At 46.1% G+C, this 57,671-nt stretch carries 43 protein-coding genes and 1 other RNA gene (2 of these 44 only partly in view); 21 read left to right on the forward strand and 23 right to left on the reverse strand.

Going from position 1 to position 57,671, the window contains the following annotated elements; genetic code table 11:
* The 3 genes in view from UNH61_RS12205 to UNH61_RS12215 are tightly spaced (at most 45 nt apart) and all read left to right on the forward strand, a layout consistent with a single transcriptional unit that may run on beyond the window.
* Window positions 1-509 carry the 3' portion of a hypothetical protein gene (locus tag UNH61_RS12205; RefSeq protein ID WP_326992271.1) on the forward strand. It extends 1,030 nt beyond the left edge of the window, so the window shows 509 of its 1,539 coding nt (coding positions 1,031-1,539); its start codon lies off the left edge, out of view; the stop codon is at window positions 507-509.
* Between the two features lie 4 nt (window positions 510-513).
* The gene (locus tag UNH61_RS12210; RefSeq protein WP_326992272.1) at window positions 514-1,419 is read left to right on the forward strand and encodes a hypothetical protein; all 906 of its coding nucleotides are present in this window, start codon (window positions 514-516) and stop codon (window positions 1,417-1,419) included.
* Between the two features lie 45 nt (window positions 1,420-1,464).
* Window positions 1,465-2,880, forward strand: coding sequence for a DUF5689 domain-containing protein (locus tag UNH61_RS12215; protein WP_326992273.1), 1,416 nt, complete (start codon window positions 1,465-1,467; stop codon window positions 2,878-2,880).
* Between the two features lie 207 nt (window positions 2,881-3,087).
* On the opposite strand, the gene UNH61_RS12220 is transcribed toward UNH61_RS12215, so the two are convergent.
* From UNH61_RS12220 to UNH61_RS12235, 4 genes are all read right to left on the reverse strand, one after another.
* Window positions 3,088-3,900, reverse strand: a complete 813-nt coding sequence (locus UNH61_RS12220) for a DKNYY domain-containing protein (protein WP_339071094.1) — start codon at window positions 3,898-3,900, stop codon at window positions 3,088-3,090.
* A 72-nt stretch (window positions 3,901-3,972) separates the two neighbouring features.
* On the reverse strand, window positions 3,973-4,455 hold the full coding sequence (locus UNH61_RS12225) for a hypothetical protein (protein WP_326992275.1): 483 nt from the start codon (window positions 4,453-4,455) through the stop codon (window positions 3,973-3,975).
* The gene (locus tag UNH61_RS12230; protein WP_326992276.1) at window positions 4,452-4,994 is read right to left on the reverse strand and encodes a hypothetical protein; all 543 of its coding nucleotides are present in this window, start codon (window positions 4,992-4,994) and stop codon (window positions 4,452-4,454) included. The genes UNH61_RS12225 and UNH61_RS12230 overlap by 4 nt, the downstream gene beginning before the upstream one ends.
* A 57-nt stretch (window positions 4,995-5,051) precedes the next feature.
* Window positions 5,052-5,372, reverse strand: a complete 321-nt coding sequence (locus tag UNH61_RS12235; RefSeq protein WP_326992277.1) for a DUF4870 domain-containing protein — start codon at window positions 5,370-5,372, stop codon at window positions 5,052-5,054.
* A 270-nt stretch (window positions 5,373-5,642) separates the two neighbouring features.
* Here UNH61_RS12235 and UNH61_RS12240 point away from each other — a divergent pair, with 270 nt between their 5' ends.
* The 11 genes from UNH61_RS12240 to UNH61_RS12290 all read left to right on the forward strand — a co-directional run bounded on the left by UNH61_RS12240 (window position 5,643) and on the right by UNH61_RS12290 (window position 18,395).
* Window positions 5,643-7,499 (forward strand): hypothetical protein, encoded by a 1,857-nt coding sequence (locus UNH61_RS12240; RefSeq protein WP_326992278.1) that lies wholly within the window; start codon window positions 5,643-5,645, stop codon window positions 7,497-7,499.
* 32 nt (window positions 7,500-7,531) lie between these two features.
* Window positions 7,532-8,176 (forward strand): dethiobiotin synthase, encoded by a 645-nt coding sequence (gene bioD, locus UNH61_RS12245; protein WP_326992279.1) that lies wholly within the window; start codon window positions 7,532-7,534, stop codon window positions 8,174-8,176.
* Window positions 8,173-8,748 (forward strand): 5-formyltetrahydrofolate cyclo-ligase, encoded by a 576-nt coding sequence (locus tag UNH61_RS12250; protein WP_326992280.1) that lies wholly within the window; start codon window positions 8,173-8,175, stop codon window positions 8,746-8,748. Before bioD ends, UNH61_RS12250 begins: the two co-directional genes overlap by 4 nt.
* A 6-nt stretch (window positions 8,749-8,754) precedes the next feature.
* Window positions 8,755-9,825 carry a tetraacyldisaccharide 4'-kinase gene (gene lpxK, locus UNH61_RS12255; RefSeq protein ID WP_326992281.1) on the forward strand — a complete coding sequence of 357 codons (1,071 nt, stop codon included), beginning with the start codon at window positions 8,755-8,757 and terminating at the stop codon, window positions 9,823-9,825.
* 12 nt (window positions 9,826-9,837) lie between these two features.
* Window positions 9,838-13,011: a ribonuclease R gene (rnr, locus tag UNH61_RS12260; protein ID WP_326992282.1), complete on the forward strand. Its 3,174-nt coding sequence runs from the start codon at window positions 9,838-9,840 to the stop codon at window positions 13,009-13,011.
* A gap of 17 nt (window positions 13,012-13,028) precedes the next feature.
* Complete coding sequence (locus UNH61_RS12265; protein ID WP_326992283.1) at window positions 13,029-14,000, forward strand: polyprenyl synthetase family protein; 972 nt, start codon at window positions 13,029-13,031, stop codon at window positions 13,998-14,000.
* A gap of 178 nt (window positions 14,001-14,178) precedes the next feature.
* Window positions 14,179-15,819, forward strand: coding sequence for an amino acid permease (locus UNH61_RS12270; protein WP_326992284.1), 1,641 nt, complete (start codon window positions 14,179-14,181; stop codon window positions 15,817-15,819).
* 57 nt (window positions 15,820-15,876) lie between these two features.
* Window positions 15,877-16,341: a DoxX family protein gene (locus UNH61_RS12275; RefSeq protein ID WP_326992285.1), complete on the forward strand. Its 465-nt coding sequence runs from the start codon at window positions 15,877-15,879 to the stop codon at window positions 16,339-16,341.
* 132 nt (window positions 16,342-16,473) lie between these two features.
* Window positions 16,474-17,523: a Smr/MutS family protein gene (locus tag UNH61_RS12280; RefSeq protein WP_326992286.1), complete on the forward strand. Its 1,050-nt coding sequence runs from the start codon at window positions 16,474-16,476 to the stop codon at window positions 17,521-17,523.
* Between the two features lie 25 nt (window positions 17,524-17,548).
* Window positions 17,549-17,923, forward strand: an RNA gene (rnpB, locus tag UNH61_RS12285) — RNase P RNA component class A.
* A gap of 67 nt (window positions 17,924-17,990) precedes the next feature.
* Window positions 17,991-18,395, forward strand: a complete 405-nt coding sequence (locus UNH61_RS12290) for a DUF4870 domain-containing protein (protein WP_326992287.1) — start codon at window positions 17,991-17,993, stop codon at window positions 18,393-18,395.
* A 131-nt stretch (window positions 18,396-18,526) separates the two neighbouring features.
* Here the strand turns inward: UNH61_RS12290 and UNH61_RS12295 are convergent, their stop codons facing one another.
* A complete protein-coding gene (locus UNH61_RS12295; RefSeq protein WP_326992288.1) occupies window positions 18,527-20,224 on the reverse strand; it encodes a S8 family peptidase in 1,698 nt (565 codons plus the stop codon).
* Between the two features lie 350 nt (window positions 20,225-20,574).
* On the opposite strand from UNH61_RS12295, the gene UNH61_RS12300 reads away from it, so the two are divergent.
* Window positions 20,575-21,108 (forward strand): histidine phosphatase family protein, encoded by a 534-nt coding sequence (locus UNH61_RS12300; RefSeq protein ID WP_326992289.1) that lies wholly within the window; start codon window positions 20,575-20,577, stop codon window positions 21,106-21,108.
* 384 nt (window positions 21,109-21,492) lie between these two features.
* On the opposite strand, the gene UNH61_RS12305 is transcribed toward UNH61_RS12300, so the two are convergent.
* The 9 genes from UNH61_RS12305 to panC all read right to left on the reverse strand — a co-directional run bounded on the left by UNH61_RS12305 (window position 21,493) and on the right by panC (window position 32,144).
* Window positions 21,493-23,022 (reverse strand): aldehyde dehydrogenase family protein, encoded by a 1,530-nt coding sequence (locus tag UNH61_RS12305; protein WP_326992290.1) that lies wholly within the window; start codon window positions 23,020-23,022, stop codon window positions 21,493-21,495.
* A 24-nt stretch (window positions 23,023-23,046) separates the two neighbouring features.
* Window positions 23,047-23,937: a DUF1338 domain-containing protein gene (locus UNH61_RS12310; protein ID WP_326992291.1), complete on the reverse strand. Its 891-nt coding sequence runs from the start codon at window positions 23,935-23,937 to the stop codon at window positions 23,047-23,049.
* A 28-nt stretch (window positions 23,938-23,965) separates the two neighbouring features.
* Complete coding sequence (locus UNH61_RS12315; protein ID WP_326992292.1) at window positions 23,966-25,030, reverse strand: saccharopine dehydrogenase C-terminal domain-containing protein; 1,065 nt, start codon at window positions 25,028-25,030, stop codon at window positions 23,966-23,968.
* A gap of 524 nt (window positions 25,031-25,554) precedes the next feature.
* Window positions 25,555-26,370: a 3-methyl-2-oxobutanoate hydroxymethyltransferase gene (gene panB, locus UNH61_RS12320; RefSeq protein WP_326992293.1), complete on the reverse strand. Its 816-nt coding sequence runs from the start codon at window positions 26,368-26,370 to the stop codon at window positions 25,555-25,557.
* A 99-nt stretch (window positions 26,371-26,469) separates the two neighbouring features.
* A complete protein-coding gene (locus tag UNH61_RS12325; protein WP_326992294.1) occupies window positions 26,470-27,360 on the reverse strand; it encodes an exopolyphosphatase in 891 nt (296 codons plus the stop codon).
* A 44-nt stretch (window positions 27,361-27,404) separates the two neighbouring features.
* Window positions 27,405-29,450 (reverse strand): polyphosphate kinase 1, encoded by a 2,046-nt coding sequence (gene ppk1, locus UNH61_RS12330; RefSeq protein WP_326992295.1) that lies wholly within the window; start codon window positions 29,448-29,450, stop codon window positions 27,405-27,407.
* 302 nt (window positions 29,451-29,752) lie between these two features.
* A complete protein-coding gene (locus UNH61_RS12335; RefSeq protein WP_326992296.1) occupies window positions 29,753-30,775 on the reverse strand; it encodes a lysylphosphatidylglycerol synthase transmembrane domain-containing protein in 1,023 nt (340 codons plus the stop codon).
* Between the two features lie 44 nt (window positions 30,776-30,819).
* Complete coding sequence (panD, locus tag UNH61_RS12340; RefSeq protein WP_326992297.1) at window positions 30,820-31,164, reverse strand: aspartate 1-decarboxylase; 345 nt, start codon at window positions 31,162-31,164, stop codon at window positions 30,820-30,822.
* A 116-nt stretch (window positions 31,165-31,280) separates the two neighbouring features.
* Window positions 31,281-32,144 carry a pantoate--beta-alanine ligase gene (gene panC / locus UNH61_RS12345; RefSeq protein WP_326992298.1) on the reverse strand — a complete coding sequence of 288 codons (864 nt, stop codon included), beginning with the start codon at window positions 32,142-32,144 and terminating at the stop codon, window positions 31,281-31,283.
* A 110-nt stretch (window positions 32,145-32,254) separates the two neighbouring features.
* On the opposite strand from panC, the gene UNH61_RS12350 reads away from it, so the two are divergent.
* The 4 genes from UNH61_RS12350 (at window position 32,255) to UNH61_RS12365 (ending at window position 37,730) form a co-directional block, all read left to right on the forward strand.
* A complete protein-coding gene (locus UNH61_RS12350; RefSeq protein ID WP_326992299.1) occupies window positions 32,255-33,073 on the forward strand; it encodes a glycogen/starch synthase in 819 nt (272 codons plus the stop codon).
* A 54-nt stretch (window positions 33,074-33,127) separates the two neighbouring features.
* A complete protein-coding gene (locus tag UNH61_RS12355) occupies window positions 33,128-34,495 on the forward strand; it encodes a DUF4270 family protein (RefSeq protein ID WP_326992300.1) in 1,368 nt (455 codons plus the stop codon).
* Window positions 34,496-34,516: 21 nt separating this feature from the next.
* Window positions 34,517-35,773 (forward strand): methionine adenosyltransferase, encoded by a 1,257-nt coding sequence (metK, locus tag UNH61_RS12360; protein ID WP_326992301.1) that lies wholly within the window; start codon window positions 34,517-34,519, stop codon window positions 35,771-35,773.
* Between the two features lie 544 nt (window positions 35,774-36,317).
* Complete coding sequence (locus UNH61_RS12365; protein WP_326992302.1) at window positions 36,318-37,730, forward strand: right-handed parallel beta-helix repeat-containing protein; 1,413 nt, start codon at window positions 36,318-36,320, stop codon at window positions 37,728-37,730.
* Between the two features lie 72 nt (window positions 37,731-37,802).
* Here UNH61_RS12365 and UNH61_RS12370 read toward each other — a convergent pair whose 3' ends face one another.
* The 9 genes from UNH61_RS12370 to UNH61_RS12410 all read right to left on the reverse strand — a co-directional run bounded on the left by UNH61_RS12370 (window position 37,803) and on the right by UNH61_RS12410 (window position 56,153).
* Window positions 37,803-38,735: an alpha/beta hydrolase gene (locus UNH61_RS12370; protein WP_326992303.1), complete on the reverse strand. Its 933-nt coding sequence runs from the start codon at window positions 38,733-38,735 to the stop codon at window positions 37,803-37,805.
* A 2-nt stretch (window positions 38,736-38,737) separates the two neighbouring features.
* Window positions 38,738-39,484 carry a hypothetical protein gene (locus UNH61_RS12375; RefSeq protein ID WP_326992304.1) on the reverse strand — a complete coding sequence of 249 codons (747 nt, stop codon included), beginning with the start codon at window positions 39,482-39,484 and terminating at the stop codon, window positions 38,738-38,740.
* Between the two features lie 39 nt (window positions 39,485-39,523).
* Window positions 39,524-40,246, reverse strand: coding sequence for a TolC family protein (locus UNH61_RS12380; RefSeq protein ID WP_326992305.1), 723 nt, complete (start codon window positions 40,244-40,246; stop codon window positions 39,524-39,526).
* Entirely contained in the window at window positions 40,243-41,673 is a 1,431-nt protein-coding gene (locus tag UNH61_RS12385) for an O-antigen ligase family protein (protein WP_326992306.1), read from the reverse strand. Before UNH61_RS12385 ends, UNH61_RS12380 begins: the two co-directional genes overlap by 4 nt.
* 120 nt (window positions 41,674-41,793) lie before the next feature.
* Window positions 41,794-42,858 carry an acyltransferase gene (locus UNH61_RS12390; RefSeq protein WP_326992307.1) on the reverse strand — a complete coding sequence of 355 codons (1,065 nt, stop codon included), beginning with the start codon at window positions 42,856-42,858 and terminating at the stop codon, window positions 41,794-41,796.
* 6 nt (window positions 42,859-42,864) lie between these two features.
* A complete protein-coding gene (locus UNH61_RS12395; protein ID WP_326992308.1) occupies window positions 42,865-45,021 on the reverse strand; it encodes a hypothetical protein in 2,157 nt (718 codons plus the stop codon).
* Between the two features lie 415 nt (window positions 45,022-45,436).
* Entirely contained in the window at window positions 45,437-48,841 is a 3,405-nt protein-coding gene (locus UNH61_RS12400) for a PA14 domain-containing protein (RefSeq protein ID WP_326992309.1), read from the reverse strand.
* A gap of 426 nt (window positions 48,842-49,267) precedes the next feature.
* Entirely contained in the window at window positions 49,268-54,541 is a 5,274-nt protein-coding gene (locus tag UNH61_RS12405) for a fibronectin type III domain-containing protein (RefSeq protein WP_326992310.1), read from the reverse strand.
* Between the two features lie 421 nt (window positions 54,542-54,962).
* Window positions 54,963-56,153, reverse strand: coding sequence for a glycosyltransferase family 2 protein (locus tag UNH61_RS12410; protein WP_326992311.1), 1,191 nt, complete (start codon window positions 56,151-56,153; stop codon window positions 54,963-54,965).
* 410 nt (window positions 56,154-56,563) lie between these two features.
* Between UNH61_RS12410 and UNH61_RS12415 the strand changes: the two genes are divergently transcribed.
* Entirely contained in the window at window positions 56,564-56,962 is a 399-nt protein-coding gene (locus UNH61_RS12415) for a response regulator (protein WP_326992312.1), read from the forward strand.
* Window positions 56,963-57,011: 49 nt separating this feature from the next.
* Window positions 57,012-57,671: the 5' portion of a sugar transferase gene (locus UNH61_RS12420; RefSeq protein ID WP_326992313.1), read on the forward strand. 495 nt of this gene lie beyond the right edge of the window; 660 of the gene's 1,155 nt are visible here — the first part of the coding sequence; the start codon lies at window positions 57,012-57,014; its stop codon lies beyond the right edge, outside the window.

The raw sequence follows: 57,671 nt of genomic DNA on the forward strand, positions 1-57,671 counted from the left end.
CGATTATGTATCTGCCGGGTTATAATAAGTTAACAGTGTACGATCTGCAAAGCAGGGTAATGATCAAAACGGTGAAAATACAGGGAGAGAGCTGGGGTGTATTGCCAAACAGTTATACCGGCGCCTTTAGCGGTATTAGAATAAACTTCAACAGTTATCTGGGAAACAATAGCGCCCCGGAAACCGGTTTTGGTTTTTTGCCCAGGCCTGATCAGAAAATGATCTTCCTGTTGTATCAATATCTGGATGGAAATTCTCTGGGGATGGAAAAAGGAAATGTGGCTCCATTGGTTGGAGGTCCTAAATGGATGACCTTTGATTTTGCCGAAAACCGCACTTATCAATACGCTCCACAGGCAGATTTATCAGGCTTTGCCTTTGAACCCTTTGATGCGCCGGGTAAGCCGAGAAGCATATTCACAGATCAGTTACTGAATTATGATGAGGAAGGGCATTTGTATGCCACCGCCAACGGACGTAAAAGAATCGTAAAAACCACCTTAAAATAAGATAATGAGAACGTGTTTATATGAGCTTGTTTTATGCGGTATGCTTACCTGCATATCCGCCTGCAATAAGGATATACAGCCGGTAGTACCGGAAAATGGGGACATCAGTAAAATAAATTTCTATTCCGTTTCCGATGTGTTAGCGCAATACAATATGGGAGGCATCGGGTTATTTGTAGATTTACCCGTAAGTAAAAGAAGCGGATTGATGCCCTTTTTTGACTTAAGTTCCATGCCGCAGAAATTGGAATATCCCACGGTATACAGTTCGGTTCCCAGTATCGTATATACCAGTTATCGCGATGGTATGCATCAATTCCGGTTTAATTACATGGTGCCCGATACTACTACCACTGTGCAGGGGATCCTGCCCAACAGGATGCTGATAGATACTTCTTTGTCATTTGATCGTAGTCCTGAAACACTGCTCTATCTCGCGGATAAGCCGCTGGCAGGCGAGAACCAGGAGCCGGCTTTTCAACTGCTTAAAGTACCGTTAAACGGATCTGTCCAAACGGATACTAATACTGTTGCACTCTATATCCTGCACCAGGCTGCAGATATAGGCCCGTTGCGCTGCAACAGGGTGCTCCCCGACGGAAGCCTGAGTGCAGAGAAGGTGCCTCAAAACCTTGCATACGGACAATCTACAGCCGTCATATTGCTCAGCACCAAAGAGGCATCCAATGGGCTTTTCGGCCTGCGCTTCTACGATGCGGCTACCGGGCAGGAACTGGTGAATACTGCTACACCGGCCAATGGCGGCCATGGTTATATACTGGCCATACAGGGCTTTAAAGGCGATCATCAGTTTAAGATACCGGTGAGCCTGAACCAGGATAAAACTATCAGCTACAGTACCAAAACGGTGACGGCTAACCTGCGCAGCAGTTTAAGGCAGTTATGGTAATAAAACATCATCCGGTAAATAAATGCCCAAATTAAATTGAAATAAATGAGCTACATAAAATATAGCAGACATGTGCCGGTGCTGGCCATCCTATTTGTGCTGTTAGCCACAGCCTGTAAGAAAACAGACACACCAAATCTTAACCCGGCTGTTTTTGGTACCAGGACGGTCAGTATAACGGAGTTAAAAACGTTGAGTACAGCGGCTGAGGTTCGTGTGCCGGATGGAGCCAACGGGAAACAAATAACAGGAGTAGTGGTTTCCGACCAGGAAGGAAAAAATACCGATCCTAAAACGATCATCCTGCAAAGTGATGGTAAGGACACCGCCGCGATCATAGTACAATTAGATTCGATCGCTCCCTTTAGTACTGGTGACTGGCTGGTGATCAATGCATCGGGACAGAAGCTGCTCAAAGTGAACGGAGAGATTGTTTTAAAAGATGTTCCGCTTTCCCGCATTCAGCATATCGGTAAAGGCATCATTAAAATAATATCTGTTCCCGTGGCGGAAGCACTCAAAAACGCGGACAGGTGGAACGGTGCTCTCGTACGGTTTTACGATGGAAACTTAGCCGGCGGCGGAGGTAAATATAACGGCACCCTGAGCTTTAAGGAAGTAGATAGCAGCGCCGGTATACAGGCAAAAATTTTACCCGGTGCAGTGTTTGAAAATTCTGCCTATCCGGCCGGCATCAGCACGTTCACCGGCATTTTAAGAACTGCCGGCACCAACCCTTATATACAAATCAGAAATGCGGCTGATGTAAACAGTTCGGCAGTTACCCGCGTGGTAACGGATGACATGAATATCATTGGAATGAATAATCAATCTCCTTATTGGACAAACCCAAATATTATCTCCGGTAACGCAACGCTTGAAACAAAACTGTCCAGGTACGCCGTGGGGGATATGGTGGGTAATTTGCCCGCCTTCGCATCGGACGCCGGTTTTCTGCCCTCCAAAAACAGCTATCTCTATCTTTTAATTAAGCAGCCGGCCAATGTCTGGGATTTTAAAAGTTCATTGGACGTAGTGGCGCAGCCTGGCATCAAGGAAATCCGGATTACCTTCGCAGGCAGCCAGGTAGATGGCATTATTGCCAAAACCAATAATAATTCGGACGTTATTAAGGCAAATCCATTTAACCCGGCAACCGATAATTTTAAACTGGCTTTGCGTTATACCATTGGCAGTTATATAGGCGATACCGTGTCTGCTACCTATACCGAAGCCGGCAAACAGTATACTGCTGTATTCCGCGTGCCGGCAAGGCGGGAGCTGTTCGAAGTGGTATCGGCATCGAATGATATTCTTTATAAATCCTGGGTGGACGAGTTTCTTCAGGAACCCAAATTTACCATCATTAATTATTCTGAACGGGGTGATCCCAATCCGGATCCATGGGCATTGCCACCGGCGGCCCCAGTGATCATTACCAAAATAGAATATGGTTATTAAGGTAATCCGAAGGTGCTGCGGCACTGACAACTAACACCAATATGCGAACCAGAGGGCTAGCCAAAAAGTATAAGAATGCTTTTGGACTGGCCTTCTTTTTTATGAGATTAATTTTCTGTTTGTCTTTAGTCTTGTATTTCACATCAATAGAATAGAACCTGGTATGGTGGCAGCATTCACTGTTTTATGTATATTCCCTGGGGAAAGTTATTTGAGTAATTCCGTAACCTCATGATAGACCCTGGCACGTTTCTTCACCTGCCTGTCTAATTCCTCAAAGGAAATCTCCCTGTCATTCCAGTAAGCACGATTTTTGTCCCGGGCTAGTTGTAGCGGTTGTCCGATATTGAAAGGAATATCAACGATTTCAAAAGTTGCGGAATCGGCTTCTTTAATCCATCTGTTAAAATAGAAAATCTTGTTTTTATCTTTTGAATAGTAATAGTGCTTTTTCAGCTTAATCCACGTTGCAGGATCGGCGCCCGGAATAACAGCAAATCCACAAAAGACCTGTTTTTCATCATATCCAAAATAGCTGTCATTAAAAGATACAAATGTCTCCGGGTTGGCTTTTTTTACAATTTTGGTCTTACCCTGGAAATCAAAATAGTATACGTTGCTTTTATCCTTACCGAATCCATAAGGCGCAAAGCTTTCGTGAAGAAAGGTCTTACTGCCGGCATGCTTTACGGCGTTACCAAACGAATGTTCTCCTTCGTCGCATACCACAAAGGTTTCCGCATCTGCATCTTTTATTTTGCCCGCTAAAGTCCACACACTTTCTTTGTCTTTTGCAAAGGTCAGGTTTAACGCATCAAATGTATGTGGGTCGGCCCCCCTGAGCTTTGTCGGGCAGGAGTAGCAGTTTTTTACGTCTTTTGCCCAGACGCCGCGAAAATGAACAAAGCTGTCGACAGCTGCTCCTTTTATTTGGGTATTCCGATAAAATACATTTTTACCATCAGTCCAATAGAACGTTTTATCGTCTAGTTCATCAAAGGCCTCAGCGAGGTGAATCATAGTGATGCTGTTATCGCCCATATGTACTTTTACTTTTTCAAAACTCCTTTAATACTACGGAATTGTACGGTGTTATTTTTCTGCTTCTAACTGTAGATGCACTATTGGCAGAATTTCCTGCTCAAAGAAGATTTCCTTTTGCTTATTGGTCAGAAAAGGACTGATCTGGTAGGCCTTCCCGTATGGATTATTTTTATTACTAATGGCGAGGAACAGTCTTCCGTTAATCGAATTGCGAACCAGTTCCGTTTCCTGCTTATTCCAGATTTCTTTCCTGTACAGCTTACCTACCTGGAAGACTATCGGTCCCGGACCTTTCGGAATAGTGATTGTCTGGCTAACAACCATCAGAAGGTAGAGTAAGGGCAATACCGTCAAACACAATCCTATTGCCAATGGCAGTTGCCAAAAATCCGCAAACCGGATCTCCAGGTAAAGACCCAATGCCAGGAAAAGCACACCTGTAACAATAATCCTTCTCGTTAATTTACTGTAGCAACGGTTGGGGGTCAATATCAGGTTCCCGTCCTGCCAGTGTATCATTTGCTCTTTCATCGCCTTCCAAGTATTTTTTCAGTTTCCAGCAGGAGCGCTTCCGAATTTTTTACATTCATTAAGTTTGTTCCTAATAAGACAGGCTCCTGTTTATTGGATCGATTTACAATAGCATAAGCAGAAGAAATCAATATCAAAACATAGATCTGGTTGCTTAGGCTGAAGCTTTGGATATCGGCAAAGGCCATTGTTCGTTTGGATGACAATAGCCCCGATTTTTGGGTTATGAGCTGACTGTTCCCGTCTATAACAACGCTGCTGAACATCTTAACGATAAAGCAACATCCAAATATGAACAGAATACCTGAAAATATATAGGCTTCCACTTGCGGGGCTCTTTTGAGGAAGAACCAGGCGCCTACGGCAAAAAGTAATGCAGCCACGATAACGAATTGGCTATTTAGGCTTTTTCTTTTGTAAACGTTCGGGCTTATCTGCTGGTAATATCTATAATCCGTCATAAAAGTTTTGGGTTTAATTTTAATCAGATAAATACTTATCGTTCCCTGTTGTGCAGTATCATGGCCGGAATCAGACATAACAAGGCAGTAAAAAACCAGGCAATGATGGTTGATTGCCCGGTTTTAAAATAATAGTTAGCCAATGAAAGAAAACTTATTCTCAAAAAAACCTCCGATTATAGGAAGGGGTTTCCTGGCCCCATTGGAGGCATTGATGATGCCAATGATCAATAAAAAGATGGAGATAAAGCTAATATAACTCAGCGCAAAAATATGTGTTACACTCATTAGGATCTGTAAAGTAAAGCCCAGCACAAAGGAGAAAATAATCAATCCAAGTCCCTGCCGGAGATGATATTTGGCAAAATCATCTGCCTTTTCTTTTCCTGAGAAATAGGCGATGAGCCACCCGATAAGCGTGATGTAAGAAACAATTGATACTGTTTTGTTGTCCATGATTGTGTGATTTTGAATTTTGGAGGTTTAGGAAGATGTAATGTCTCCCATAATTATTGCTGTTGCAAATTTGGCCGGCAAAATCTGACCTTCAAAGTTTTGACCGCCTACGTAATTCCTACTTCAGTTGGATAGAGCGTCTACAGAATGTCTACTCGATGTCTACATTATTTGTAAGTAGCTGATTTTTAGCTTATTATTGTTGTAGACGCTCTGTTTTTTTAAAGCTGGAATGCTGTAGCAGGCTGAAAATTTTAATACTTTCACAAAATGAAGAACCAGTTTATTGCCCTGATGATGATGTTGAGCATCCTTCCTGTAGTTGCCGGGGCACAACATAATCCATATGTAGACAGTCTTAAGAAGGCGTTGACCATATCAAAAAATGAAGAAAAATTTAATATATACTATAAACTGGCCAATACGTACAGGATGAACAGCGCCTATGACGCAGCCGCAAAAATGGCGGAGGCTTATAAACTGGCTGCTGAAAGTGAAAAGAATCAGGTAGAGCAGGTAAAGGCATATAGTGTATTGATGCATATCCAGCTGAACCAGTCGGATTTCAAAAAGGCACAGTTGTATATGGATTCAGTAGAATGGGCGGGGGGAGATGGGAAGAACCTGGTGTGCCGGAATTATGTGAACTACGCAAAAGCTATTTTCTATTATGCACTTGACAATAGTGAAATGGTGGTGAAGTATTGTCAGGAAATTCTAAAAGAGGCAGAGCCGGACAACAAAGATCAGTTTCTGCAGGGACGGTGTTATTATTACCTGTACACGGTATACACCAATTACAACGATTTTGAGAAAAGTCTTTATTACGCAAAGAAAACGGCCATGATAGCCGGGGAAATCGCGGATATGGAGCTGCTCAGCTCCGCCTGTTCAGCATTAGGGGTAGTATATACCTATCGGTACGACAGGGAAAAGAATAAGTACGACCTGGATTCGGTGATCTATTACACCAGGCAGGCAGGGGACATCTATTTTACCCATCCCGGAAAAATCTCCTATGAAACTTATGCGTTGGCCCGGTTGAATCTCTCCAGCTATTATCTGCGGTATTATTTTGATCGTAATCCCGCAATGGGGATTGTGGTTACAGATACCGTGCAGGCTTTGCTGAATACCTCCCGCGCGAAGGGTTTAAAAATAAATGAGGATGTTGAGGCCAGTTGCTACGGTATGCTTGGCCGTATTGCGAAAGCGGGCGGCGATTTTGCCGCTGCGGATAACTATTTTGCAAAGGGAATGACAGTACTGGATAGCGCCCGCCTGCCATATTATTATACTCACAACAACCTGCTGACAGACCAGTCGGATCTCTATGCCCAAAAAGGTGATTATAAAAAGGCATATGAACTGCAGAAAAAGCTGGTGGAGAACAACGCAAAGCTGTTTGATGAAGATCAGGCGTTGATCGTAAATAAGCTCGAAGCTCAATACCAGGCAAAAAAAAAGGAACAGGAGGTACAGGTACTGAAGGAGCAGGCCCGAAGCCGGCAAAAGGCGCAGAATCTGTATCTGGGGCTGGCAGGAATTGGCCTGGTAGGGGTTTTCTTTATGTTCCGGTCCTACTATTTTAATCTGAAATTCTCACAGGAGGCGCAGAAAAAGCTGGAGGCCGAACAACATGAGGCGCAAACACTTATTCGTTTGCAGAACGAAGAGCAGGCACGCCTGAAGGCGGAGCAGGAGCTGCTGGAACTGCAGCAACAGCAGCTGCGGGATGAGGTAATGATCCGGCAGTTACAGGTACAGCACAAAAACGAAGTATTGCAAACCCTTAAGGAAAAACTGCAAGTGGAAGATCCCGTCAATATTCAGCAGATCATTAGAGAAGAAAATATACTGGACGCGGATTTCGAGAAGGCAAAGTTCAGCATACAAGAGGTACATCCCAATTTTTTTAAGCAACTGAACGAAAAAGCCCAGCAGAAACTTACTTCCCTCGATCAGAAATACTGCGCTTACTGGTACCTGGGTATGGATACCAAACAGATTGCCAGCCTGCTGAATGTAGAACCCAAAAGCGTGCGTATGACCAAATACCGGTTGAAACAGAAATTCGGACTGGAAAGAGCAACCAATTTGGAGACTTTTTTAAAGGAAATGAACTGACAGACTAAATCAGGCGCTATCTTTGGGGCCGGATGAGCGAAAGAATATTTATAACCGGTATTGGTACCGGTGTCGGAAAAACCGTTACAGCCGCCTGTATTACCGAAGCGCTGGGGGCCGATTACTGGAAACCCGTGCAAACAGGGCTGCTGGAAGGAACAGATACAGACGAAGTAAGATCGCTATTGTCAAACACCGTGTCAGTTTGTCACCCTGAAGCCTTTAAGCTGAAAGCACCGGCATCTCCTCACCTGGCTGCACGGCTGGAAAACACAAACATCGATGCATCCCGTATCCTGGAACTGGCGGACCTTTACCAGCCTGCAACGAGACCATTGATCATAGAAGGAGCCGGCGGGTTGCTGGTACCTGTTACAGACAATATTACCACCCTGGACCTGATTCTGGCGCTGAAAGCCGGCGTGGTGGTGGTTTCCCGGAATTATCTTGGCAGTATTAATCATTCCATGCTCACTGCGCGGGTGCTGCAGCACGCGGGCATTCCCGTTATTGGATGGGTATTCGGAGGCGATTACCATAGTAATGAAGATGATATTGTAAAATGGAGTGGGTATCCGCGGATTGGTCGTATTCCGCAGGCCAATACTGTAGATAAGGCATTTATTCAGCAACAGGCACAGTTGTTGACTACCTCGCTGCATAGTTTACTGGCATGACCACTAAAAAGGATATACGAAAACGATACCTGGAGCTGCGACTGAACCTGGATGCTGCTACTGTGGCCACGCTGAATGAACAACTGCTGGTCGGCGTACAGCAGCTGGACTTTAACGGCATCAGGCTGGCACATGTTTTCCTGCCAATTTCTGAAAAGAATGAAGTAGATACCTGGCAGATGGTGAAATGGTTGCGGGAGCACCAGCCGGCCATGAGCTGGGCTCTTTCCCGGTCGGATCTGAAAACCGGGGTAATGCAGCACTATCTCTGGAAAACCAATACCATCCTTGTTAAGAATAAATTTGGCATTCCTGAGCCTGACCATGGGGAAGAAGTGGCGCTGCATGATATAGACCTGGTGTTTGTACCTTTGCTGGCGTTTGACCGGAAAGGGCAACGGGTGGGCTATGGCAAGGGCATGTACGACCGCTTCCTGAAGCAATGCCGTCCGGATGTACGTACTATCGGATTATCTTTTTTTGGGCCGGTGCCGGTAATTGAAAATGCGGATGCCTGGGATATCCCACTACATACGGTGGTTACCCCGGATCATATTTATCATTTTAAATAAACAACAGTGCTCAGATACCTGAAAGTACTTCTATATCCCTTTTCCCTGCTTTACGGACTGGTAATGTGGCTGCGGAACCGCTTCTATGACAAGGGAATTCTTACAGCGGTTAAATTTGATCTGCCGGTGATTGCTGCCGGCAACCTCTCTGTAGGCGGAACCGGCAAAACCCCGCATGTAGAGTACATGATCCGTTTGCTGAAAAACTATTTCCGGGTGGCAACACTCAGCCGTGGATATAACCGCCGTACCAGTGGCTACCTGCTGGCAGATGCCCATAGCACCGCCGCTGATATCGGCGACGAACCCATGCAGTTTCATGTCAAATACCCCGATATCAGCGTATGTGTGGGTGAAGAACGGATGCTGGCAGTACCCCAGCTGCTCAGCGATGAGCCGGATACACAGGTGATACTGCTGGATGATGCCTTCCAGCACCGGTCTATTCAGCCAGGACTGAATATCATGCTCACCGACTACAGCCGCCTCTTTACACGCGATCATGTAGTGCCCTTCGGGCGCCTGAGGGAAGGGCGGAAAGGCTACCACCGCGCAGACTGCATTATTGTTTCCAAGTGTCCGCCTGCGATGAGCGTGACAGAAAAACAGGCCCTTGAAAAAGAAATTAACCCGCTGCCTCATCAGCGGCTCTTTTTCACTACCTTGCAATACGGTACCCCCACCGATATGATGACCCATCAACCGGTTGAAATCCCCGGATCGGCCACGGTACTGCTGGCATGCGGTATTGCAAGGCCCGAACCCCTGCTGGAAGAGCTTAAAAACCGCTATCAGCAGGTTTTCCTGCTAGCTTTCCCCGATCATTATTACTATTCGGAGAAAGACATCGCCAAGATCAAGAAGGAATGCGACGACCTGCCAGGCAAAGAAAAGATTGTCATTACCACAGAGAAAGATGCGGTAAGGTTACAGCTTCTCAAAGCCGCACTGACGGAACAAAACCTGCAAATTGCAGTGATGCCGGTTGAAATTTCCTTCCTTTTCGGTGAAGCAGAATCATTTAATAACTTTATTTTTGACTATATAGGCAGGCATCTGCCTGCACCAGGTCAATAACTTACGACTAAAATGAGCAGAAGAAAGAAAAATAAAAATAAGAAAGGCGGAAACCCACGCCAGCAACACCATCCACATCATCCACATCATGGTCACAGTCACGGCCAGAAGAAAACCTTTAAAGGTATTGTGGAAGTCACCAAATCAGGAATGGCTTTCGTTATCGTGGAAGGCCTGACAAAGGATATCATGGTGAAACAGAAAAACCTCCAGACTGCACTCGATAAAGACGAGGTTTTGGTAGACGTGCTGAAACAGGCCCATAACCAGGGCCGGATGGAGGGCGTTATAACGGAAATCCTTAAACGAAATAAAACCGAATTCACCGGTACACTGCAGGTAAGCAAAAACTTTGCCTTCCTTATACCGGATAAAGGACTCTTTATGCCGGATATCTATATTCCGGCAAACTCACTCGGACAGGCCAAAAGCGGCGATAAAGCGGTAGTAAAGATCGTAGCCTGGGGCGAGAAATCCCGTAAGCCGGTAGGAGAGATCCTCGAAATATTGGATGCAAGCGATTCAAACGACCTCGCCATGAAGGAAATCCTGATCGAATCAGGTTTCCCATTGAACTTCCCCAAAGAAGTAATGGCAGAACTGGAACAATTGCAGGAGAATATAACGGAAACGGAAGTACGAAACAGGAAGGATGTCCGCAAGATATTGACGATGACCATCGATCCTGTTGATGCGAAAGACTTTGACGATGCCATTTCCATCCGCCCGCTGAAGAACGGATTGTATGAGATTGGCGTTCACATCGCTGATGTGAGCCATTATGTGCTCCCGGGAACAGAACTGGATAAGGAAGCCGATAAAAGAGCTACCTCTGTTTACCTGCCGGATCGTGTACTGCCCATGCTGCCGGAAAAGATCTCTAATGAGCTTTGCTCGCTGCGTCCGCATGAAGACAAGCTTACATTTTCGGCCATGTTTCAGATGAATGAGAGCGGTGAAATCAAACAGCACTGGATTGGCCGAACTTTGATCCATTCCGATCACCGGTTCACCTATGAAGAAGTGCAGGAGATCATTGAAAGCGGAAGCGGGTTGTATCAGAAAGAAATTCTGTTGTTGAATAAAATAGCGCAAACACTGCGTGGGCAACGATTTGCACATGGCGCCATCAACTTCTCTTCTCAGGAAGTGCGGTTCAAACTCGACGAAACCGGCAAGCCTATTGGCATCGTGATCAAGGAAAGCAAAGAAGCGCATCAGCTGATTGAAGAGTTTATGTTGCTGGCCAATAAAACCATCGCAGCCTATGTAGCGAAAATCAGGGTCAATAAGCAGGAAGTACCTTTCCCTTACAGGGTGCATGATACTCCTGACCCCGAAAAGCTGAAAGTATTTGCCCTGTTTGCAGGGAGGTTTGGATATAAATTCGACCTGAGTGGCCCGGAAACCATTGCCGCCTCTTTCAACAATATGTTGTTGAATGTACAGGGAAGGCCCGAGCAGCCGGTACTCGAAACACTGGGTATCCGCACTATGGCCAAAGCGGTTTATACCGTCAACAATATAGGCCACTACGGCCTCGGCTTTGCAGACTATTGTCACTTCACCTCTCCGATACGGCGTTACCCCGATGTACTCGTACACCGTGTGCTGGCAGAATGCCTGGCCAACGACGTGAAGCCTGATAAACAGATGGAGCAGAAATGTAAACACAGCTCCGAAATGGAACGCAAAGCGATGGATGCTGAAAGAGCTGGTAACAAATACAAGCAGGTAGAATACATGCAGCAATTCATCGGTCATACCTTCGAAGGAGTGATTAGTGGAGTGGCACATTTCGGTTTCTGGGTGGAAACCATGGATACCAAATGCGAAGGACTGATCAGTATACACAGCCTGAATAAACGGGAAGACTTCCAATACAACGAAGGAGATTATGCGCTGGTTGGACAAAGCACCGGACGCAAATTTCGTATAGGCCAGAAAGTGAGTATCCGCGTAGTGGCCGCCAACCTGGCCAAGCGCCAGCTCGATTACGACCTGGAAGACGAACTGACCGGAACCGTCGTTGCAGAGCGTGCGTTCAAACCAACCCAGCGTGAAGAACGCAGGGAGGAACGCCACGAGGGCCGTAAGAAGAAGAAAGACAGGCAACGTGCTAAACCCTGGCAGCAGGAAGGCGCACCAAAGGTATCGCTCAGCGAGCCTAAGCCATTACCAGTGGTAGACCAGGTAGTAGTAGAAACCCATGTGGTGCCTGTAACTCCAGGGGAAATAACAATTGACCCGGCAGCATCTGCAACGCCTCAGGTAACCCCGTCGCAGATGGAGGAAAAAACGAAGGCACCTGTAACCGCGCCTGAAGGCGTGGCTCCTGCAGAAAGCCCGGCGCCGGTCCGCAAACATGCAAGACCTGTAAAGCAATCACCGGTAGCGCAGTCTGAGCCTCAACCGGCTCCAGCCAAAGCGGCTCCGAAACGGACTGAAGTGAAAACAAAAGCCCCGGGAAAAGCGACGAAGACTACGGCTACATCCGTGGCTGAGCCAGCTAAAAAACAGCCGGCAGCCAGGAAAGCTGCTGTTCCTGAAAAAACAGTGAAGGCAAAGGCAACGAAAACAACAACGGCAAAGAAGGCCACTGCAAAACCTGCACCGGTAAAGAATGCCGCTACGAAATCCGCAGCAGCCAGCAAGAAGACTGCATCCCCTAAAAAGGCCGCCAGTACTTCATCTCCGGTAAAAAAATCGGTAAAGGCAACACCGGTAAAGAAGGCTGCTACGAAATCCGCAGCAGTTACTAAGAAGACTGTAGCCCCTAAAAGGGCCGCCAGTGCTTCATCTCCGGTAAAAAAATCGGTAAAGGCAACACCGGTAAAGAAGGCTGCTACGAAATCCGCAGCAGCTACTAAGAAGACTGTAGCCCCTAAAAAGGCCGCCAGTACTTCGTCTCCGGTAAAAAAATCAGTAAAGGTAACACCAGCAAAGAAAGCAACTGCTAAAACTGCTGCCACCAAAGCTGCTACTGTAAAAAAAGCGGCTAAACCTGTTGCGAAGACCGTTGCCCCTAAAAAGGCCACCAAACCGGCATCTACCGTTAAAAAAGCAACACCGGCATCTAAAGCAACAGCTGCAAAGAAGGCTGCACCGGCGAAGAAAACGGTTAAGTCAGTGTCTTCCGCAAAAAAAACAACAAAAGGTCCGGTAAAGAAAAAGAATAAAAAATAAAACACGAATCAACAGCAATGCATTCATTTAAAGAGTTAATAGCGCAGTTCAGTCTGCATTTCGATCAGCAACAGTTCCCGAAACACCCCGCCAATCTCTATGATGCGGCCTCTCATATCCTCGACATCGGAGGTAAGAGAATCAGGCCGGTGCTTTGTATGATGGGAAACGAACTTTTCGATGAGCTGCATCAGGATGCTTTAGAAACCGGCAGCGCTATTGAGCTTTTTCATAATTTCACGCTCCTGCACGACGATATCATGGATAAAGCCCCGCTCAGAAGGGGTAAGCCGACCGTACATACCGTTTATGGCGAATCGGCAGCCATTCTTGCAGGAGATGTAATGCTGATCAATGTTTACGAGCGGTTGAATAAAGTAGAGGCGAATTATAAGCAGAAGATCATCGGGGTGTTTAACAAAGCAGCCATCGAGGTGTGCGAAGGACAGCAACTGGACATGGATTTTGAGCATATGCCGCCGGAAGCAGTGAATTACGACGACTATGTAAACATGATCGGGCTGAAAACTTCCGTGCTCCTGGCTGCCAGTCTGCAAATGGGCGCTATTATCGGCGGTGCGGGAGAGGGGAACCAGCAGCACCTGTACTCGTTTGGCAAAAACATAGGCATCGCCTTCCAGATCCAGGACGATTACCTGGATGCCTTCGGAGACCCGGAAAAATTCGGAAAACAACAGGGTGGCGATATCCTCGTGAATAAAAAAACATTCCTCCTGCTCAAAGCACTGGAGCTTTGTAGCCCGGCCCAACGTGCCGAACTGAAAATGTTGATGGAAACTTCCCCGGCCGATAAGGTAGAACGTGTGCTGGAACTGTTCCGCAGCTGCAAAGTAGATGAATGGGCAGAGAAAGAAAAAGAACGTTTTCAGCAAAAGGCCTTCGAAAGCCTCGACGACATCGCGGTACTGTCTACCCGCAAAACACCGCTGATGGAGCTGGCAAATTATCTCTTAAACCGCCAGCAGTAAGTTTCGTATTTAAAATCGCATTATATTCGCGTTTGTCTTATTCAGGATGAAGATGATTATGCTGATTGCTCTGATTTTTTCTGAAGGATTAATCAGGGTAATCAGCATAACTTTTTTCGCGCACCAGACAATCTTTATTAAATTTAGAACAACTGTAACTTCGTAATTCCTTGAGCCAATGTCATCTAAATCGCTGTTTCGTAGAAAATCGCTTGCCTCCATATTAAATGATACCAAAGCAGGACTGACAGACGGTCACGAAACCGGTGGGATGAACAAAGTGCTGAAAGTGAAAGACCTTACAGCAATGGGGATTGCGGCTGTGATAGGCGCCGGTATTTTCTCCACCATAGGAGAGGCTTCTTATCATGGCGGGCCTGGCGTATCATTACTATTTATTATTACCGCTATCACCTGTGGATTCTCTGCACTTTGCTACGCTGAATTTGCCTCCCGGGTGCCTGTTTCCGGTAGTGCCTATACGTACTCCTACCTTAGTTTCGGAGAGCTGGCAGCCTGGGTCATTGGCTGGGCGCTTATCCTGGAATATGCAATTGGTAATATTGCCGTGGCCATTTCGTGGAGCGGCTATTGTAATAATCTCCTGCACGGGTTTGGATTGGACCTGCCTTTGTGGCTTGCCAGTAACTACGACAGTGCCACCCCGGAAGTGCTGGCGGCCGCGCCCCGGATTGCAGGCGTTCCCATTATACTGAACCTTCCCGCTTTTTTCATTGTAATAGTGGTTACCTGGCTGGCCTATGTAGGTATACAGGAAAGTAAACGCAGCGCCAATGCGATGGTAGCTTTGAAAATACTGGTGATACTTTTTGTGATCGTAGTAGGGTTCTTTTATGTAGATAAGGCTAACTGGTCGCCCTTTATGCCGAATGGTTTTTCAGGTGTGCTGAAAGGGGTATCGGCCGTATTTTTTGCCTATATCGGGTTTGATGCCGTGAGTACCACTGCCGAGGAATGTGCCAATCCCCAGCGGGATTTGCCTAAAGGGATGATCTATTCGCTCATCATCTGCACGGTATTGTACGTGTTGATTTCTTTTGTACTCACAGGTATGGTGCCTTTTTCAAAATTAAAGGTAGATGATCCCCTGGCTTTTGTTTTTCAGGCTGTGCACTTGCCAACTATCAGCTATCTTATATCTATAAGCGCTGTGGTGGCCACTACCAGTGTGTTGCTGGTTTTCCAGATTGGTCAGCCAAGAATCTGGATGAGTATGAGCCGCGACGGACTGCTGCCGAAACGCTTCGCCAAAATACATCCCCGGTTTAAAACACCTTCTTACGCCACTATTATTACCGGTGTACTGGTAGGGATACCTGCGCTGTTCGTGAACCTGACTATCGTAACAGACCTGACCAGCATAGGAACCCTTTTTGCGTTTATCCTTGTATGTGGTGGGGTACTCATTTTGCCGAGGGAGGAAAAAGCTACCACCAAACGTTTTCAGCTGCCCTATATCAACGGACAGATTATTGTACCCCTGATTGTAGGGCTGTTGGTAGTCGTTTTCCGTAACGATATTGCCAGCCGGTTCTTCGTAGCCGGTGGCTGGGATGTCTGGAAACATAATATCCCTTTCTACCTGTTCGGGATCGTTACCATTATCATCGTTTATCTTTCCATCACCCGTAAGCTCTCCCTGATCCCGATTCTGGGTATGCTGAGTTGTTTTTACCTGATGACAGAGATCGGCCTGAAAAACTGGATTGTATTTGCAATCTGGATGGCAATAGGGCTGGTAATCTACTTCCTTTACAGCTATTCCCATAGCAAGCTGGCAGCAAAGCAGAAATTGTAAAGCAGCTTCTTTTTTCGTAACTTCAGCGTAGCTCTTTGATCCTAAAATCTATGTTTTATGAACATGCTACAACGGGTTGAACACTGGGGCGACACACACCACCCCAATTGGCTGAGTGCAGTACGCATTCTGCTGGGTGTATTTTTGATGTACGTAGGTATCCGGTTCGTACAGGACCGCGATGCACTGACGGCAATGATTAATCAAAATCCTGCACTGGTCACATTATCGATGCTGCTCGGGCATTATGTGGTTTTTGTCCACACCGTGGGCGGGCTGTTTATTGCCATGGGCCTGGTGACCAGGTTTGCCGCGATGGTCAATATCCCGGTGCTGCTGGGTGCTGTATTTTTTGTTCATTCTCCTACAGGACTGTTTACCGTATATCCTATGGTAGGGCTTTCTCTGCTGGTGCTGTTCCTGCTGATCCTGTTTGTTATAGAAGGAAGCGGCCGTATTTCGGTAGATGAATATATGCGGAGGCATCCTGAAAAACCCCGTAAACACAAGTACGCCGAGTAGGCCTTTTTTTCATATAGCCGTGTCTGTGAGTGCTGTTTTCTCAATGGTACAGGGTGTCGTGTCTTCTTTCCTGAATCTTCTTCGACACATTTTCCCCTCAAAAGTCTATTTTTGCATCAGAAGAATGCAATTATGAAATACCAAATTGGCGACAGGATTCTGCTGTTGAGCTCTAAGGAAGAGGGTACGGTTGTTGACCTCGTGAACGATAATATGGTGATGATAGAAATGAAAGGAACTACTTTTCCTGTATACCTGGATCAGATAGACTTTCCTTATTTCCACCGCTTTACTAAGCAGAAACTGGTGCAGGAGAAACCAAAACTGATCCCGGGGGATGAGATTAAGGTAGACAGAAGTAAATATGAAGTCTTTAAGACAGACAAGGGCATGTTTCTGTCTGTTTTACCGGTATACCAGATGGATGGGTATGATGAAACCGTGAAACTGATGAAGTTCCACCTGTTTAATGATACTCCCCATGCGATACGCTTCTATTTCCAGGTATGGCTGAATAACCAGATGGATCTGGAGATAAAGAACGAGATACAGCCTTATAATCATTTCTACCTGTCGGATCTGCTGTTTGAGTCGTTGAATGATAATCCACGGCTGGAGTTTACCTTTTTCCTGAAGGAGCCGCAACCTAAACTGGCTACTTCTGTGAAGAAAAGCTGGAAAATAAAGCCCAAACAGATGTTTGTACAGCTGGAGCAGCTGCGTAGTAAGGAAGAAGCTACTATAACTTACCCGTTATTTGATAAGTTCCCGGAACGTGAACCGGAACCACCGGCGCCTGTGGAACAGCCTAAGAAAAAGGCTACGGCAACAACGATAGGCTCGGGAAATTTTGCCAGTCTTTTAACCAAAATACAGCTGCAGCCTGAAACCACGCTTGAACCGAAAGACGAGGTAGATCTGCACATAGAAGTATTGGAAAAGAACTGGAAAGGTATGAGCAATATCGCCATTCTGGCGGTTCAGCTGAATGCTTTCCAGCGTTACCTGGAATTGGCTATCAGCCATCATCAGCACAAACTGGTGGTTATTCATGGCGTAGGCAAGGGCAAGCTCCGCGATGAGATTCACCAGGTATTAAAGCAAACTCCCGAAGTGGCGAACTTCGTTAACCAGTACCATCCCAAATATGGCTATGGCGCTACAGAGATAACATTCAGGTAATATTTTTTATTACCTTCGCGCTTCAACTACAAACCGTGCTATCGTTTCGCTGATATTATCAGTGGGAAGGAAAGTCCGGACAGCGTAGAGCAACGCACCACCTAACGGGTGGGTCCCGGTGCAGACCGGGAACAGACAGTGCCACAGAAAATAACCGTCTGTTTTGCAGATAAGGGTGAAAATGTGGGGTAAGAGCCCACGGTACAGGCAGGTAACTGTTTGTACGGGTAAACCTTGCGTGCTGAAATGCCATGTATACGGTCGATTGAGGGCTGCTCGTCCGATGACCGAGGGTAGGCAGATACAGGTAGCGTGTGAACGCTGTCGCAGATAAATGATAGCAGCTCTGGCCGGCTTGCCGGCCAGGGAACAGAATCCGGCTTACAGGTTTGTAGTTTTTTTATTCCTTTCTTTTTGATATACTAAAATAACCGCTTAACTTCCCATTACAATTAATTTCTATTTTTATGAACCCAAAAGACGAACGCACCTGGGGGACCCTTGTTCATCTGGGCGGCCTGATAGGCATGTTCATTATACCTACAGTTGGTAACATTCTCGGCGTACTGATCCTCTGGCTGATCAAACGTAATGAGTCATCCCTGGTAGATGAACAGGGCAAAGAAGCCATTAATTTTCAGATCACGATAAGCATTGCAGCCGTGGCGCTCAACGTTCTCAGCGCTATCCTTTCAGGCCTGTGGTCAATGGCCACTTTCTGGAGCCGTGGCTATTTTTTCTATCACTGGAGCTGGTTCGAGCTGGGCAACCTGGTATGGATTCTGAATGTAGTATTCAGCATCATTGCAGCCGTGAAAGCAAGTAACGGAGAATTGTACAAATATCCTGTGAGTTTGAGATTAGTGAAGTAGGAAGAAGAATTACGAATTAAGACTTACGAATTACGAAATAGCTCGAAGACCTTAGCGATTGATAATGTTTATTATCCGCTAAGGTCTTCGAGCTATTTCGTAATTCGTAAGTCTTAATTCGTAATTCTCTCTTAGTTCTTCTTCACGTTTTTCACTCTCGCCTTGTGCTGTTTCTTGCCTTTAACATTTTCGCCTTTGATGGTGGCAGCGAGTTTCAGGGCTTCGTAGGCATTTACAATACCGCCTGTTTTGGAGAGATCAGCGAAGTCTACTTTTTCGTCGGTGCTGCCAGGTTTATTGACCATTTTGGTACCGTCGGGCAACGGGGTAGCGCTTTTCTCCAGTACATATTTCAGCTGGGTAGCGCTAAGCTCGGGGTAATAGGAGAGCACCAGCGCTGCTACTCCGGCTACTACCGGGCTGGCCATACTGGTGCCGCTGGCATTGCCGTATTTATTGCCACCAGGTACGGTGGAATAGATCTGTACACCAGGGGCGAAAAGGTCTACGGTATGTTTGCCGTAGTTGGAAAAGTTGGCAACTTTATCGCTCAGCGTACCGGTGCTGCTGGCTCCAACAGTGATGAAGTTGGAAGCTACGCCACCATCCAGGTAGTTCGGATTGGGGTAGTTGGGCACGGAGTCGTTGTTAGCGCCATCGTTACCTGCTGCGTGTACGAGCAATACTCCTTTCTGTTCAGCATATTTTACGGCATCATCCACCCAATCCTTGTGAGGGGAGAAGGGTTTGCCAAAGCTCATATTAATGATCTGGGCGCCGTTATCAACTGCATAGCGGATAGCGAGGGCCACATCCTTATCCCTTTCATCGCCGTCCGGAACGGCTTTAACAGCCATGATACGTACATTGTCTGCGATACCATCGATGCCTACACCATTGTTGCGGGCAGCAGCAATGATACCGGATACGTGGGTGCCATGGAAGCCGAATTTACCCATCACATCGTTGTTGCCGTACTTAGTATCTTTGATATCCTCGAGGTTGTCGCCTACAATTCGCTCCCTGTTAGCGTTAGGCTTCATGTCGGTACTTTCAGCCTTACGTTTCAGCTCATTCATATATTCATCAAACTCCATCTTGAATTCGCTGAAAGCGGCAGGCTCGTCACCGGCACTTTTCAGCAGACGGGTCATGAAATTTCGCGCCAGCAATACATCCTGACTGGTAGTCTGGATACTGTCGAGCTGTGCTACGGTGAAGTCATCTTTTCCCAGATAGGTTTTCAGTATAGATTCGCATTTATTCACGTTCTCCTGCAGCTTGGCCATGCTCTTATACTGCATTTTATACTGTGAATTGGGCTTTTCTATTTTCGCCTGCAACTGTTGCCAGGTTGCGTATTCTTTCGAATCTTTAGCCAGTGCTGAGTCTGGATTGCCATATTTGGTTTTGTACCGGTAATATTCGCGGGCGGCTTCTTCAGAGTCTTCTTTCAGGCTGCTGCCGTCTTTTCCTCCGAGAAAATTCCAGCCGTGGATATCGTCCACATAACCATTATGATCGTCATCTTTACCATTTCCGGGTATTTCCCTGGGATTGGTCCACAATACGCTTTTGAGGTCTTCATGCAGCGTATCTATCCCTGAATCAATCACCGCTACGATGACGGGCGTACTCTTTTTACCTTTTAACAATTCTTTATAGGCTTTCTCGGTGGATGTACCAAAAACGCTGTCGGTATCATAGCTTAACAAGTGCCAGTTTTTGGGCACCTGGGGTTTACTTTGTGCGTTAGTGCTCGTTGTAAATGCAGTCACGAATGCAACACAACCTGCCAGGACTGCGACCTCTCGGCGAAACAATTTCATGTTCATTAATTTTCCCTAAAAAAACAACTAAAAATATCTTGTTGATAACGATAAAGGTATAGAAAAAGCGGTATAACATTAAATATTAATGATAAGCGCGCTAATTATTGGTTAATTGGAAGATGAGAAATCGAAGGAAGGTGAGGATGAATGCGGGTCTGAAAGAAGTGTGAAAATATATCTTTATCCAGAAAAGAACCGGTGGCAATAAGCGTGAACCACCTGTCATAATCCCTTTGGCGGGACTGTTCCGGTACCTTAGCTTTACATTATTCTTTTTCAGCCTCACTTTCATCTGCCAGATCGGGCATCGGGATACAGTATCGTTTTTTCATTTAAATCTACCCATCATGTTGAAAACCATTCTTATGGCCACACTGTTGGCTATCGGGTCGCATTCGTATGCCAGCGATCCGGAAACTACTACGCTTATTTTCGTCAATGCTGCCGAAGTAGAAGGTTCCCCTTCAGCAGATCCCAACCTCAGCACCAACGGCCAGGAACAGGCTGCTCAGCTGGCAGCATCCCTCGATGGAACAGAAATAGCTGCTATTTACACGACCTTTATGAACAGAGCCGTACAAACTGTAACGCCGCTTGCCAAAGCCCGGCAACAGAAGCTGGATTATTTTCGCTTTACCGGGGATCCTGACCTGACCAGCCGGTCGGTGAAGGACATGATAACCAGAAATGCAGGTAAGACGATCGTTATTTGCAGTGATCCTGAAAATATTGTAGCGATGCTAAGGGAGGCAGGAGTGAAGGGGAAAGACCTTAAAACCCTTTATGACAAAGGATGTGGACAGGTTCTGGTCGTCAAACACAGTGGTGGCAGCCAGGTGCTAGCACAAAAGTTGAATATGAATATTCAGAAAAAAGTTTAATATTTATATTCAGAAGAGTACCTGATGGCTCCTGCCATCATCTACTTTTCACATAAGCATGGTTTCCGTTTAACGAAAAGCGGGGTTCTCTAACCTCGCTAGTATTTTTGAAATCTTAAACCATGTAACCGGCATCGGTGTATGTAGAGCGCAGCCAAACGCTGCAAAGATTGGATAGTGGAGCATGGGATGCTTTTGATTTTATCAACCGCTTTTAAAAATCTGATCGGGTGGCGAATTCCTGTCATGAAAATTAAAAGCTCCGGGGCGAAAGAAGCCTCGGAGCTGAGAAAAAAAGAATTACGAATCAGGAAATAACTTGAAGAGCTTAGCAAATAATGAATCATTATTCGCTAAGCTCTTCAAGTTATTTCCTGATTCCTTCTAAAATTCAAACTTAATCCCCTGCGCCAAAGGCAATCCGTGGGAATAGTTAATGGTGTTGGTTTGCCGGCGCATATATGATTTCCAGGCGTCGGAGCCACTTTCGCGGCCACCACCGGTTTCTTTTTCGCCGCCAAAGGCGCCTCCAATTTCTGCGCCGGAGGTGCCAATGTTTACGTTAGCTATACCGCAGTCGGAACCGGAGGCAGAGAGGAATTGCTCTGCTTCACGCAGGTTGAGGGTCATGATGGCGGACGACAACCCTTGGGGCACGTCGTTTTGCATGGCAATAGCCTCTTCAATCGTTTTATACTTCATCACATACAGGATAGGCGCAAATGTTTCATGCTGCACTATCGCATACGTGTTTTCTACTGCTGCGATACAGGGTTTTACATAGCAGCCGGATTCGAAGCCGGCGCCGGTCAGTACGCCGCCTTCCACCAGGAAGGAGCCGCCCAGCTGTTTTACCTGCTCAATAGCGCTGAGATAAGCATCTACAGCTGCTTTGTCTATAAGCGGCCCCACATGGTTATGCTGATCCAGCGGATTGCCTATGCGCAACTGGGAATAAGCCTTTGCCAGGCTTCCGGTGAAGGTATCGTATACGCTCTCATGTATGATTAGCCTGCGGGTAGATGTACAACGCTGTCCGGCTGTACCCACCGCACCAAATACGGCGCCAATGAGCGACATTTCCAGGTCTGCATCCTGAGAGATAATGATAGCATTGTTGCCTCCCAGCTCCAGCAGCGACCTGCCAAGGCGCTCGCCCACAGCCGCGCCCACCGCTTTGCCCATACGGGTAGAACCAGTAGCAGATACCAGCGGAATACGCTTGTCGTGCGATAACCATTCCCCCGTTTCCCTGGCGCCTGTTACCAGGCAGCAAACACCTTCCGGAACATGATTGGCGGAAAATACGGTGGCGACTATACGTTGACAGGCTAATGCGGTAACCGGCGTTTTTTCGGATGGCTTCCAGATACATACGTTTCCGCAAACCCAGGCCAGCATAGAATTCCAGCTCCATACTGCCACGGGGAAGTTGAAAGCGGAAATGATGCCGGTTACGCCCAACGGATGCCATTGCTCGTACATACGATGCCCCGGACGTTCGGAGTGCATGGTAAGGCCATGCAGCTGTCTCGACAAGCCCACCGCGAAGTCGCAGATGTCGATCATCTCCTGTACTTCTCCCAGGCCTTCCTGCAGACTTTTACCCATTTCATAAGACACCAGTTTCCCCAGGTGTTCCTTATGTTCGCGCAGGGCCACGCCTATTTGTCTTACTATTTCACCTCTCTTAGGGGCAGGCCAGGTACGCCATACCCTGAATGCTTCCTGCGCCACCGCTACCACCTGGTCGTAATCCTCCCGGGTAGCGCTTTTCACGCCGGCGATCTTTTTATTGTCGACCGGTGAAACGGAAACAATCTCCGCTCCGTGTGCCGGCAACCATTTGGAGCCGGTACTGACACCGCTTTGTGTGGCGGTGATGCCAAATGCTTGTAGGATATCTTCAGCCATTAATTGGTGTGTTATTGAACGAAATTAGGAACTTTTTTTTGTTTGGGTCGAGTAGGTACTTTCAAAGATCTTATCAGCATTTCCGGCTTCAAACCCTTCCCTGCGCTGCTGCCGGCCTATTGCGGCAGCTGGCAGACCCGCAAACTGAGGCAATACCCTGCGCTCTGCGAACTCTACGTAAGAGCCTGCAATAGGAAAGGTTTCACCGCCGGCAAATGTGGCCGTGATCATGCCGGCCACGGTAGCACTTTGCAGCAGCAGGCCATCCGGACTGGTTTTGATCTTACCACCTGCGTCATTCAACCGGAAACCATGCCCTTCCAGGAACGTGTTAAAATCAGCGACAGTATTGTATCCCGAAGGCAGGTTATGTACACTTACGGTAAAATGATTCAGATAATAGCGGTTATAGATCACCCATGCGGCATATTCGCTTTCCGCAGCCAGTAGCTGGTAATCCGCCAGAGTAGGGGTTCTCCAGAGTGCGCTGTGAAGGAAGGCATCCACAGCTTCACCATCGCCCAGGTTCAGTGCATTTACCGGATCGGTTTTTACTTCAGCCGTATAGCTGTGTATCACCGCCTGTGCAGCCGGACTCAGATCATTCACCCGCAGTTCGCTGATGAAAATACGCGGATACTCCGGCGCAGGAGGAGCATACCACCAGGCGTCCAGTTGTTTCGCCGGGAAATGGTAGTGGTCCATTTTCGTATAGCCGTAATGCAGAAATATTTTCTCGAGCGACTGTACGCCTAACTGTGGTACTCCCATCGTTCTGAATGCGATATGATCATTTTCGATATCCCCGGCTTTTTTAACAATACCCTCCGCCGTCATAGCGTTGATGACGGCAGCTACATCCGGTACTCTTTGCTGATAGCGGCGCATGAGGCCAGCCAGTATTTCTTTTAGCATAAGCTGTTTGTTTGGAGCTGTTAGCTGCTTAGTTATAGTACTCCGCAAAGCGGTTGTTGATCAGCTCACCGAAAGCTACGTCTTCCTGGCGAATGAAGCCATTAGCGGGCAGCTTTCCTTTAGCATGCAGGTCCATTACCGCACAGGCTGCGCCGGCGGTGGTCAGCTGAATAGCAGTAAAGTCGCGGCCACTAACGGTTTGGTTATAGATCTTGCGGGAGTAGGAGCGTTGCACGGAGCGGCCGTTCACCTTTCCTGACACCGATACAAATACCAATACTACGTCCTGCGGGGTGAAAGGTATACTATCTTCCATTATTTCCTTCAACATATCCCGCTTCTTATTGAGTTTCAGCTCATTCAGCAGGATCTTCATCAGATTGCAATGGCCAGGGTAACGTACCGTTTTATAGTCGAGGTTATATACTTTTTTATCGAGGATTTCAGCCAGTGCACCGAGTCCGCCTGAGGTATTAAAGGCTTCGTATTCGATGCCGTCGAGCGCAAAGCGTTCGTAGCCTTCCAATGGCATTACTTCTTTACGTTCGCCTTCATGGATGGCATCGCAGGGATTGCAGTATTCATTGATCAGGCCGTCGGTGCTCCAGGTCAGATTATACATCAGGCTGTTGGTTGGAAATTGAGGTAGTGCGCCTACCCGCAGGCGTACCGTATCCAGTGTATCAAATTGCCGTGCAATGTCGTGGGCAGCGATGCTGATGAAACCCGGTGCCAGTCCGCATTGTGGCATAAAGCTGACACCTGCATGCCGGGCAATTTCCCGAATGGCATTGGTCGTAGCTACATCTTCCGTAAGATCAAAATAATGGGTATTGGCAGCGGCAGCAGCAGCTGCAATTTTTACGTTCAGGTAAAAGGGACAAGCACTGAGCACCATGTCCTGTTCTTTCAGGGCCTGTTGCATGGCAGTGGCATCGTTAACGTCGAGCCGGGTTTTACGTACATCAATGCTTTTCTGTAATAAAGCTTCGTTGCTGTCGGCCAGCGTTACTTCATAGTCGCCCGATTGCTGCAGCAGGAAAGCGGCTGTTTCGCCGATCTTGCCGGCGCCGATGATCATTACACGTTTCATAATCTGTTTGGAATTATAGTGATGAATGAGGATACGATCTCATGTAAATACGGATACCATCGCCCATATTAAGCAAATTACGTGTATACGCTTCCGTTATATAAATGTCATGAGTCCGAACAATGTAGCAGGCAGCCGGAAATACCAGCTGCCGCCATGTTGCAAACACATTAGCCTTATACGGAAAGCATTATCCCGGATGTTACCAGCATCAGCATAAGCCAATGCCTTAAACAGCCGGTATACAGCATAAAAGCCCAACCGGGCGGAAAATCAATAAATAAAAACAGGAATCAACCCTTGTGCAACTTATGGCACGTGGGAGCAGGTGCTCCGGAGATAGGAGAGAAGGGAGAGTTGTATGTTCAGTAAAAAATTCATTACTGCAATATAGAAAGAAATAATTAAAAATCGGGAATGAAGAATGAAGAAAATGCGGCGGAGATATCATCGGATGTCATATCCGCGTTTACTATCTCCGTTATATCTTCTTCATTCTTCATTCTCAATTCTTCATTCTTTCATCAATATTGTTCATTCTCATTCGGAAAATCCTTTGCCTTCACATCCTTGATATAGGCCTGTGTAGCGCCATAGATCTGGCTGTAAAGATCGAGGTAACGGCGAAGGAAACGTGGTTTGAATTCTTTATTGATACCGAGCATATCGTGCATAACGAGTACCTGGCCGTCAACGTATTTGCCTGCACCGATACCGATGATGGGAATCTCAACGGATTCGGCAACGGTTTTGGCGAGGGTAGCCGGGATCTTTTCGAGTACAATAGCGAAGCAGCCGGCATCCTGGAGAAGTTTGGCGTCGGCGATAAGTTTACGGGCTTCCCCTTCTTCTGTGGCACGAACGGCGTAGGTGCCGAATTTGTAGATCGACTGTGGCGTGAGGCCCAGGTGGCCCATTACCGGTACGCCTGCAGAAATAATTCTTTTTACTGATTCTATAATTTCTTCTCCGCCTTCTATTTTGATACCATGTGCACCGGTTTCTTTCATGATACGGATGGCAGAAGCCAGCGCTTCCTTGGAGTTACCCTGGTAGGAACCGAAAGGCAGATCTACCGCCACGAAGCAGCGCTTGATGGCTCTTACCACAGATGCGGCATGATAGATCATCTGATCTAAAGTAATAGGCAGCGTAGTTTCATGGCCTGCCATTACATTGGAAGCGGAGTCACCTACGAGCAGGATATCGATCCCTGCGTCGTCGAAGATACGGGCCATAGAATAATCATACGCGGTAAGCATAGATATCTTTTCACCGTCAGTTTTCATCTTCTGCAGAATATGCGTGGTGATGCGCTTGATTTCTTTATTCACGGACATGTGCGTAGCTTTTAGCTATTAAGAATAGATGCAAATTTGGGGATATTAACAGATAAAAGGAAATGTTTTTTGATGAGCGTAAACCGCTGGTACATCAAACTATTGCCGGGTGTTGGCAATTTCCTCGTAGAGTGCGTGGATAAGGCCGTCGGCCAAACCAATCTTGGGAACATATATCTCCGTAATGTCCGACCACCGCATAACGTTCACATATATCTGCAAGGCAGGTACGATCACGTCGGCCCGGTCTTCCCGGAGATTATACAAATGGATACGCTCTTCTACTGTAAAGTTGCTGAATTCTTTGTAGTAGTCTTTCAGCGTTTCAAGCGATAGAGGTTTACCTTCCTTACGTTTGGAAAGGGAAAATATTTTGTTGATATTACCACCGGAGCCGATAGCAGTCACAAAGCTGATACCCCGCAATTGCTGCTTCAGGAAATCTTTCATTTGCTGCCAGTGCGCATCTGTTACCTGTTGCTGCAGCAAACGGATGGTTCCGATGTTAAACGATTCTTTGAAGATCTGAAGGCCATTACTGAAAAGGGTTAATTCCGTGCTACCGCCGCCTACATCAATGTAGAGGTAGGATTTGGTCTTATCCATGTGTTCTGCCACATGATTTTCGTAGATGAAGGAAGCCTCTTCCTGGCCTGTGATGATCCGGATATCGATACCCGTCTGGCTCCGTACTTCCTGCAATATCTCCACGCTGTTGGCGGCGTCGCGCATGGCAGAGGTGGCGCAGGCTTTCAGGTACTTTACCTCGTATACATCCAGCAGCAGTTTATAGGCCTTGATGGTTTGAATGAGATGGTTAGCCCTTTTTTCGGAAATGAAATTATGGTTGAATACATCGAAACCGAGGCGCAATGGCACTCTTACCAGGTTGATTTTGGTAAAGTCCATTACGCCTGCACTGTTCGGAGATGCCTCTGAAATAAGTAATCTGGCAGCATTTGAACCTATGTCGATCGCAGCTAATTTCATCTGTAAGTCGTTAGATCAAAGCGCAAAAGTAAAACTTTTTGCTTTTACTGGTACTGTTTTTCGTGCAGGTACCGGTATATCTCCACCTGTGTCCGTATTTTTTTATCGCCGTCGCGGCGGTATTCGTTCTTCTGCTCGTTATCGAGAACACGCGCTTTTACATTACCGCTCAGCTGAATATCCATGATATCTTTCAGCTCCTGACGTATAGCCGGATCCGTTATAAGTACTGCAGCTTCCACGCGGTGATCGAGGTTGCGTATCATCCAGTCGCACGAAGCAATGAAAACTTTTTCCTGCCCTCCATGATGGAAAATGAATACACGGGCATGTTCCAGGTATTCGTCTACGATGCTAACCGCTGTGATGTTCTTCTTCCATTTTTTGTTTTCCGTATAGGCGCAACAGATACCTCTGATAACCATCTTAATATCAACACCCGCTTTGGCGGCTTCATAGAGCTTACCGATCAGTGCGGCATCCGACAGCGAGTTCATTTTGATGGTGATGGCTGCTTTCTTTTTATGCCTGGCATTCTTTATTTCCCGGTCAATCAGTCGCATAAAGGTATCCCGCATGTTCAACGGGCTCACAGGCATTGTTTTACAACCCTGGAGTATCTTGATATCCTGGCGTGGACTTTCCAGGTAGGCAAATATGCGATTGATGTCTGCAATAATAGCCCTGTTGGCAGTTAGCAGGCAATGATCTCCATATACCCTGGCAGTGCGCTCATTGAGGTTACCAGTGCTGATAAAGCCGCACTGTATGGTTTTGGTGCCTATCCGTTTTTTGATCACGCACAGTTTGGCGTGTATTTTCATATTCGGGATACCCAGTAGTACTTTAACACCTTCTTCTTCCAGCCGCGATTTCCAGTCGAGATTCGCCGCTTCATCAAACCTGGCTCTCAGCTCCAGCACTACTGTTACCTGTTTACCATTGCGCACAGCGTTGATCAGCGCGTTGATTATTTTGGAATTACGGGCAAGCCTATACGCTGTTATTTTTATTGAAGAGACATTAGGATCGATGGCAGCTTCCCGGAGCAGATCAATAATGGTATCGAACGAATGGTAGGGGAAGTGCAGCATTACATCCTGGCGCTGTATCACGTGCATCACGCTGGGAGCGTTCATGAACAGCGGATGTATAAATGTTTTCCGATGGGTATGTGGTGGAAAGATAGACTCGGGGAAGTCCATAAAATCCTTGAAGTTATGGATACGTGCCCCGGGAATCAGGTTGTCTTTCCCTGATAAGCCCTGGCGGCGCATCAGGTATTCCAGCAGCAGCGGATCAATTTCCTTATCATATACGAAGCGCACTGGTTTGCCCTTGCGCCGGTCTTTCAGCCCTTTTTCGATCTGATGAATGAGGCTGTCGGAGATATCATTATCGATATCCAGTTCCGCATCTCGCGTTACTTTGATGATATGCGCTGAAAATTTATCGTACCCGAAATAGTAGAAGATATTAGGAAGACAGAAGCGGATAAGGTCTTCGAGCAAAATCAAATCGTGTTCCCCGGGTTTCGACGGGAGAATGATAAAGCGGGGCAGCACGTTGGCCGGGATCTCAATCAACGCAAATTTCTGTCTTACGGAATTATCCTGCCTGGCCAGTACAATAGCCAGGTAGATGGATTTATCGCGGAGAATAGGAAACTGCTGGATACTTTCAATCATCAGGGGGATGATATTGGTCCGTACCTGTTCATTGAAGTAGTTCTGCACAAATTTCTGCTGCTCCCGGTTCAGTTGTTTTTCGGTACGCAGGAAGATGTGCTGTGCTTCCATCTCTTTTTCAATATCTTTCCAGACCTGGTCAAATTCCCGTTGTTGTTCAATCACGCGCGCCTGTATTTCATCCAGTATCTTATCCGGATTTTCTTCGAGGTGCATTTTAGCGGATTTGCCAAACGACATCATTCGCTTGAGGGTAGCTACTCTTACCCTGAAAAATTCGTCGAGGTTATTGGAGAAGATACCCAGGAACCGGATCCTTTCAATAAGAGGTACTGTAACATCGGCTGCTTCCTGTAGCACCCTTGCGTTAAAGGAAAGCCAGCTGATGTCCCTGGCAATCATTTTTTTCTTTTCTAATGGGGCCTTTTTCCGGGTTGTCTTTTTTGGTACTGTAACTTCGGGCATTGTTGTTATATCTAGTTTCTCACCATTCGGCAAACGCATACAAAGTGATTTACATTCAAAAAATCCACATAATTTGTAATACGATGATACACTATTCGGTGCATTTGAAGTATTAAATTAAAGTTAAAGAAAGAATTACATAATTGAGCATTAAGAATTACGAAATAAGCAGAAGACCTTAGTGATTGGCAATATTATCAATCGCTAAGGTCTTCTGCTTATTTTGTAATTCTTAATACTTAATTCTTAATACCTTCTTCCGCAATTCTCTTCTTATTGAACACCGGCAATGCTACCAGGCTTACAAAACCCAGCAATATCACCAATGCGGTTTGAGCAACCCAGATGATCCAGCCAAAGGCAAAACCGATGGTATAGGGGATGCCATATAGTTCAAGGGTTTTCTGCACCAGTGGCTGATAGGCGCCGATACCGCCGGGGGTAACGATCATGCCTACACTACCGATCATCAACACGGCAAGGGCCGCGCTGACACCGAGGTGATTGGTTTCGTTCAGGCAGAAGAAGCCGATATAGACCTGTGAGAGATAGCAGCACCAGATGAGAACTGTATGCAGCAGGAACCATCCTTTCCTTTCCATTTTACCGATGGAAAGAATGCCTTCCATGATACCGCGGGCAAGACTTTTAATGGTAATTGCCACTTTAGAAGCAGCAAATTTTTTCAATAGCCAAAGCAGTACCAGCAGTACAACGGCCAGCCCTCCGATGCCTATAAGCAATTGCATACCGTTGGCATGGGCAATTTTGGCCGATAGCGGCAGGAGGATGGAATCGTGTACATAGGCGCCCAGCACGTCGAGCTGGATCACCACAGTGATTACCATAAGAAGGATGAGGCAGATCAGATCTACTGCTCTTTCGGCGATCATGGTACCTACAAGTTTGTCGGCAGGTACTTTTTCGTATTGTGCCAATATACCGCAGCGGGTCACTTCTCCCAGGCGAGGCACTGCCAGGTTGGCCAGATAGCCCACCATTACGGCAAAAAAGGTATTCAGCGTGGATGGTTGGTAACCCATTGGTTTCATCAGGAGCTTCCATCGTACAGCCCTGAACCAGTGGCTGGCTACTCCGATACTCATAGTGGGTATCAGCAACCAGTAGTTACCCCTGCGAAAAGCAGCGTTGATCTGCTGCCATTGGGCAGCGGTAATATCTTTCGTAAATAACCAGATCAACAACAACCCAATGCCAAAAAAGCAAATAAACTTCAAGACGTTCTTAAGCGTTTTGGGCATCTTCCAAAGTGGTTTTAGGGTGTTAGGTAAAACAGTAAACAGGATTACAGCTTGTTCCCTTCTTTAGGGAAAATGGCGATAGGTGTATATTTCTTGGCTTCCTCAAGTTCCATAGTGGCATAGGAAATAATGATCACTATGTCGCCCGGGGCAACAAGGCGGGCAGCCGGACCATTCATACAGATTACGCCGGAACCACGTTTTCCTTTGATCACATAAGTTTCCAGCCGTTCTCCGTTATTTACGTTCAGTACCTGGACTTTTTCGTACTCAATTAAACCAGCGGCATCCATCAGGTCTTCGTCAATCGTAATACTTCCAACGTATTGCAGGTTGGCTTCCGTAACTACCGCGCGGTGAATCTTACACTTTAAAATTTCAATTTGCATAATAATACTGGCTTAACGCTCTTAGAAGCGTCTGCAAAGCTAGGAAAAAAATATGGAAGAAAGAGCAGGACATGCGGCGATAGTGCAGTGTTTGCCGCATGTCCCGGGGGCTACCGTCAGAGGCTGCCCTGTAATACCAGATTGTCGATCAGACGTACGCCATCGAGCCAGGCTGCCACGGCTGCCACTACGGTAGCATCACCTGGAGGCTGATCGAGGGAGTGCAAATCACCGTTCTCCGCCTGCAGTATTTCCACGTATTCCGGATCGAAGCCTTGTTTTTTTAACATTTCGAATGCCTCATGGGCGCTTTCCAGGAAAAGCAGTCCCTTCCCGAAGTTATCTCTGATATACAGCAGCGCCTGGTAAATGCCGGTGGCTTTTTTCCGGGCGGCGGGAGAGAGGCGTGCGTTCCGGCTGCTCATGGCCAGTCCGTCTTTTTCTCTTTCCGTGGGACAAACCACCAGTTTGATGGGAGAATGGATCAGGGACAGCAGTTTCCTGACAATGAGGCACTGCTGAAGATCCTTTTGGCCCATAAAAAGCTGGTCAGGTTGCACAATATCCAGTAACTTGTGAACGATGCGGCCAACCCCCTGGAAATGTCCTGGACGGAATTTGCCTTCGAGCACTGTTTCCAGGTTGCCGAAATCGTAATGCAGATCACTTTTCAGTCCTTCGGGATACATCTCTTCTACGGATGGTAAAAAAAGTATATCTGTTGATATATCATTTAATTTCTTTATATCCTCTTCTGCAGTAATGGGATATTTTTCAAAATCCTTAGGATCATTAAACTGGGTTGGATTGACAAAAATGCTGCACACGACTACGTCATTTTTTTCTTTGGCTGCCTGAATAAGTGACAGATGCCCGTTGTGGAGGGCTCCCATAGTGGGCACAAAACCAATGCTTTTGTGGCTTTTTCTTACCAGGTCCAGATGCTTCTTCAGGTCCGTGCTGCGCTTAAATAGATACATAAATCATTGCTTAAAAGGATGTTAAAACTGACAGATTGGCCAATATTCCGTAAAAAATCCGTAATTTTGCAAGCCAAATTAAAAATTACTGCATTAATAATCAGCGTTAAATGTCCACAAAGAAAAGAATTCTTTTTATTGCCCAAGAGATGTCGCCGTACCTGGAATTGAGTGAATACGCGGCCATGGTCAATAAAATGGCAATTAAATCCAATGAGGCTGGCCTGGAAGTGAGAGTGATCATGCCAAGATTTGGAATTATTAATGAGAGGAGACATCGTTTGCACGAGGTCGTTAGATTGTCAGGTATTAACATTGTGATCGACGGGGATGATTACCCATTGATTATCAAGGTGGCCTCACTTCCGAACGCCCGTTTACAGGTGTACTTCCTGGATAATGAAGATTATTTTAAGCGTAAAACTGTATTTGCAGACGAGAACGAAGAGTTTTTTGACGACAATGCAGCGAGAGCGGTGTTCTTCTGTAAAGGTGCGCTGGAAACTGTGAAAAAGTTCGGATGGCCTCCGGACATCGTTCATTGTAGCGGCTGGATGACCTCTTTGATCCCGATGTATCTGAAAACCGCCTATAAGAAGGAGCCGGTTTTTGCGAACTCAAAGATCATTTATTCGCTGACTCCCAATACTTTCAAGGAAAAATTAGGCACCAGCTTTGTTAAGAAAGCCACCATCAGTAACCAGATCAAGGAAAAGGATATGGAGCTGTTCAAGGAAGGTTCCAATACTGCTTTGAACAGAGGGGCTGCCAGGTATGCAGATGCTGTGGTGCTGGCAGGGGAAAAACTGGAGAAGAAAGTGGTGGATGAAGTAAAGGCGGAAAAGGGCAAGATTATTTTGCCATTCAAAAAAGATAACGAAGATCTGGGGGATTACCTGCAACTGTATAATCAGTTGTTGGGTAAATAGTCTGTTTTTAATAAGTTCGGGCAGTTAAAGCATCACTCACTAACAACATAACGCGTGAAGATCAATTTCAGGAAACTTAGCATCTTTGCTACCTATATTACTCTACTGTATGGAGCGGCCAGCTGTAATAAATCAACTATCCTGGGGGGCGGACTAATCCCGTCGGGCGACCTTGTCAATGCAAAGGACACGACCCTCACAGGTATCATTGCCAACAATATTCTCCGCTATGATTCTACTGTCAGAAACGGAAGAAGCACTTACGCCAAAATATTGGGGTCTGTTACTACTGATCCGGTTTTTGGTAGGACCCATGCTTTCGTGTACACACAGGTAGCACTGCCAAAAAGTGCCTTTACTTTTGATGGCACCGGCCAGACACTCGACTCAGTGGTATTATCGCTCGCCTACACCGGTTATACCGGAGATTCATCGGCACCACAGACTTTCCGTGTTTACCGCATGTCGGAACCTAATTTCAAGATCGATTCCAACTACGCCTATAACAGGGCGTTGCAATACAACCCGGGAGAACTGTTGGGTACTGCCACGGTAACCCCACTGTCGCTCCGCGACTCTGTCAGTGTTTACGGCACCAAAGAAACCGCTCAGCTGCGTATCAAACTGAGCAACGCCTTTGGTAACGATCTGCTGAACCAGAAATCCGATGGGGCTTTTACCAACGACTCTGCATTCAGGGTTTATCTGAAAGGGTTTGCCATTGTGCCGGATACCACGCTGGGTACCAATCGCAACATGATATACCTGAACCTCAACAGCGGCAATACCAAACTGACTGTTTTCTATAAGAATTCTACAAAGGATTCGCTGAGGGCTACGATGACATTTGATCAGTATAACAGTGCCCATGCGAACTACTTTGTACGTAACTATAACGGTTCACAGGCAGCCCCCTTTGTTAATTCCGGCAACCCCAAAGGCGACAGTATCCTGTTCCTCAATGCGGCTCCGGGATTGTATACCAAACTCATGATTCCGGGATTGGAAAATTTTCCTAATGTGATGATTAACAAGGCAGAACTGGTGATCACACAAATTACTTCCGGAATGAACGATATGAATAATATCTTTGCTCCGCCAGGAAGCTTATCTTTACAACAATACATCAATGGTACCACCGATTCCACCAGAATACCGGCCGACTACTACACTGCAGGTGGCGCCAGTTTCTTCGGAGGCACTAAGAAAGTGATCACTAATTTCGGAGGGATCCAGGTTGTTCAGTATACCTTTAACCTTGCCAACACCGTTCAACGGCTGATCAAGAAAGTGGACGAGAACCACGGTTTTAAACTTGAAGCTTATTCTCCGCTCTACATGGATATGAATCGTGTGAAAGTAGGCGGTAGTAATCTGTCGCAGTATAATATCAAACTAAGAATTATTTATACAAAACCTTAACATTACTAATCCCCGGTTTTTATGCCTTATTTATTTACATCTGAATCTGTTTCAGAAGGACATCCAGACAAAGTAGCCGATCAGATCTCTGACGCCCTGATTGATAATTTCCTGGCATATGATGCTAAATCTAAAGTAGCTTGCGAAACCCTGGTAACTACCGGTCAGGTTGTTTTAGCAGGTGAGGTAAAGTCAGAGGCTTATCTTGATGTGCAGGACATTGCCAGAGAGGTAATCCGTAAGATCGGATATACAAAGAGTGAATACATGTTCGAAGCAAATTCCTGCGGTATTCTTTCTGCTATTCATGAACAGTCTCCGGATATTAACCAGGGTGTAGACCGTAAATCTCCCGAAGAGCAGGGAGCAGGTGACCAGGGTATGATGTTTGGTTATGCTACCCGCGAAACAGAGAACTATATGCCGCTGGCACTCGACCTGGCGCATAAACTGTTACTGGAACTGGCTGCACTGCGTCGTGAGAACAAGGATATTAAGTACCTGCGTCCGGATGCAAAGTCACAGGTAACTATCGAATATTCTGATGATAACAAACCCGTGAGAATCGATACCATTGTGATTTCCACACAGCACGACGATTTCGATGCAGATGAGAAGATGCTGACAAAGATCAAGGAAGATATGATCAACATCCTGATCCCACGTGTGAAGGCACAGCTGAAACCCGAACTGCAACAGTTGTTCGATGGTTACGATATCAATCACCATATTAACCCTACCGGTAAATTCGTAATTGGGGGCCCTCATGGCGACACTGGTTTAACCGGCCGTAAGATCATCGTAGATACCTATGGTGGTAAAGGTGCACACGGTGGTGGTGCGTTTTCCGGTAAAGATCCTTCCAAGGTAGACCGTTCTGCAGCCTATGCTACCCGTCATATTGCAAAGAACCTGGTAGCAGCAGGTGTTTGTGATGAGGTGCTGGTACAGGTTTCCTATGCGATTGGTGTAGCTAAGCCTTGCGGTGTTTATGTAAATACTTATAACAGCGCCAAAGTAAAGCTCAGCGATGGTGAAATTGCAAAGAAAATTGAAGAGATCTTCGACCTGCGCCCTTATGCTATCGAGCAGCGTTTGAAGCTCCGTAACCCGATCTATAGCGAAACAGCAGCATATGGCCATATGGGTCGTGAACCTAAGGTGGTAACCAAAGTGTTCAACAAGGGAAAGAAGAACGAGAAAGCTGTAGAGGTAGAGCTCTTTACATGGGAGAAGCTCGACTATGTAGATAAAGTGAAGAAAGCTTTCGGATTATAGTCATCCGAAGATACTATATCATTAAGAGCCGTTTCATAATGAAACGGCTTTTTCATTGAATGAAACGCCGGAATAAACGCAAATGCTTCTATTTTGTTTATCTTTCAAGTCAGTTGAAAAAAAAAATCAAAAAAAAAAGCGAAATAATTTCAAAAAATTTATATATAAACATTATAAATATATATAAATTTAATTAATATGGTTGATTGGCTTAGGTTTCAGGGCAGATAAAAGCTTTGGGTGGAGGTTGTCAATATTTGTTGTGATACAAGAACAGGGATTTGAGATTATTTAGAAACATAACGTAAAATCATCGGTGTTGAATGGCATCAGCCAGCCGGTTGAAAGTTGTTTTTCTCAACAAAAATTCTTGATATTCGCAACCAGAAATTGAGAAGTACCACTTAATTATTTTCCGGAGATAATTTAGGACTATGTATTGTTTCTATCGGTGAATAACCTGATCCATATCGGAAATAGGCCAGGCTGCTACGTTTGAGTAGTTGTATGGTTATTATTGAAACCATATTAATTTTGAAAGACCATGACGCGCAACATCATCTCGCGACTTTTTATGTTTTTATTCGTGCTAGCATTAGCGTTTTCTCTGGGAAGTTGTACCAAAGATGCCCGTAAGGAGCCGAAACCTGCTCCTGGCGGAACTCCGACAGATCCTACTGTTACCAATGTCATCAAAGGAAAGGAGTATATACTGGTACCAGACGCCAATGGAAGATTGGTAATAGATAATTCTAACGGACTGTATAAGCCTGGGGATGTTCTCAGTTTGAAGGGCAATTTCACTGCTGTTGTGATTTCGAACTTAAACGGAACTGCCAGTGCGCCGATCATTGTGCGTAATGCCACAGGTACGGTTACGAATATTGGAAATCCAAACTGGAGTGGTGGATCCTGGGCTACTGCACTGGGTTTTACCAGCTGTCGCTATGTAAAAGTAGGTGGTCAGACATCCAAAAACGATTTCCTTATCAATGGTTCCACACAGACCGGAAAGGAAGCATATTTTAATCTCGGGCTGGCAAGTCATTCTGATAACTTTGAAATCAGCAACCTCACCATACGGAATGGTGGAACTGGTATCTGGGCTAAAACTGTTCCTCTCGCCGGAGATCCCACTACAGTATATCCGAATTCCTATATGGAAAATCTGATTATCCACGATGTTTCCATCTCCGGTACCAACAACGAAGGCTTCTATATCGGACATACAGCTATTTACTGGAACCTGACTACCAATGCACCTTATTATGGAACCCCGGCTGGTTTTACAGCAGGTCAGCAATATGTGCAGCCCATCAAATGGCGTAACGTAAAGATCTATAACAGTGATGTTTCCAATATAGGAACAACAGGTATCCAGACTGCCGCCATCGATGGATTGGAGATTTATGGTAACAGCGTAACCAACTGGGGACTTCAGCATAATTCCGGCCATAATGGAGGTATCATGATCGGTGGACGCACTACCAACTCCAATGTGCATGATAACTACGTGCATGATGGTTGGGGAGAACTGATCCAGTTTTATGCTTCCGGCGAAAATGGCGGTACCCACATTATCCGTAATAACCTGTTAAGAGATAACCAACTGGATGGTATCAGCCTGAGAGGTACTAATAATGCAGTGGTGCAGGTACTTAACAACACTGTAGCAAGAGCAGGTGGTGTGAGCCTGAGAGTGAATGGTTACTTTGGAATGACCGCTCCGATAATCGCGAATGCGAATGCTTTCATTGAGCCACGCGTAGCTACCGGAGGTACTGTAACACTTAATTCCTATATCTATACTGAAAACGGAGGTGTTGTCACTGAAGGTACAGGAGCATTGGCTAATACCAAATTTCCTACCGTGGCAGCTGCCGGCGTAAATACTACTAATTTCTACCAGCCTATCAGTGGTTCTGCCCTGGCTAATACAGGATACAGAGTACAATAGTGGATGGTGTATAACGAAAATTAAAGAGCTGCCGGATACAATCCGGGCAGCTCTTTTTTTTAATCGGGCACATTACTTTGTCTCTCTCAGGTACTGCCAGATAAGGTTGTTAACGCTCGCTGGCTGTTCATAATGAGGCATATGCCCGGCACTGTCTACTTGGTTTACAACTAAAGTTGGGTATAAAGATTTGTAAGTATGTTCTTTCTCATTGGAAAAAAACGGATCCTGTAAGCCATATATCATCAGGATCCTGTTTGGCGGAATATCTTTTAAAAGGTATAGCTGATTTTGATTCAGCATATTCTTCCATGTAGATAATGTAAGACGTTTGTATCCTTCAAAATTCATGAAATATTTCAGCCGTTCTGCATATTGATTAAACAATTGCTGATTGACAAATTCCTTCCGTTGGTTTTCTACAGAACGTGGATACCAGTAACAAGTCATGAGTACATCAGAGATAAGAGGTACCCTGAGCAGTTTACTGGGCTGCAGATCTCCACTGGCAGCAGGCCCTAATAGTACGATATGGCGGGCCCTGGAAGGGTAGTGCGTTACATAATCCAACCCTATGGCTGCACCCATCGACATGGCGATGACATCGAATTGCCCGCTGATTCCCAATGTCTGCAACAAACTTACCAGCTGTTCGCGATAGAGTGACAGGTCGTATACCACATCAGGTCTGTCGGAATATCCCCGGCCATAAAGATCGTATGCAAGTATGCGATATCCTTTTGAGATGAGGAAAGGGATATTATATTTCCACACCTCCATTCCGGTAGTTCCTCCTCCATGAATCAGTACCAGCAAGCGGCCGGTATCTGCTCCGAAGAACTGATAATGAACAAGGCCATGCGTTAGTTGAATAAATTGCCCGGGGGCTTGTTTCCGGCTGATGCTGTTCAGTTGAGCAGTTTCCTGCCGGCTTTTGACAACCGCGAACACTCCCCAGCAGAGGAGCATCAGCAGTGGTAGCCCCCATAACCATCTTTTGCGCATAACTACCTTTTGTATTGCAGGAGCCATTCGTAAATATTCATCCCATTTTCACGGTACGATGGATTATAGTATTGCTCCCAGCAGCAATGTTTGAAATCTCCGGTTGTCAATTTGGTTAACCCTTTTTTATACCTGTCGGTACTGTCGGCATACAACTTACAATTACCAAGGAAAACCGGTTCTTCATTTCCACCGAAATACCAGGTATGTATATTGTTGGCCGCTGTGATATTAAAGCTCTTCAGATTTTTGTCATCTATTGTGGCGGGCGACATGTTTACTGCGGCTGCAATGCGGCGGGCAGTTCTGGGATCTGTTACTGCCATCGCTACGGACCAGCCACCTGCGCTATAACCGGTAACGTAAATCCTGGAGGAATCTATCGGATATCTTTTCAGCACATCCGTTAATGCCACATCCAGGTGATCAGGGCCTAACGACCAGCTGGTAGCCAATGGCGCCAGCACAATGAATTCATACTTTTTCTTGTCGATTTTATTGACAGCATCAATTTTCTTTCCTTCATGCATTTGTCTGGCAACACCTTGTCTGAAGATTTTTGTAATATCATTACCCGCAATGCTACGGCCATGAAAACAGATAAGCAGGGGATACCTCTTGCCGCTTTCCATTTTTTCAGGCAGATATAGCAGTGCCGGAAGATGATGCCAGGGAGTGATCTGTACATCAATCCGGCTAAATGGTTTTAAATCCTGCGCACGCAGTGTGTTGATTTGTAAGAGAAACAAACTTATGAATAGAAACATCCTCATCTTTCCGACAATTAATTATAAATGTAATAACACTTCTTCCATGGTAGTGCCGATAATGGATTCCAGTACGAGCTTAGACTGCTTAACATCCCTTTCAAGCGTTACCTTGCGCACCATTTCTGCGTTATAGATACGGTAAGCATTATTCAATCCTTCCACATCCAAAGAATGATCGCCGCTGGAGAATTTTTGCTCCACCTGTTTGTAATGATTGTAAGCATCTTCCAGCAGTGGGAGCTGCAGTTCATATAATTGTTTGTTGGCGGCATAGTCTTCGTAAGCGCGGAGTACGGCAGACTTCAGATTAAGTGCTTCAGCGTTTTTCTGTTCATCCACCACTTTTATGTTTGCTTTTGCAGCTTTCACTTCATTGGGAATAGAGACCAGGTGTCCGAGAGGTACATTGACACCGAAGTTGTAACGGGGATAGAGCGTGTTGTTGCTATTGGTTCCCTTAATAGTAAATTCATTCAGGTTACCGGATGCAATAAACATATCCCCCCAGGCGGCTTTGGCTCTGTTTACATCATATTCAGCGACTTTCTTTTTAGCGTCGAGCACCCTCATGGTTGGATTGGTAACAGCCAGTTCTACCAGTCTTTCTTTCAATCTGGCAACAGTAGGTGGATCGGTAGGCAGCCGCAGAATAATGCTGGTATCTGCTTTAGACACCTGTGCATTTGCATGCATGATGGCGCCTGTAAATGCTACCAATAGGATTAAAATTACTTTTTTCATGTTGTGATATTTGGAGATGATAATAAATATTTGAGTTTTATCGTAATACCGGTCAGGCCATACATAAGCAGCGCCGATTCAATAAGTCCCGCGGACTCCTGCGCATAGATACTCACCACAAGAGCAAACAAAACGCAGACGATTGTTAGTGTTAAGATCTTCTCGGGTTCCGTTCGACTCGTGAAGTAGTTGCTAACAGCATATTGCATCAGGAGGTACAGGTTGATGAAAACAAGTATCAGCCCTATCCAGCCTTGTTCCAACGCTGTACGGAGGTATCCGCTGTCGGGAGGAAATCCGTCGAGATCTGTACCGGATCCGGGCTCACAGCTCAGTAAACCACCTCCGATCGGATGTGAATAGATGTAAGGCTGAATGCGATGCCGGTTAATGTCACGTACATTTAAAGAGGCATCACTGGAACCAGAGAAAGCAGTTCTGATTCTGATGATCGTAGCGTTACTGTGAAAGGGGCCAAACATTACGACGAGGAACGCAATGACGAACAACCCGGCGCCGATGATGGTATTCCTGTTGCGCAGGTTAACCAGCACCAGCATTACAAGTCCCATTGGCACCATTACATAGGCCGTACGTGTACCTGAATAGCCCAGCGCCATGAATTGAAAAATCATGGATATTACCAGCAGCGCTTTACGCGGATAGGAGACCACCCTGGTAGAGCTGGTCAGCAATACCGCATTGATGATGACGCCACAGGCCATAATTACACCAAATACTGCCGGGTCGGATACAAATGAGAAGATCCGTATGCCGGTAAGGATAAGTACAGTTTTGAACTTTTCCGGGTATTTGGCTATAAATGCTTTTTCAAAAGGAAGGAGTCCGAACCATTGTTGTATGCATGCATACATGGCAGCCAACGTCAGAATGGCAATCCAAAAAGTAAAGAACACCTTCAGGTCTTTGACGTTACGGATCAATTTCATGACCAGGAACATTAAGATCATATTGCGTATAAATCCCCTGGTGAAGGTCGACCAGCCACGGTGATCATGTATACCGGGGTTGAAGAACTCAAGGAGGATAAGCGCAAAATAAATATAGAAACTGACCAGCAGCGGATCTTTCAGGAAATCTACTTTACGTATACTTCTGTCGTCAGGATTAAACAGGCTGCCCAGTAGTGTAATGAGCACCATTGCATCAATCACCACGCCTACAGGAAGTTCATTGCCGGATACCCTTTCCAGCAGGCGAACAGTAAGACCTACACCTAATACAATATAATAGCCTGCCCGGTAGTTCAGCACACAGATGCCGGCTACAGCAAGACCAATAACAGCGCCAGTCAGCAGTATGGTATATTTCACCTCCTGTGCACTGATGTACGCTATCAGGGTTGCCAGTAGCATCCAGCTGATGACAAGGAAAATATTAAATATGTTTTTAGCAGTAGTTTTCACTGAAAAAGGTTTATAGAAACACTATCTTAACGCCCATTGCAATGATCACCATCGCAATAAAAATCATAATCAATACCTGGTGCAAATGATCGTCAACAGGTTTCTTTTTGGTGGCTGCTTTCATTTTGGACGATGTTTTAGACGCTTTTCTTCCAATGGCCCTTTAAAAAGGAAGCCCAGCTTCAGGTGCATGCAGGCCCTGTATATCCGGATCGACAGTACAATTGAAACCGGGATAAGTATCAGTAATAAAACGGTACCATTATCTATACCTGCCTCAATGAGTATCATCCTCAACGCTGCAGCAATGGTTACATGCAGCAGGTAGATATAAAGTGAATAGTTACCAATTATCCGAAGGAAGCTGAATGTGCCGGTTCGGGCCAGGTAGGACGACAGCAGCATTACAAACAGACAACCGTTGAGGGCAATCAGCATGTACACATACAGATTCATTCCCTGGTGCAACAAATAATACCATTGAAGGGCAGCGAATACCGGAAGCGCTATCAACAGATTAACCGGATTGCTCAGACGTTGTTGGGTGTCTTCACTAAAAAAATACCTGGATCCCCAGTCGCCAATGGCAAAGAATATATAATGAAGGCAGATATCATAAAGTGCGCTGTGGCTGACAACATAAGGAGCAATGCCCAGTAACACCAGACCAATCAATAGTTGCCATCCCTTCCGGTCGCCTGTTACCAGGCTGACCAACAGGTAAATGATTGTAACGTTGAATAGTGCAAACAGATACCATAGCTGATCCAGTTTTCTGGGCTGAACGATTATATTCAGAAAATCAAGACCAGAGCGCGACGCATTTGTGAATGATGAAAATACAATCTGCAATGAGATCTGGATGATCGCCCAGAGTATGTAGGGATACAGTAACGTATTTACCTTATTGATAGCAAATCCGCGGGTTCCGCGCGAACGCAGGCTCCTTTCGAAGAATGCTCCCGAGAGAAGGAAAAAAAGCGGCATGCGGAAACTGTATAACATATCGTTCGTATCTGTTATCGCCTTAGGCAGTGATATGTCGCTGGCAAGGAGGCCATAAGCCAGGTGTCGATATACAACCAGCACAATGGCAATTCCTTTGGCGTAATCTATCCAGCCGAGGCGTTGTTTATTTTGAGTGGGCGGCAAAACAGAGATGCCATGTTCGCTATCTTGATACATGATTAATCACAATTCTATGAAGTCCTCCCTCACATCATTCAATACGGCTCCAATGAACTTGTCTCCCAGCTGCTCAAGGAATTCAGAAGATTCCTTATCTATTTGTTTCATCTTTAGCCGTGAGGAAAATACGGCTACTACACCTTCCGCGTAAGCGGACAATTCGCGGCTATCCGTAAAATCGTTCAGTGGGGCGCCTTCCATTATAATGAAATCATAATAGCTTTTTAATTCCTGCAGATAATTCAGCAGGCTGTTGGGAGGTAATACTTCAGACGGTGTATAGTCGCCTCCTTTACATCCTACTATCTCAATATTTGGCTGCGCATAGGTTGTGACGATTTGCCTGAATTTATCTATAGAAAATTCGGATGGCAGCATGGAAAAGCTCTCAAGCGTAGGCTTGGCGTTCATTTGAACAGTAACATCATTGTTACAGAAATTGGTGTCGAGCACCAATACCTTCTTATTGCTCAGGCTCATGCTGTAGGCAACAGCCTGCAATAATGTAGTCTTGCCCTGCTGAGGCTCTGTACTGGTGAAGAGGATAATTCTTTTACCACTACGCTCTATTTCATACCGCAACTTGCGAAGGAGCTCTCTGAAAATGTTCTGTCTTTTCAACCATTCCGCTTCATTTGATTTCCGCTGTAATATTTCAAGCAGGTTGTACTTCTGAAGGTTAGCGTGATTAATGGTAGCAATCAGTTTCAGGTTGGAATTTCTGCTGAATATAGAAGGTGATTTCAGTGAATTATCCATGAACTCTATAAACAGAATGCTGATACAGGAGATCATGAAGACAGCAATGCCCGACATGCCCATTATAACCAGTCTTTTGGAAGATTCTGGTGTAAAGGCAGGCTGGCCCTGCAGTGTCTGGCGGAAATTATCCTGAGGAACATTGCGGTTATCCACTGCAGCTCCCAGTTTTTCTTTGAGTTTATTGTATTCATCCTGCGCCAGTTCTACTTCTTTCTGCAGTGAGGTTACATTGGCTTCCTTATTGGCATAAGAACCAACAGACGACCGTAACCCGTTAATCTTACCTTCCAGTGAGCTGATGTTCAGTTTAGCAGCGCTGATCTGTGCTTCCAGGGCGCTTTTCTGCTGGATAAGCTCTTCTCTGGTAACCAGTTTACCGCTGGGAGAGGAAGCTTCCATCATCGCTTTCTGCAATTTGGCGCGCTGTGTTTTTATTTTCTCTGCAAGGGCATTATCGCTGGAACCGCCTTCTACGTATTGATCGTTGAGGTCATTGATTTGTCTCCGTAATGCAACAATATCGCCGTTCGAATTACTGTAAGCAGGTTTGCCTGAATTCATCTGAGCGAGCTGTGTGTTCACATTATTCAGCGACGCTGAAAGTTGGTTGTAGTTAGCCCGTTCATCAGTAATAGATTTCTCAAATTGTTTGATTAGATCCCATTCGTTGCCGCTGGCAGTTTCTACGTTCAATACTCCCTGTGATGTTTTGTATCCCCGGAGCGCTTCTACCTTACTGTCGAGCTCTTTCTTCTTCTGGCTCACCAGGGCTTCAAATGTTGTCACATCCTCTACACTGCGCTCTGAGCGGGAACTGCGATAGAAGCGGATGAATTCACGGTAAAGACTGTTTACGATATACGCCGACATTTCCGGGTTTTCAGAATAGCAGATTATATTGATATAATCTGTCCGCGAAAGACGGCCAGTGTAAACCATTTTACGGATGGATTCATAATCGTATTTATACAGCTTCATATATTCGAGTACTTTCCTTTCTTCGGGAATGGAAGAGGAGAGTACCTGTAGAGAGTCATTTTTTTCCCTGCATATCTTTATAATATCTTCCTTGTTGGCCGATTTAAATGCAGGATCGTCCATTTCCTTGTCTGTCAGGTGCCGGAATGGTTTGCTGGAAGTAAGATCATGTATTATCAGGTCATTGGATAATAGTCCAATCACCAAAGGAGAGTTCATTGTTTCAACAACGTTGTCGAATTTTACGTCTGCCTCAAACAGGTTGACATTTTCATCGCGAAGTTTGATCTGATCGTTGGTTGTAAAGCCAGTAGCCATTTGGGCTGTGGACGCATACAGTTTGGGCTTTCCGATGGTAAAGGCAAATGCGCCGGCGATCGCCGCAAGCGTGCTAAGTAGTATCCACCACTTCTTTTTCATTAATGCCTTTATAAAGTACACGATATCCATATAGAATTTTCCTTTAATGCTTTTCCAGTAAAAAAACGCCGGGGGCAGGACAAAGCCGTAGCTAACCTGTTGGGGCGCAGGAATGTCAGAGGAATGGTAAAAAACTATTAAACTCCGGCCTGTAGCCGAACAATCTTGGTCTTATCGGAGGATGCGGTCAAGGTGAGAAATACCAGAAAGCATGGATAGCTTAGGTATATCCGGTTGTTGGGTCAAAGGTAAAAGATTATAACAAAAGACACTTTATTTTTAAGCGAAACATAAAAAATAGTTGGTAACCGCTAAAGTTTAGCCGGTAAAGAAGATATTAAAGAAAAGATCCACCTGAGTTATCTCAGGCGGATCTTTTCTTGATTTAATATGTTACAACTTATTCTGTTACATTTTATTGTTGCTTCATAAGTTTGACACTATTGCTGATTTGACTGTCGGGAGACGTGAGTCGCAGGAAGTAGATGCCCGGCGTATTTATCTTGCCCTGGGTATTGATCCTGATAAGATTTTTTCCTTCTGGCAGATCTCTGCGAATTTCTCTATAAAGGCTTTGCCCGTTGATGTTGACAATTTCAATCAGCAGTGATGGCAGTTGGTGTGGTAATGCCAGGTCAATTGCCAGATCGTTTACAAACGGATTTGGATATACATTCACCTGGAATTTGGTGTTCATACTACCCGGCGTACTTCCTGAAGAAGCCGTTGTGTCTGTTATCGCCAGGGCAACTGGTGTACCGGTCAATGGCTGTATTGGCTGGGGAACGAAAGCCGAGGCGGGAATGAGCTGCATGGTGTTGATGCCGGCAGCAGCACTGGTCCAGTATACCTGCATATTATACCCGCCACTTGCCTGGAAGTAGGTGATGGTGATGGGGTATACCCCGGCAGCAATGTTATTTACAGTGCCGCTTGCTGATCGTGCACCGTGGAGGCCGTCGTTATTGACGGTAGGCGTAGCACTACTGCTATATGGTATATTGAAGTATAGTTTACTGCCATCATCAGAATTGGTTGTAAAGGTATAACTACCGGTAACGGGTATACGAATATAACCAGTCCACATCAGCGCATAGTAGGTGGTAGTGCCGGCTGGAACTACTGACAGATCCGGTACGGCGGTTTTGCCAGTCTGGACAGGTGTCAGCGTGCTGAAATTGGGCAGTGCACTCCAGCTGCCTTTATAGTATTTGTAATTAAGATTGGGCTGTGGCGCAGTGGTGCCGGAAGCCACCGGCGTATAGTTTGAATTACCTCCGCTTCCTATCGCCCTTACCTGGTAGTAATAAGTCGTATTGGCCTGTAAAGCGGTATCAGTATATGCTACCACAACAGGGCCGGTTGTGGTTACCAGGCTATAGGTACCGGCGGAACTGACGCTTCTATATATCTCGAAACCTGTTTCATTAGTACTGTTGCGTGTCCACTTGAGATTCAGTTTGCTGAAGCTATTTGTTGTAACGGTCAACCCGGAAGGATCGGCAGGAGGAATCGTATTGGGATCTACGAAAGCTGAAGCCGGTATTAACTGTTGGGTGGTGATACCTGCAGCGGTACTGGTCCAGTATACCTGCATATTGTACCCGCCGCCTGCCTGGAAGTAGGTGATGGTGATCGGGTACACTCCGGCAGCAATGTTATTTACTGTACCACTTGCTGATTGTGCAACGTGGAGGCCATCGTTATTGACGGTAGGCGTAGCGCTACTGCTATATGGTGTATTGAAGTATAATTTACTGCCATCATCAGAATTGGTTGTAAAGGTATAACTACCGGTAACGGGTATACGAATATAACCAGTCCACATCAGGGCATAGTTGGTAGTGGTGCCGGCCGGAACTACCGACAGATCCGGTACTCCGGTTTTGCCGGTCTGGACAGGTGTCAGCGTGCTGAAATTGGGCAGCGCTGTCCAGCTGCCTGTATAGTATTTGTAGTTAAGATTGAGGAGGCTGATCGTATATGCCACCTGGTTACTTGGCGCAGAGGTATTGCCCGCGGCGTCTTTCGCCTTTATATAGAAGTTATATGAGGTAGTATTATTCAGGCCGGTTACAGTACCTGTCAGCACATTGCCCACAGAAAGTACGAGTGTGTTATTGGCATATATATCATACCCGGTTACACCAACGTTGTCTGTAGCTGCATTCCAGCTTAAGGTAACCTGGCCGCTGCCGGAACCGGTAACCCGCAGGGAGACGGGTGCTGTAGGAGGTATGGTATCCGGTGCGGTGGTACCTTTTATTTCTGTTGAAACCGGTGCCGCTGCATTATCGTTTACAGGGCGCACGATGTAGAAGTAGTTGGTTCCCGGCACCAGTCCATTATCTGTATAAGTGTCTGCATTAGCGCTGTTGCGGCCTGTCAGTGTATAAGGGCCACCTGTCTTTGTTGCTCTGTATATTTCAAAGTATTTTTCCAGATATTTAGGCGTTGGGTTTTCTGTCCATGACAGCGTAACCTGGGTTTGTGTTACACTGGTAACCGTAAGCCCGCTGATAGTATCCGGTCCGTTGGCGCCAGCGGCGCTTACTACCCTGAACGTATCCGATGTAGCGCTGGAGCAGGCGTTGGCCTGCATTTGACTAACATAGTAACCGCCCGGGGTGGAAGTGGTGAGCGTATTAGTAGTACTCTGTGCCCCAACGCCCTGCCATTGGTAGCTGGCCATACCAGCAGGCACCTGCATTGTAATGCTGGTGCTTCCATCCGGAGCAGGCAATACGTTACTGGCAAGGGCAGGAGAGGTGGTAATCACCGGTACCGGCGTAGTGCCCCTGTAGCTGATAACAAGCGGTACAGGCGCCCAGCCGGTCCAGCCATTGGGCAGCTGCATCCTTACACGATAACTGCCTGCTATAGTGGCAGCGATAAAATTAGATGTGCCGGTGTAGATCGTTGTGCCATCTTTCTGCCACTCATATTGGAGCGCACCTGGCGCAACGCCAACGGTGATGGTATCACCCGGGCAGAAAACAGTGGTTCCAAACAGGGAGGTAGGATTCAGTCTGTTAGCCCTCAGCATGAAAGGCGTGAAATCCGGTTCATTCCAGGCGTCCAGCCAGGTGTTATGAGCATCATTTGGGTAAGTAGTCAGTTTAATATCTGCTCCGGCAGCCTGCATGGCGCTTACAGCTACATTTGTCGTATAAGGGGCCGGACTTCCGTCCAGTCCTCCCTGAAACTGCCAGAGGGGAGTGAATTTATACCTGTTGATAGAATCCGGATAGAAGTACGTCATGGCGCTCATGGGTAATGCGGCAGCTGTTAGTTGCGGGTACCTGAAAAGAAATTCCCAGATACCATATCCTCCGGCTGAAAGGCCGTTCAGCACCAGTCTGTCCGGATCTCCTTTACAACTGGCCACAAGGGAGTCTACCACTTCTTTCAGGTTGTCATAATCATTAGGGCCCCAATAGCCCCCCTGGCTTTGCGGATAGAGCAGGTAACCATCGAAGGTACCATTATCCACCCGGCTTGCCCAGGTCTGGCCTCCCCAAAGCAATTGGTCTTCGTTGTCATATATAGTGCCTGCTTCTCCGACTCCGTGAAGGAAGAGGTATATAGGATACTTCTTCCCGTCATTCACTCCCGGCGCATAAGTTTTTGGGAATTTAAGGCGGAAAGCCATGTTTTTATAAATATAACATTTGTAGGAGTCCGTACTATAAGTCATCCTAACAGTTCTTACCCACCTGGTGATCTGGGTATAAACCGGGGTAACAGGCGGATGAGTGGAGTCGTAGGTGACTACCGGATCATTCGGGTTTAGTACTGTCTGAGCATTTGCTGGTAACAAGCAGGACCAACACAACATTAGAACAAACAAACAGTGTAAAAATCTACTCATGGGAATAATACTAAGGGTAACTTCCGGTAGCAGGTTTTTGCCGGAAAACTAATATGCCAGTTGCCTCGCGGAACGCCGGAAATAACTGATTTCAGGGGAGATGGCGAAAATATTATGATTTGCCTGAGAGGTTACACTCCAAACAATAAGAGTGTTTTTCGAAGGATGAGGTTAAATATTAGATGCTCGTAGACATGTAATTGGTTACTCTCGAACAATAACTCACAACTAAAATAAGTAAGAGTTTTTATATTAATCCTTCTTTTTTACAAATAAGATAAATAGATATAATAAATAGGTAAAAAAATATCATAAATAAAAAGATCCGCCTGAATTACTTCAGACGGATCTCTTCCTTAGTCTATATATCACAACTTATTCCTGCTTCAGCAGCTTGGTACTGCTGGTCTCACCTGTAGAAGAAGTGAGCCTGAGGAAGTAGATACCAGGAGTATTAACCGTGTTCTGTGTATTGATCCTGATAAGATTTCTTCCCTGTGGTACTTCCCTGCGAACTTCGCTGTAGACGCGTTTTCCGCTAAGGCTTACAACTTCTATCAACAGTGACGGGGCCTGGTATTTCAGTGTCAGGTCTATTGCCAGATCACTTACAAACGGGTTGGGATATACATTCACCTGCAGGCCTGATTTCCCGCTATTAGTGGTGAGTGAATTCTTCGCCGCTGCCGGATCTGCCATCATCAATGTTGTTGTTGTGAGAGTAGTCAGCGTATTAGGTGTTACATCCAGCTCCAGTGCATTGAGGTAGCCTACCTGTCCGCCTGTCGGGATGCTCAGTATGAACTGAATTTCGCCGTTTGCATCTGCCGTGAGGTTGGTAAAGTCTGCAGTATTGCTGGTATTGTTCTGTGCATACAGTGTCTTAACCACACCATTGACGGTGAACTGCGTGCTGCCGTTATCGGGCTGTGGTGCCCACCATTTACTATCCGACAGGAATTTCATGGTGTAGGTAGTATTGGCACTCAGTCCTGTAATATGGCCGTGCATTACCGGTGCTCCGCTGAAGAAGCCAGGCAGGGCGCCGAAGTAGAGGTATTCTGCCAGTACCACATCCGGATATACACCACTGTTATTACCGGTAGTCGCACCTTCTATACCTGCTGCCCACCAGCTTTCATCGAATTTCAGACCTATACCTGTTGCCAGTCCCTGGTCGTTTTTCAGGTTGGTGGTAGTGCTGCCGGTAATGTTATTCCATGGAGCCGGAGCATCGTTATTCAACCGGAAATGCATCAACACTTTGTAGCTGCCGTTACCAGAAGAAGAAGGGCTGACGGTCAGGTTGAAGGTGGTTGTATCAGCTGCGCCGTAAGTATCGGTAGCAATAATACTGATGTTATTATATGAACCGGCATTGCTGACGCTCGGATTGAAGGCCACGGTCCATGAAGTGCCTGACTTGGTCAGTGCACCGAACGACGGCAGGTTTTTGGTACTATAAGTGATCACATCGCCATCCGGGTCGGTAGCACTTACAGGAACAGTAAGACTGGTACCGGCTGTCATGGTCTGATTGGCAATCTTAGTGATCACAGGTGGCTGGTTAACCACTGTGGTAGTGGTATCAGTCCCCAGTGCATTCAGTTCCATGGCATTGAGGTAACCTACCTGTCCGCCTGCAGGGATGCTCAGGGTGAATTTGATTTCACCACTTGTGTCAGCCTTCAGGTTTTGGAAGATGACCCGGTTGGTGGTATTGTTCTGTACGTATAGCGTTTGGTTAACTCCATTGATGGTAAACTGGGTACTACCATTGTCCGGTTGTGGCGCCCACCATTTGCTGCTGGAGAAGAACTTAACGGTGTAGGTCCTGTTCTTTTCCAGGCCGGTGATATGACCGTGCATGGATGGTGCACCGCTAAAGAAGCCAGGCAATGAGCCGAAATAGAGATATTCAGCCATTACTGCATCCGGGTATACGCCGGTGTTGTTACCGGTAGTAGCGCCTTCTGTACCAGCTGCCCACCAGGATTCGTCGAATTTTAATCCAACGTTGGTCACCTGGCCGGAAGAGTCCTTCAGTGCTGTAGTCGTAGAACCGAAGACGTTATTCCACGGCAAAGGTGGATTGTTGTTAAGTTTAAAGTTGATGAATATGGAGTAGTTTGGCGATGGTGCAGTCACTACTGTAAGTGTGAAACTGCGCGTATCTATACCACCGGCACTATCCGTTGCCTGCACTTTTAGTGTATAAGTACCTGCATCTGTGTAGCCAGGTTTAAGCGTGATCAGGCAGGTATCATTCTGACTCTGCAGTGTGGCGAATGCCGGCAGCTGCAGACCTGTCCAGGTAAAGGTGTCACCTGGGTTCAGATCGTGGAGGGACAGTTTTAATACAGTAACGGCGCCTTCTTTGGCAGTTGCCGGTGGTATACTGTCGATTACCGGTGGATAATTATTGTTGACCACCAGGTTGAAGATGGTAGTATCTGTTCCGTTATGACTATCAGTAGCGATTACGCCAACGTTATTATACGTACCCTGTTGAGCCGCTGTTGGTGCCAATACCAGTGTAGTGGCTCCGTTGCTTTGCTGCAGGGAAGCAAATGCCGGCATGTTGTACAAACTGAAGCTGATGGAATCATTATCCGCATCCGTAGCTATAACCGGGATGTTCTGTACCGTGCCATAACGAATTGTCTGGTTTGGTATCTTGGTGATCTTCGGCGGAATATTAAGGGTAACACCCTGGCTAGCCGGAGTGAATGCGGAATAGCCGCCAATGCCCGCTGCACGGACTTTATAGTACGCTACCATATTGGCCGCAAGGGTCGTATCTGAATAGGTACTCTGACCGGTTACCGGTCCTGTGGTAGTCATCAGGCTGAAATGCAGGCTGTCGGCCAGTGAACGCTGTATTTCAAAGCCGGTTGCATTGGTGGCGGTATCTGTCCATGTTAACTTCAGCGCTGTTGTGGACAATGCCTGTACTACCAGATTGGTCGGCATAGCCGGTGGCAGTGGCTTGGCAGCGGTTGTAGCAGACGCAGTTGCTGTGTAAGCCGATTCTCCATAAGTACCTATCGCTCTTACCTGGTAATAGTAGGTGGTACTTGCCTGCAATGCTGTATCTGTATAGGTAACTGCATTCGCAGCAGTAGTGGTCACAATATTAAATGGACCGGTTGCGCTGGTGCCCCTGTAAACTTCGAAACCCGTTTGATTAGTGCTGTTGGATGTCCACTTGAGGTTCAGCTTGCTGAAATTATTCACGGTAACAGTCAGCCCTGAAGGCGCCGCAGGCGGATTGCCATTAACAGCAGAAGTGTCTATGAAAGCCGTTGATGGTATCAGCTGTTGCGTTGTGATACCTGCAGCTGTACTGGTCCAGTATACCTGCATAGTATCAGCACCGCCGGCCTGGAAGTAGGTGATGGTGATCGGATATACTCCGGCTGCTACGTTATTTACCGTGCCGGACGCATACTGTGCGGCATGCGCACCGTCGTTATTTACGGTAGCAGTAGTATTGTAACTGTATGTTTTATTGAAATACAATTTGCTACCATCATCGGAATATGTTGTGAAAGTATAACTACCGGTAACGGGTATACGAATATAGCCAGTCCACATCAGGGCAAAGTTAGTAGTAGTGCCCGCCGGAACTACGGAAAGGTCGGGTACGTACGCCTTGCCGGTCTGTGTTGGAGTCAGCGTGTTGAAATTAGGTAAATTACTCCAGGAGCCTGTATACAATTTGTAAGACAGATTGGCTTTCAGTGTTCTTACCGTAACCTGGTTGCTGGGCGTGGATCTGTTACCTGCCGCATCTTTTGCTTTTACATAGAAGTTGTACAGGGTACCATCCGTTAAACCGGTTACTGTGCCGGTCAGTACGTTACCTACTGACATCTTCAGTGTACCGTTGGCGTATATATCATATCCGGTTACACCTACATTATCTGTTGCTGCATTCCACGATAAAACAACCTGGTTGTTGGTATAACTGGTAACGGTTAATGAGGGAGGTGCAGAAGGAGGTATCGTATCGGCTATAGTAGTACCTTTTACTTCTGCCGAAACTGGTCCGGCCGCGTTGTCGTTAACAGGACGCACTTTATAGAAGTAGCTGGTACCGGGGATCAACCCGTTATCAGTATAGGTATCAATATTGGCATTGGCACGGCCTACGAAAGTGTATGGTCCGCCGCTCTGGGTGCCTCTGTATATTTCAAAATATTTTTCTTTATATGCGGGCGTTTGATTCTCTGTCCACGACAGCACAATCTGTACCTGGTTGAAACTGCTCACTACAAGCCCGCCGATAGGATCAGGAGCATTGCCGCCATTGGCGTTTATAACTCTAAAGGTATCAGAAGCACTGCTGATGCAGGAATTGGACGACTGTACCCGAACATAGTAAGCGCCGGGAGTGGAAGTAGTGAGCGTATTAGTGGTACTCAGAATAGAGGAACTACCGCCTTGCTGCCATTGATAAGTGCTCATACCTGCAGGCACCTGCAATGTAATACTGGTGCTGCCGTCCGGAGCCGGTAACACGTTACTGGCAAGAGCAGGATTGGTGGTGATGACTGGTATCGGTGCGGGTGCTTTGTAGCTGATGGCAAGCGGGGTGGGGGTCCAGCCTGTCCAGCCATTGGGCAATTGCATCCTCACACGATAACTTCCCGGTAAGAGCACTGAAATGAAATTGGAGGTACCAGTATAGATGGTAACACCGTCTTTCTGCCACTCATATTGCAGTGCGCCCGGTGCAAGACCTAATGTAATGGTATCGCCCGGACAAAAAGTTGTTTTACCATACAACGGGTAAGGATTAAGCCTGTTGGCCCTTAGCATGAATGGTGCGAAGTCCGGTTCATTCCAGGCGTCTATCCAGGTATTATGCGCATCGTTGGGATAAGTAGTTAGTTTGATGTTGCCTCCGGCGGCCTGTATGGCGCTCACAACAACATTGGTGGTATAAGGAGCCGGGTTTCCGTCCTGTCCGCCCTGGAACAGCCAGATGGGGGTGAATTTATATCTGTTGATAGAGTCCTGGTAGGCAAGCGCCATGGCACTCATGGGCAATGCGTCTGCTGTCAGCTGCGGATACCGCATGAGAAATTCCCAGGTACCCCAGCCACCACCGGAAAGACCGTTCACCGACAGTCTGTCGGGGTCGCCTTTACAACTGGCCACAATGGAATCCACCACTTCTTTCAGATTATCATAGTCATTGGGGCCCCAATAGCCACCCTGGCTTTGCGGATAAATCAGGAACCCGTCAAAGGTGCCGTTATCCACCCGGCTGGCCCAGGTTTGGCCGCCCCAAAGCAGCTGGTATTCGTTATCGTAAATGGTTCCTTTCTCTCCAACTCCATGAAAGAAGAGATACATCGGATATTTCTTTCCGTCGTTTACTCCCGGTACATAAGTTTTAGGGAATTTCAACCGGAATGCCATATTCTTATAAATGTAGCATTTGTAAGAATCGGTGTTGTAGCTCATCCTCACCGTTCTTACCCATTTAGTGATCTGGGTATAAACCGGGGTAGCAGGCGGATGAGTGGAGTCGTAGGTGATTACGGGATCGTTGGGGTTCAACGCCGTCTGTGCTTCTACTGGCACAAGCCATAGCCAGCATAGCGTGAATAAAATCAAACGGTGTAAAATTCGATTCATGGAATATGTTTTATAGTGGTGATGTTCCGCAATCCAACATTGCAGAGAATATAATACAACAGCTATTTGCCGCTATACGGCAATTATAAATTGCAATTCAGAGGAGATGGTAAAATTACTAATGCCCGGTAGGTCGAGCCTGAATTCCGGAATAAGAGGGTCGAAAAAATTCACATCAACTTACGAAACATCCATTGGCATCGGGACGATCTAAATTATCACTAGTTATGTTGAATTCCCGATGCTAAATTAAATAACAGGAGTTATATTCAATATTTTTTTTGGTAAACGGCGCTTTTTGGCTGGTAAACGCGCATATTATAGCAGTAAAAATTTATACGAACATCGTACTTCTCCAGATTGTTTATTTTGTGAACAGTTTTTTTTTGTTTGTAAACGCATATATAATGGCAGCAAAAATTTACCGTACCGCCATACTCCGCTGTGAACGCTCCCAGATAGCTGATTGCTTTTTCCGGAGGAACCTGCCAAAACCTATATACACGGCTACATTCATGAACACAAAATAAAAAGGTACATACAGGTATTTTGCCTTGATGTTTTTCCGCGCCAGGATATAACCGGAGAGGGCAGCAAGATAAAATAGTCCCTGTAGTATACCGGTTATAACATATATACTATTATATTGACCTGGTATTATTAGCAGCAGCATGTTGGTGATCAGTGCCAGTAGCAGGCAGAGAGGTGCTAATGTCCATCTGAGCACCCTGTGGGAAATATACTGCCAGGTAATTTTGGGATAACGGAAAGGATTCAACAATGGCAGCAACCGGCTCATCGACTGAAACCCACCTGCACTGATCCGTACTTTTCTTTTATATTCTTCTTTAAGTGAAGCAGAAGAGGTTTCCATCGCATACGCATCTGGTTCATACATGACGGTATACCCTTTCATATTGATGCGGAAGGAAAGCATAAAATCATCGAGAATGGTGTCGTCCGGAAGCTGTTCGTACAGCGAGGTACGTATGGCAATCAGTTCTCCTGCAGCGCCCATCACGCTGTAAAGTTCAGCATCCCATTTTTTTAATGCAGATTCATATTTCCAGTACATTCCTTCTCCTTCAGCTTCCGCGCCTCCTGTGGTGGCCAGTACTTTCTTTTCCCCGGCTACAGCGCCTACACGCTCATCGGCAAAATGATCCATCAACCTGCCCGTAGCTTCCCGGTTCAACAGGGTATTGGCATCTGAGAAAACTACAAACGGAGTTGTTACCATGCTCATGGCTCTGTTGATAGCGGCCATTTTCCCTCCACGCTCAGGACGGTATAATAAAGTAACAGCCGGGTACCGGCGAACAATTTCATTGGTCTGATCACTGGAACCATCTGTTACAAAAATAAAATGCAATCGATCGGCAGGGTACTGCTGCTGCAGGGAATTCATGATCTTGTCGGCAATGAAATCTTCTTCATTATAAGCAGCTACCAGGAATGTTACTTCTGGCCTGAATACGCCGGTTGACGGGCGTTTTCCACGCCGTAACAAGCGTTTAACACGTACAGTAATATATAACAGGATAGCATATCCTATATAACTGTAAAAGACGATGAAAACACTCAGCCAGAAAAGCACGGACAAGATAAGCATTGTGTGAAAGCGTTTATTGGGATTGTTGGTATATGCCGCAAAATTATCACAATTTGTATGATAGACAACATCATTTTCATATTAAAATTTAGCATACGTTTAATTATTTTTCGCAGTCGAACCGTTTACCCCAAAATTTGTAACACTTACCGTCAAAAAATGATCGTTTACGAAAAAAGTAATGCAGGATAAATGGAATGTAATACTTTTGTTGTCGTAAGGGGCTTACAGCACTTACATAGAAAAGGAAAAGAAAAACCAGTTTCCTTCCCTCTCATATCCCCTGAAAAAACCGTAGGTATTTACCAGTAATAAGTTCTTGACCAGATCCCGTTAGAAACCTTCAGCACCTTATATCATGAAGATATAGGTACACTTAACAGTTTTTTAAATTGTTTGAAAAGAAGGTAATGAAAAAGACAATATTAGTAATCGATGATAGCATGCCTATGCGTTATTTGCTGGAGGCTCTTTTAGGAAAAGAATACAAGATTGTTACTGCACCGGACGGACTCGTTGCATTAACATGGTTGTTGAATGGCAATAAAGCAGATCTGATTATAACAGACTTGCAGATGCCAAATGTGGATGGATGGGAAGTGTTGAATTTCCTTACCGGCAGCTGCCTTTACCAGGATACGCCAGTGATGGTACTCTCTGGATATCACGGAGAAGAAGCCAGCGATCTGCCGGCAAAATATAACAGCGTTCGGGAAGTAGTTCAAAAGCCTTTTGATCCGATGCAACTGATGACCAAAATAAGCTTCATACTGAATAGTCAGCTGACGCTTTCTTTGGCACAGCAATAGCATCTCACCTGGAATAGCGAACAACCAATACACTACTAATTGACAGCATATGAATACCTCTACATCTAATCTACTGCAGCCTGATTGCGTAAAAACGGTGAATACAGCGAGAAATCCTGAGTTTACCAATTTAAATGATGTTGAAAGTATTGTGCTTTTTGTAGGAACCCCTCACGGTGACATGTTATCCTCGGATAACAACCTCCGGTTTATTGTGATGAAGAATGTGAAGGATGCAATAAGAGCAATCGATCAATTGCAACACGTAGTCAGGAAACTGCCTTCTGCGATTATTTATCATTGGGATAGTGGTAACAAAACCACTATGGCCGACTGGCAGTCGTTTTTTTCAGCGCACAATTTTCTTTCTTCCATTCCATTCTTTGTGTATGTGGAATCAGGCGTTGAAGACGCAAGGAGCATGGCGGCTGCCTACGATTTTATTGATGATGTCATCAGCCCGAATGCACTGCCTATGCTCCGGCACAAGATTGCCATTACAGGCAAAATAAAACGGTTGCGCATACACCCCATGCTCAGAACCGCCAAGAAAACCGGCATGCCGGTTTATAAAGGAAAGTTGCTGGGTAATATTCTCAAAAGAAGCCTCGACATACTGGCGGCTTCCATTGGTCTGTTGCTGTTAAGTCCCCTGATGTTATTGATTGCGATCTTAATAAGATTGGAATCTAAAGGCCCGGTTTTCTAT

Origin of the sequence: Chitinophaga sp. 180180018-3 (assembly GCF_037893185.1) — a bacterium.
Classification (GTDB): Bacteria; Bacteroidota; Bacteroidia; order Chitinophagales; family Chitinophagaceae; genus Chitinophaga.

Excerpts from the sequence above, each read along its gene's own strand:
- panC (WP_326992298.1), bottom strand. The coding sequence starts at position 32,144 with ATGTATCTATTTAAGCGCAGCACGGACCTGAAGAAGCATCTGGACCTG.
- panB (WP_326992293.1), bottom strand. The coding sequence starts at position 26,370 with ATGTCCGTGAATAAAGAAATCAAGCGCATCACCACGCATATTCTGCAG.
- UNH61_RS12235 (WP_326992277.1), bottom strand. The coding sequence starts at position 5,372 with ATGGACAACAAAACAGTATCAATTGTTTCTTACATCACGCTTATCGGG.
- UNH61_RS12220 (WP_339071094.1), bottom strand. The coding sequence starts at position 3,900 with ATGATTCACCTCGCTGAGGCCTTTGATGAACTAGACGATAAAACGTTC.
- UNH61_RS12370 (WP_326992303.1), bottom strand. The coding sequence starts at position 38,735 with ATGCGCAAAAGATGGTTATGGGGGCTACCACTGCTGATGCTCCTCTGC.
- UNH61_RS12250 (WP_326992280.1), top strand. The coding sequence starts at position 8,173 with ATGACCACTAAAAAGGATATACGAAAACGATACCTGGAGCTGCGACTG.
- bioD (WP_326992279.1), top strand. The coding sequence starts at position 7,532 with ATGAGCGAAAGAATATTTATAACCGGTATTGGTACCGGTGTCGGAAAA.
- UNH61_RS12380 (WP_326992305.1), bottom strand. The coding sequence starts at position 40,246 with ATGAAAAAAGTAATTTTAATCCTATTGGTAGCATTTACAGGCGCCATC.
- UNH61_RS12405 (WP_326992310.1), bottom strand. The coding sequence starts at position 54,541 with ATGAATCGAATTTTACACCGTTTGATTTTATTCACGCTATGCTGGCTA.
- UNH61_RS12310 (WP_326992291.1), bottom strand. The coding sequence starts at position 23,937 with ATGCTAAAAGAAATACTGGCTGGCCTCATGCGCCGCTATCAGCAAAGA.
- metK (WP_326992301.1), top strand. The coding sequence starts at position 34,517 with ATGCCTTATTTATTTACATCTGAATCTGTTTCAGAAGGACATCCAGAC.
- UNH61_RS12395 (WP_326992308.1), bottom strand. The coding sequence starts at position 45,021 with ATGAAAAAGAAGTGGTGGATACTACTTAGCACGCTTGCGGCGATCGCC.
- UNH61_RS12325 (WP_326992294.1), bottom strand. The coding sequence starts at position 27,360 with ATGAAATTAGCTGCGATCGACATAGGTTCAAATGCTGCCAGATTACTT.
- UNH61_RS12240 (WP_326992278.1), top strand. The coding sequence starts at position 5,643 with ATGAAGAACCAGTTTATTGCCCTGATGATGATGTTGAGCATCCTTCCT.
- UNH61_RS12215 (WP_326992273.1), top strand. The coding sequence starts at position 1,465 with ATGAGCTACATAAAATATAGCAGACATGTGCCGGTGCTGGCCATCCTA.
- UNH61_RS12210 (WP_326992272.1), top strand. The coding sequence starts at position 514 with ATGAGAACGTGTTTATATGAGCTTGTTTTATGCGGTATGCTTACCTGC.
- UNH61_RS12270 (WP_326992284.1), top strand. The coding sequence starts at position 14,179 with ATGTCATCTAAATCGCTGTTTCGTAGAAAATCGCTTGCCTCCATATTA.
- UNH61_RS12275 (WP_326992285.1), top strand. The coding sequence starts at position 15,877 with ATGAACATGCTACAACGGGTTGAACACTGGGGCGACACACACCACCCC.
- UNH61_RS12315 (WP_326992292.1), bottom strand. The coding sequence starts at position 25,030 with ATGAAACGTGTAATGATCATCGGCGCCGGCAAGATCGGCGAAACAGCC.
- panD (WP_326992297.1), bottom strand. The coding sequence starts at position 31,164 with ATGCAAATTGAAATTTTAAAGTGTAAGATTCACCGCGCGGTAGTTACG.
- UNH61_RS12305 (WP_326992290.1), bottom strand. The coding sequence starts at position 23,022 with ATGGCTGAAGATATCCTACAAGCATTTGGCATCACCGCCACACAAAGC.
- UNH61_RS12350 (WP_326992299.1), top strand. The coding sequence starts at position 32,255 with ATGTCCACAAAGAAAAGAATTCTTTTTATTGCCCAAGAGATGTCGCCG.
- UNH61_RS12410 (WP_326992311.1), bottom strand. The coding sequence starts at position 56,153 with ATGCTTATCTTGTCCGTGCTTTTCTGGCTGAGTGTTTTCATCGTCTTT.
- UNH61_RS12365 (WP_326992302.1), top strand. The coding sequence starts at position 36,318 with ATGACGCGCAACATCATCTCGCGACTTTTTATGTTTTTATTCGTGCTA.
- ppk1 (WP_326992295.1), bottom strand. The coding sequence starts at position 29,450 with ATGATTGCCAGGGACATCAGCTGGCTTTCCTTTAACGCAAGGGTGCTA.
- UNH61_RS12300 (WP_326992289.1), top strand. The coding sequence starts at position 20,575 with ATGTTGAAAACCATTCTTATGGCCACACTGTTGGCTATCGGGTCGCAT.
- UNH61_RS12280 (WP_326992286.1), top strand. The coding sequence starts at position 16,474 with ATGAAATACCAAATTGGCGACAGGATTCTGCTGTTGAGCTCTAAGGAA.
- UNH61_RS12335 (WP_326992296.1), bottom strand. The coding sequence starts at position 30,775 with ATGCCCAAAACGCTTAAGAACGTCTTGAAGTTTATTTGCTTTTTTGGC.
- UNH61_RS12415 (WP_326992312.1), top strand. The coding sequence starts at position 56,564 with ATGAAAAAGACAATATTAGTAATCGATGATAGCATGCCTATGCGTTAT.
- UNH61_RS12295 (WP_326992288.1), bottom strand. The coding sequence starts at position 20,224 with ATGAAATTGTTTCGCCGAGAGGTCGCAGTCCTGGCAGGTTGTGTTGCA.
- UNH61_RS12265 (WP_326992283.1), top strand. The coding sequence starts at position 13,029 with ATGCATTCATTTAAAGAGTTAATAGCGCAGTTCAGTCTGCATTTCGAT.
- UNH61_RS12390 (WP_326992307.1), bottom strand. The coding sequence starts at position 42,858 with ATGTATCAAGATAGCGAACATGGCATCTCTGTTTTGCCGCCCACTCAA.
- UNH61_RS12290 (WP_326992287.1), top strand. The coding sequence starts at position 17,991 with ATGAACCCAAAAGACGAACGCACCTGGGGGACCCTTGTTCATCTGGGC.
- rnr (WP_326992282.1), top strand. The coding sequence starts at position 9,838 with ATGAGCAGAAGAAAGAAAAATAAAAATAAGAAAGGCGGAAACCCACGC.
- UNH61_RS12225 (WP_326992275.1), bottom strand. The coding sequence starts at position 4,455 with ATGAAAGAGCAAATGATACACTGGCAGGACGGGAACCTGATATTGACC.
- UNH61_RS12230 (WP_326992276.1), bottom strand. The coding sequence starts at position 4,994 with ATGTCTGATTCCGGCCATGATACTGCACAACAGGGAACGATAAGTATT.